This window comes from Litoribacterium kuwaitense, assembly GCF_011058155.1.
In the GTDB taxonomy this organism is placed as follows: domain Bacteria; phylum Bacillota; class Bacilli; order Bacillales; family DSM-28697; genus Litoribacterium; species Litoribacterium kuwaitense.
The window spans coordinates 1-50351 of the sequence record NZ_JAALFC010000025.1 but is presented as its reverse complement, the minus strand read 5'-3'; the positions used below and the strand labels follow the sequence as shown (position 1 = coordinate 50351).

The following is a 50351-nucleotide window of genomic DNA, read 5'->3' as shown; positions in this document are numbered from 1 at the left end:
AAAAAGATGAAAGCAGAACAAATGTCCAAGGCAGCGTGAATTAAAGCACGATATATTTTAAAAAAACATGTAAAACACCAAGGGACTACTCTACACTTTTTTTAAAAAGGGACTTATGAAATTAACTCATGTCAATCGGATTAAAAATTTCTTCATCAAAATCGGCAAAGAAATGAGAATAGGCGGATCATCAAGGCGCGGACCTCGGAGTTTAAGACGTTGGTAGGGGACGGCCAGTTTTGTTCCAACACGAATCGGCTGCTCAGCTTTCACACGCAAAGTTTGATGGGGGACGAGTATGTCCGTAGCAGCCATCTCCCAAAATAGAGCAGTAGCCATTAAATAATAGACGCCTGGTCGAACATCATTAAATGCGAATCGCCCCAATGAGGAAAGCAATGTCCCATATTGAGGTAGACCTTCGGGGATTGGCTTTGTAAATAACCCAATTAAAATAACGCCACGAAAAGAACTTTCCGCTTCAATTGTTCCTTCGACTTTATTCCATTGACAATCAACGTGAGATTGTTGCGACCAATGAGGAAGCTGTTTCAACGATTGTAAATAACCACTTACTTTTACAGGAGATTTTCTAAATTGCGCCGGTGTCATCCCAACTTTTTCAGTGAAGCGAGTCGTAAAGGTTCCTAAGCTTTGCTGACCAATTTCCATACCTATATCACGAACAGTTAAATCTGTCGTTAATAACAAGTCTTTCGCTCTTTGAAGTTTTAATGAGGATACATAATAATGTGGCGATAGACCTGTCTTTTGTTTAAAAAGGCGCGAAAAATGATATGGGCTGTACGCTGCATAGCGGGCTAAGCGGGTAAGCGGTAGTGGTTCATTGATATAGTCATGAATGTATGCGATGACTTCGTCTATGTCTTGAGATGAATGGTTCACTCAATCTCCCCTCTCATCTGATCCACTTTTGATAAAAAGCACTAAATGGATGGGTGCTTATCATTGGCTGAAATGCAAGCAAACAATTCACCGATACCCATTAACACAAATATAACAAAATTCCATCAATTTTTCTTCGTCTAATTGTCAACGATTCATATGACAAAAATAGAATATCTTATAGAGAACGTCATACTCGATCGTGCAATGTCATTGGGAGGGTTTAGCTATTTGGAAAAGATGGGGAGGGCATTTTAAAGTTGGCTATTTTGTTGAAATGAATTCTGTAAGTGATCTCTTACAAACAGAAGTGTTTATAAAACCATAGTTATTGTTCTCTAAAGGGGGGGTTTAAGTGTAGTAATTATGCATATTATCGTCCTCAATAGCTAAATGGTAATGAATATGAGATTTGTACAGTCCAACCTATTTAATTTCAAAATCAAATGGAGCGTCGCCTCAGCCAATTCCATACTGCGCAATAAAACAATAGAGTCCCGACATACAGCCGGAACTCCCAGGTTGAAGAAAAATCATCTTCCAAATTTCCCCTAAACTTTTTAACACCTGCCTAGCAATCTCTCCACAACGAGCAGGCAAGTGAAGGCTTAAAATTGAACCTTAGTTCATGAGAGGACGAGCGAGACAAGCAACCGACGGATGAAAGCGTTTGGCAACACCATCCAACCTCAGCCTGGTTTGAAAACGCTTGCCAGCCTAGGCGCGAAGGCAAGTGAAGACTCGAATTGAACCTTAGTTCATGAGAGGACGAGCGAGACAAGCAACGACGGATGAAAGCGTTTGGCAACAGGCTGAGAGTCCCGACATACAGCCGGAACTCCCATTCTACAAATTAACGCTTCAACCTTTTCAATACCTCTTCAGTGACTTCCGTAACGATAGATTCAATGAAGTGTCGATCAAATTGTGATGATCCATCATTTACTCGTTGTTCCGCCGCTTCTTCTCTAGCAATTAAGTGTCCGCCTGTCTTTATCCCCATCCGCTCACGAATGTTGATCAGTTCTGCTAGACGCTCTGCACTTAGCTCTTCTAACTGATTCGTAATTTTTTTCGTGTGAAGAAGGGTCATGGAGTAATGCTCTAGAGATTCCATGCGATAGTATGCTTCGATCATATCTCTTCCCCATGTGAGCGCACCATGGTTTGCAAGCAACACAGCATTATAGTCATTACAAAACGGAGCTACAGAATCTGGTACCTCTTCTGTACCAGGCGTCGCATAAGAAGCTACGGGGACTTTCCCTAGCAAAATGACGCCTTCAGGCGAATAAGCCCGATCAAGAGAAACACCCGCCATCGCATAAGCCGTTGCTGCTTGGGGATGGGCATGAACAACTGCGGTGACCTCGGCATTTTCTCGATAGACTCGTAAATGCATCTTTAACTCAGACGACGGCTTTCGTGTCCCTTCCAATATCTTCCCTGTTAAATCTACCTTAACGAGCATATCAGGCGTCATGAAACCTTTACTCACCCCAGTCGGCGTAGTCCACACTTCATTTTCGCCAACTTTTATCGAAAGGTTCCCATCATTCGCCGCCACAAAGTTTTTTTGATATACACGTCTGCCGATGTCACAAATCATGTCTTTTGCAGCATCATCACTCAAATACGTTTGCTTACTTAGCATAAACGATTCCTCCTGTGGTAAGCCATCAAGCGAAAAGCAAAAATAGCAATGTATGGCTGCCGAAAGCCATATGTTATGAAAAACGAATTGATTTTTTGACCGTATCTAATTTTCTTAGCGTCCACTCGATCGTAGGACCAATGAGTAAAATACCAACCACAGTCCCAACCCCAACCATACCACCGAGCAAATAGCCGGTGAACACGAGCGTTGCGTCTAAAATCATCCGAATCCACTTAATGGATAACATCGTTTTTTCAGATAAATACAACATCATCCCTTCTAAAGCACCGGCACCTAGATCTGCATATAAATAGATCGCTGTACCGATTCCAAGGACGATCGGTCCGAGAAACACGAGTACCCAAGAAGGGACGGTAAAGTAAGAATCCACGCCCATACCTTGGAACAAATTAATGAAATAACCTACTGAGACAGCATTTAAAACACTGCCAAGTCCGACCTTTTTTCGATCCAGAAACAACACGATGCCAAGTACAGTCACATTAAAAATTTGACTGCATGTCCCAAAAGAAAATGGCAAATGCACGACCATACCAAGCAAAAACGTACTGATCGGATCAACACCTTGTTCTCCTGCTAAAAACATCAAAATACCAAAAGCAGTCAACGCGGACCCTAGTAAGACCACTAAAATTCTCACAATGATATGTTGACGTATCATTGGCGCTTACCAAACAAATAATCCGACGAAACCGGCACTCAACAAGGAAACTAATGTTCCCGAAAGGATCATCATCCATACGCCTTTTGACAGAAACTCTGCTTTTTCTTTATCCACAATTCCGTTAAAGCATCCGAGGATCATTCCGATGGTGGAAAAGTTCGCAAAGGACACCATGAAGGTGCTAAGCACTGCAAGCATATGCGGACTGAACGTATCCAGTATTGGCATCATTTGCATCATGACGACAAACTCATTCGTGACTAATTTCGTCCCCATGAACTGCGCTGTTTGAAACGCTTCATCTATAGGCAATCCGAGAAGCAGTGCAAATGGTGTCATCACGACGCCAAGAATATTGCTTAGCGTCAACCAAGGCGCAATAAGCAGAAGGACTTTATCAATCAATGCTGCTAAGGAAACAAAGGCAATAATCATCGCTGTGATAATTAAAATCAGCTTTCCGGCGCCAAGGATAGAATCCCCAAGGTACGAAAAGAAAGGGGGTTTATCTTCTTTTTTTATCTCAAAGATGACATCCTCTTCCTTCGTTATGACGACAGGGTTAAGGATACTTGTAACAATAATAGCGTTGATCACATTCAACGGTACAGCCGTCAACACAAATTCGGCCGGGATCATGGTTGTATAAACACCAATCATCGCTGCGGATACACAGCTCATTGACATTAAAGAAATTGTAAACAAACGCTGCGGCGTCATGGAACGCAGTTGTCCACCCGACACAGCCAAGGCTTCTGTATTGCCAAGGAACATCATTTCGATCGCATAAAACGATTCAAACTTCGGCTGACCAGTCAGTTTTGAAAGTCCCCAGCCGAGCCCTTTAATGATTTTCGGCAGAATTCCAAAGTAAGTAAGAATATCGAATAAAGGCACAACGAGTAAAATCGGCATTAATGCACTGAACACAACGTCCATATTTTCAACATTGACCATACTTGCAAAAGCAAATCCGACCCCCGAAAATGCAGTTTCAATTAACCAGTTAAAAGCTTCAGCCACTTTACCAACAAACCAGCGTCCTCCCGGGAACGCCGTCAAAAGCCAAGCTAAAAAAAGGTTAAAAACAACGAGGATGCCAACTGATTTCCAATGAACATTTTTCTTGTCTTTTGAAAAAAGATAAGCTACGCCTATAAAGACTAATATTCCAATAATGTTAATTAGCAAAAAGTAGTTCATCCAACCCCTCCTTTTATCAGCGGTGTATTTTATCAATCATGCTGCTTTTTCACCCTTTATCGGGGTAGGATGCTTTATTCAAATACTGTTTGCAAACTTTCATAGTATGGCGCTTGTACAATCCCTTTTTCCGTAATAATCGCTGTAATTAGCTCATTCGGAGTTACATCAAATGCCGGATTATACACCTTCACCCCGCTAGGTGCGGTCTGTTTTCCAAAACCTTGCGTAATCTCTTTGGCAGGACGCTCTTCAATAGGAATTTCAGCGCCAGTCGCTGTCTCCATATCAATCGTCGATAGTGGACTTGCGACGTAAAAAGGAATATGATGCTTTTGCGCAAGCACAGCAAGACCATACGTACCAATTTTGTTCGCCGTGTCTCCATTCGCCGCAATACGGTCACAGCCTACAATTACAGCATCGATTTTACCTTGCTGCATCACCATCGCAGCCATGTTGTCAGTAATTAAGGTGACATCGACATCCGCTTGCATCAATTCCCATGTGGTCAGACGAGCCCCTTGCAATAACGGTCGTGTCTCATCTGCAAACACTTTGATTTCCATGCCACGCTCTTTGGCAAGATAGATTGGTGCAAGCGCTGTCCCGTACTTCGCGGTTGCAATTCCGCCTGCATTACAGTGTGTGAGGACGGTCATTCCATCTTTCATTAATGTAAGGGCATTCTCCCCGATCGATTCACAAATCTCCGCGTCGTCCTTTTTAATGGCATCCGCCTCTTTGTGAAGCATCTGTTTAATGTCAGCAACAGATGTTTCTTTGTTGTCTACGACAATCCTTTTCATTCGATTAAGCGCCCAAAATAAATTTACTGCTGTCGGACGAGAGGATGCAAGGTAATCTGAAATCTCTTCATATTTTACTAAAAATTCATCATACGCCTGTTCTTCCAATTGACTTGCGCCGAGGGCAACACCATATGCAGCAGCAATTCCAATCGCTGGAGCACCACGAACCTTAAGCTCAAAAATGGCCTCCCACAAATCTTTCATTGTCGTAATTTCTAAATAAACTTCTTCCAAAGGCAATTTGGTTTGATCAAGAAGGACAATTTTTTCTCCATTGAATGTTACAGACTCTATATGCTTCACGTCTATCATCCTTTTCATTAAGAGATTGGTTGGACCTTCCTTCTCTTACTCCTTAACGTCGACGGACGATATGGAATTTTAGTATATTATTTACAATTGAACTTTTTCCATAAAATATCGGATCGCCTGTGTTGGAGTAGAAGGTTTGTTCCAACACTTGAAGAGCTTCATTTTGGACAATGCCAAGCTTCATCGCATCTTCCAAAGAAGCATTCTCAGCAAATAAATTACATTGCGAGCTAAAAATGTGAATATCCTGTACACTGCTCAAATAGCTTAACAATGATGAATAAGCATATTTGGAATAATAATCAGCGCCAAGATATTTTTCATTCATGTAAATTCGATCTAAGGCAAAAGGCTTCTTATCCGCCGTGCGTATGCGCTCAAAGAACAATAAGCGATCATGCTCCGCCAAGCGCAGCATTGTTCTAATCGTTTCATCGTTTTCAATCTTCGGCTCGGTCACCCCAATTGTACCGACCTCATAGCCTTGTGCCTTCACCAATTCGGTCATACTGTCGAGTTTCTCAATTCCTGTCGTTAAAATCGGCGTTTTGGAAATGACAAATGTACCGATGCCATGCTTTCGCACAATGTATCCCTCATGTTCTAACTTCTGAAGTGCTTCGCGCAAGACAGGACGACTAATATTCAACTTATCAGCGAGCTTTTGCTCAGCATCCAATTTTTCCCCAATTTTAAATACATCTTTTTCTATCAGATCAATAATAGTTTTGACTGCAAGTGACGATAATGTTTCTTTTTCAATCCCAAAATCTTTCATTTTTTTCCTCCTAAAACACAATTACATTCATCTTACTTTTTTAAAACGTGAAAAACAACGCGTATTCTAGGAGGTCGGTATTTTTAGACAGTGAGCAACGTTTCTAGAGCGATGTCTATTTCGGCACGTACCGCTTTGTTCACAAAATCTTTGTGTGGATTGTAATCATTCATATCACTAAAGGCATAACCATCTAGCGCAAAAATCCCTGCAGCAGATACACCTCTTAATCTAGCAATCACATAGAGTGCTGCTAGCTCCATTTCCGCTCCCAACGCACCAGACTCTTTATAAAGCATGTGTGGAAATTGGACGGGACCTGCATAAAACGCATCCAAAGTGACGATTGTCCCTAATCCATAAGTAAAGTCTGTTTTTTGAGCCGCTTCTTCGAGCTTGAGCAGCAGTTTATAATCAGCAACGGCAGGAAAATCTTCAGGAACCATTTGCTTCGTTAATCCTTCTGCCCGTACTGCTGAATCCGCAATAATTAAGCTGCCTGGAGGAAGTTCTTCTGTATACGATCCAGCCGTACCGACACGAATCAGTTTTTTCGCACCAGCTTTGATCAACTCTTCAAAACAGACAGCAGCCCCTGCAGCACCTACTCCGTGACTAGCAACAGTAACTTTTTTGCCTTTGTAATAGCCATTGATTGTCAAATATTCTCTTGAATAAGCAAGCTGCTGAGAATCTTCCAACAAATCACCTATCATTTTGGCACGCTCAGGATTACCGACGACAATCACATGTTCCGAAATGGCACCTTCATTTACTTTGATATTGGGCATCATCTTTTCTTTATCCACACATCTCACCTCGTTTTGTTGTATAGAGGTCTGACCTCTTGACTTTATAATATATTTTGTAGAAAGCGGCGTCAACGAAATTAAAAAGGCAACTTTGTGAAGTTTCATTAGAGAGCTCGATCAATTGAAACGCATTGTTAAAATGCCCACTAAAAGAATCCATCATATTAGCGCATGCTTAGCCCTACTATCAGCATGAGGCTTTTTTTTCATTTTAGACATAAAAACGCTCCTTGCTTTATGCGAACAAAGAGCGTTTTTTATCGATGCGATTGGGGCGCACCACGTACAGTCGTGCTAGATTGAGACTCAATATAGCAAAGGGATATTCATGAAAAGAAACGTCTGCAAATGAAATGCCAGTATCTGAGAATGGTCGTCGTTTACAATCCCAAACATCACTTCAATACAGAATGCTTCGCCTGCTGTAAAGGAATTTCTTCATATGGCAAAAAGTGTTTTTGAGTGAAGGATAAAAAGGAGGGATTTTTAGAAGGGGCCGTGGCGCGACACATAAAAAGCCCTAAAAACCCTGTGTTTCCAAGATTTTTAGGGCTTATTGTTTTTTCATTCCCACTCAATCGTCACTGCTTTTAACAAGCAGATCAAGAAATACAGTAAACGTAAAGAACAATTTCCGAACGAAGAGTCACTAGAACGGTTTCTCGTTTCTCAGTTTGACCAGTACAATCAGCGTTTCGCTACCCGTTGCCACCGTGGGTTTGACCAGGCACGTTCGGAATTGGCTGCAATCTTTCAAACGAAAAGTTAAAGATTGTATACAGGATAAGGCATTCTTAATTCACACAAAATTTTTGACGGTTCCCGATTTATTGTATATAGCCACGTGAACTACTCACCACTTAGCTTCGCTTGAAGTGGGAGCTTCTCATTTCCACGACGAAAGCAACCTTTCGTCTCCATGAGCGTTACTTCGGGAAGTTCCTGCCCTAGATGTCCGACGATTCGGAGTTTCTTTCGTACCTTGGATATTTTACGCATGGAAGGGTTCGCTTGGTTTTCGCATGATTAGTTTCTCCATGCAACCTCATATATCCAGTTTTTAAAGAACACTTCATACTCTTATGATAACATACGTTCGGTCAATTAGTCCGTCTAAAGACGTACTTGACCGAAAGCCAATTCATCTACCTTATCGCTGACGATGGAGACTTCTTGACAAAAAACGTTAAATCCAATAAAAAAAGAGCATGAACAATTTCTGTTTCTGCTCAGTCCTTTTTACTATAATCCTCTTTCGTAATGTGACCAAATCGACAAAATAATTATTTCTTTCAGTTCTTCATTAACACTATAAACTAGTCTATGCTGAATGTTTAAACGCCTGGAATAGTAAGGTACACCGACTAATTTTTCATAAGGTGGAGGATTTTGAAAAGGATTTTCTTTAATCACTTCAATCAGTTTATCAAACTTTTTATGAAGCTGTGTCCTTTTCAGTTTGGGTAAATCTTTTTTAGCATTTTTCTTTATCTTTATAGCGTATCCCAATCTATATCACCCAAATCCTCCGTCTCTTCATCTTCAAAATGTTTAATTCGATCAAGAACCCCAGCACTTTGTAAATATAGTGTTTCCTGTATGGAATCCCAATCTCTTTTGCTGATAAGAACTGCACCATCATCATTTTTTGAACTAGTAATTTCAATCGGTGTGTTATTATCATTAACTTGTTTAATCAATTGGAAAAGGTTTTGCCTTGCATTGGTTGGATTAAAACTTAACAATTTAAATCCCCCTTTCTTTTATCATTGATTACAATCCATATTTTAACGTACGCAATAATGTACGTCAAGTTGTAAATACCCATTTTTACATCGTTATAATTATTATAATCTCAATGTTAATGCCACCATATTCATCTTTTATTATAGTTATATTCCAACTTTTATGTTCCAAAATATAAACGAGTTATCCACAGAAAATGTTCCCTACCAAAATACAACGAAAAAGCAAAATTCCCTACCAAAATTTTTTCTTGGTAGGGTTTTTGGTAGGGAACTATATTTTTTAAATGGTTTTTATCCATTTTTAACAAGGTTAATCCTTTATAAATCGGCACTCCTACTTCAAATTAAGTTGTCGTCCTACTCCCACTCAATCGTAGCCGGTGGCTTACTCGTAATGTCGTACACGACGCGGTTGACGTGGTCGACTTCGTTGACGATGCGGTTGGAGATGATTTCAAGCACGTCCCACGGTATGCGCGCCCAGTCGGATGTCATGCCGTCGATCGATGTCACAGCTCGAACGCCGACTGTATAGTCATAAGTCCGCGCATCGCCCATCACACCGACACTGCGCATGTTTGGCAGGGCGGTGAAGTATTGCCAGATGTCACGGTCTAATCCAGCTTTTTTAATTTCTTCGCGCAAAATGGCGTCGGAGTCACGGACAATTTTAAGCTTGTCCTCTGTGACTTCACCAAGCACACGAATCCCGAGTCCAGGACCTGGGAATGGCTGACGCCAAACGATGCGCTCCGGAAGTCCTAGCTGGGTACCGAGCTCACGCACTTCGTCTTTAAACAATGTGTTTAATGGCTCGATTAAATCAAAGTTCATGTCTTCAGGCAGCCCGCCGACATTGTGGTGTGACTTAATCGTTTGCGCTGTATCTGTCCCGCTTTCGATAATGTCTGTATAAAGTGTTCCTTGAGCGAGAATATCGACGTCTTCGAGTGAGCCTGCTTCATCTTGGAAGACATAAATAAATTCGTTGCCAATGATTTTACGCTTCTGTTCTGGGTCAGACACGCCTTTTAATTTATTCAGGAATCGCTCTCTCGCGTCGACTTTAATGACGCGCATTTGGAACTCCTCAGCAAAAGTTTCCATTACGTCATCTGCTTCGCCTTTACGGAGCAATCCGTTGTCGACAAAAATACAGACGAGCTGATCACCGATCGCTTTGTGCAATAGCGCTGCGACGACCGAGGAGTCGACGCCACCACTAAGAGCACAAAGCACTTGGCGGTCTCCAACTGCCGCTTGAATTTTCGCGGTTTCTTCTTCAATAAAGTTTTCCATCGACCAATTGGCTTCACATTCGCACACGTTAAATACAAAGTTTTTCAAGAGGGCATTGCCATGCTCGGTGTGGCGTACTTCCGGGTGAAATTGCACACCATACATTTGCTTCTCTTCATTGCTCATAGCCGCAATCGGGCAAGATGGGTTTGTCCCATCAACTGTAAATCCTTCCGGCGTTGCCATGACAAGGTCACTATGGCTCATCCAAACATATTGCTCTTCTGGAAGTCCGTGGTACAACGGAGAAGCATTTTCGACTTTTAACATTGCTTTTCCGTACTCTCTTCTACCGGCACGTTCAACTTTCCCGCCAAAATGATGTGTCATGAGCTGCATTCCATAACAAATACCAAAAATCGGAATTCCTAACTCGAAAATAGCTGGATCACAACGAAATGCCCCTTCTTCGTAAACCGAATTTGGTCCTCCAGAGAAAATAATTCCTTTAGGATTCATATCCTTAATCTCTTCTACTGCCATTTTGTGCGAATGCAATTCACTGTACACGCCAAATTCACGAACCCGTCGTGTAATAAGCTGATTGTATTGGCCACCGAAATCGAGTACTAAAATTATATCGTTTGCGTTTGTCATATCTGTCACTTCAGTCCATTCTCCCCTCGGTCTTGCGCCATGTTAGCGCATGTCTGTCAGAAAAAAACTAGAAGACAGTCGGCTGCATCTCCCTGTCTCCTAGCTTTTGCTGCAGTCGTGCATTTCGTTCAAAACGTATAGTCGCAATTCATTCTAACAATGCCGTTTAAGTCGGTCAAGCCAAGATCCGACGAATTAAATTTTCCCAAAGGTCGACGCCCTCTTTCCATTGCTCTTTTGGAGAGCTTTCTTTCGCATAGTAGAGTGTGCGTTCATACATCGTTGTCAAGCGACCCATATCCTCATTACCTAAGGATTCATCGACCTCTTTCGCATAGCTTCTCAGTGTTTGCCCATGCTTTCTTACGAGCCCTGTATTGTGGAGCACGCGCAGCAAACGATCGAATGCATCTTGAAAAGCAGCGTCGTCATCGCGCTTTTTATACTTCCACACAATGTACTTGATAAACCATTTTCTTCTCGTTACCCAAACGGTTACGAGAAAAATTGCTCCAAGGATGCCACTGACCCATGCCAAGACACTTAATACAGATCCCCATGGAATCGATGGTCCTGATGCCGCACTCGCCGACTCCTCATCCTCTGCCGATTCTTCCTGCACTTCAGAATCCTGCTCCTCTTCTTCATGGGTTGATGCTTCCTCTTCTTGTGCGGGTTGGAACGCTTCAGCAGCGCGGCGCTCTTCTTCAAATAACTGCGGGCCACTAAACCCTCGTGTCGGCTCAAATGGCACCCAACCGCTCCCCGGGAAATAAACCTCTACCCACGAGTGGGCATTTTCATTTGTAATCTCGTAGACAAGACGCCCATCATCAGTCGTATCATGATACGTGCCTTGCGTAAAGCCTTTGACCCAACGCGTCGGAATATCGAGGGTTCTCATTAACACAACCATCGACGTGGAAAAGTTATCACAGTAGCCTTTTTGAGTTTCGAAAAGAAACTGGTCTACGTAGTCTTGCTCCGCACTCGGTACAGCAACATCCTTTGTATTATACTCGAATCCATTATCAGAAAAGTATTGCTCGATCGCTTTTGCCTGCTCAAAACGATTCGTTGTGCCTACAGTAATTTGCTCTGCTAAATCGTACACACGCTGTGGTAAATTGTCCGGAAGCTGCGTGTAGATCGGCTGAGCATCACTGCCTCCGACAGGCACTTGTTCCAGCTGCTCTCTTTGAAAATTTGGCGCATCATATGTGAGCGTATAGCGATTGAGTATGTTTTGCTGATCATCCCGAGACGGAAAGATTTTACCAGTAAAGCGATTAATCAATAAGTCCGTATATGACGCTGTCTCCACTTCACGAAGACCGGATGGATAAACAAGATGGGGAAACGCGGCGCTTTCGTCCATGACAATTTCCACAGTCTCTGAAGTCGTTTCAACGCTTGGCTCAATTAATTGCAAGTCAACCTGGTCTTGTGCTGTCATATGCAATGGCGAATCAATCGATGTTTCCCACCCTTTGCCAGTGTAATAATCTTTAGATTCTACACGCCAGTAAGAGAACTCGTCTCCGATCGCTTGAAACACCGGGCCTTGATCACCAATAAATGGACCGCCCAGCCGCGAATCGTTATCTCCATAGCCTACACGCTTCACAGTGTTTCCCGTTACGTCTGACGCTGCACCTTGTAAAAATGGAACTGGATCAGGCCATTGCGGCGCTGCTTTTGGTGCTGCATAACCCACCGCACCACTAAATAAGATCAACAGCACTAACGGAAGCACTGCCCTTTTCATAAAAGTTGATGTTTTAAAAAAAGCGCCCTCTTTATGCCTTAATCTGACCATAAATAACAGGCCTACTGCTAAAAGTCCGATTAAAAATGCCCGCACGATCGCTTCACTTGCATCATATAAGGTAAACGTATCAACAACACCTAAATAGAGCAGTGTAACTAAAAAGAAGGAAAAAAGCCGGTGAATCTGAATCACCCAGTAATACATTAAGTAACTCATTAACCACAGGAGGACGAAAAATAAAAGGCTGCGGAAAATGCTCGTCATGTCCCACCATTGTCCACTCGAAATCGCTAATATATTCTCCCAGCTATCAAGCAGGACATATTCGATCCAATCGAAGGAAAACAGCGGTACATCTTTAAAAAACATCAAATGTAAAATAAATAGCATCCCTGATAGCTTTAACACGAACGAAATGATAAATGGGAGCTGAAAAAAGGAAAGGACAAAACAAAAGGCCGCAAAGACGATAAAAACTTGAACTTGCGTCGTCGTTGAAATGTCTTCAAGAGGACGTAACCATTCGATAAACAATAAAAACCCAGCAGTATATAAAATTAAGGTTCCAAGCCATTGTGAGTGTTTCTGAAGCCACTGCATTATTTTGTCACCTCAAACCAGGCTTTGCCTATATTTTCACGTCTGATTCGACCAATGGTCATACCGTGTGCTGACAACTGCTTTTCAAGTGTTCTTTGTCCAGCATCACGACTGTCTTCACCTGGCATAAATACAACCAGATATGGAAAAGTTTCCTTTGCCTTAATGAGGGTCGTGACGAGCATCGGATCAAGCCGTTGGACAACAAAGACCATGGTCACCTCTTTTTCGGAACGCATCAGCGTCTCCTGCACTTGCTTTGCGAAGGGCGCTTCCCCATCTCGCTCTGCCCTTGCCAAATGGTGAAGCACTTGCCGAAAGGACGATTCTTGATTTTTGAGTGCTTCCAGATGAATATTGACGGTGTCTTTCCCAAGCGACAAAAAGTGAAGCGTTGTCCCCTTGCGAATGATCGCTTTTGCAAGCGAGACGGCAAATGAAATGTTCCGTTCAAATGATTCTGGCGCCACGTTTTGTTGCTCGGAGCGATCGAGCAGCAGACGAACTGTATGACCACTTCGCTGTTCAAATTCTTTCGTCATTAACGTCCGTTTGCGGGCGGTCGATTTCCAATCAACCCAGGAAAACTTGTCTCCAGGTACATATTCTCTGGCACCAACGGCCATCGTCGTATCAATCACATCGAACATACGTGCAAGTGCGTCTCCTTCTTGACGATTTTGCCCAGTATGCTCATAGTATGCTAGTTCATGTTCTGGAAAGACGAGCAACTCGTCTTTTAAAGATACAAAGTGATGCTTTTGGACAAAACCGAGCGGGTCACCTGTAGATAACGTCACTCCTTGAAAGTGGTACTCACCACGCCGAACAGACTGTAATTCATACGAATACGAGAGCGTTCTTTTCAATCCCGGAAATAAAAGCGCACGTACTGGAGGGGTGCCCTTCACAGCCTCCATCGGCAGTTGATCGTGAATTAACAAGTAAAAGAGAGGGAAGGGCATTGTACGTTTGATGGTCAACGTTACTTTGACAGTCTCCCCCACCTTACATTCAGAGGTGGAAAGCATGCGCTCGACACGAAAGTTCCGAAGCGGGTAAATCATTGTAATGAGCAGGTATAAGGTTAACGGAAGGGTCGCGTAAAACAAAAACCAGCTGACAAAGCCCCCATGAAACATCGCATATGAAAAAACAATTCCCATAAAGAAGAAAAAAAGCAGAAAGGTCACTGTCGTTTTCAGCAGCGGCCAGTATGTCTTCCTCATAAATTTAATTCCCGTACAACGGGTACTTCGACCTTGGAAAGAATGTCACCAATCACGAGCTCAGCGTTTGCACCGGCAAATCGAGCTTCTGCCGTCAGAACAATACGATGTCCTAGAATATAAGGTGCTAAGTATTGCACGTCATCGGGAATGACATATTCTCGCCCAAAAATAAATGCTAACGCCTGCGCTGCCTTCATTAAACTAATTGAACCTCTTGGACTTGCCCCAAGCTCAACCTGCGGATGAAGTCGTGATTCCGTTACAATACTCACAATATATCGCTTCACCGTCTCGTCGACGAAGACGCCAAGGACATCTTCCTGCAATTGAAGTAATTGTTCAGTACTGAGAACAGGCTCTACTTCTTCAATGGGATGACGGAGCTGAGCACGTCGAAGCACTTCAACCTCATCTTGAAAAGATGGATACCCCATGTTCATTTTCAATAAAAAGCGATCGAGCTGTGCTTCGGGCAGTGGATACGTCCCTTCATAATCAACCGGGTTTTGTGTAGCCATAACAAAAAACGGCAATGGCAAGCTTTTCGTATCTCCGTCAACAGTGATGTTGCCCTCTTCCATACTTTCCAAAAGTGCCGCCTGAGTCTTCGGGGACGTACGGTTAATTTCGTCGGCTAGCACGACATTTCCCATCAATGGACCCGCTCTAAATTCAAAATCCTGTGTTTTCTGATTATATATATAGACACCCGTCAAATCGGATGGCAGTAAATCAGGTGTAAACTGAACTCGTTTAAACACGGAAGAAATCGACTTAGCTAATGCACGAACCATCATCGTTTTACCTACCCCGGGGACATCCTCAATCAACACATGCCCCTTCGCTAGTAAGGCAACTAAACTTAATACAGCCGTTTCTCGTTTTCCTATCATCACTCGTTCAATATTATCTAGTACCGTTTTCATTTGAGCATTGTATGTGTTATGGTCCTGGTTCATCCCAAAACCTCCTCTATCGTATTCCGTAGACAGTCCTTCTTCTATTCTACAAAGAATTGGTTAGTCTCAGCAAGATTTTCGTATATTCAAAGATTTACTCTTAGTGTAACAAAGAAGATTGCTAGCATCATTCACTTTGTTTAGAAGTGTCAAGCGATTGCCTATTTTATATACATCTTCGTCTGTTTTTAGAAGCGCGCCTCTTTGATTTGAAATTAAGCTATACATTGACCAATGATGCCTGTTTCAGAAGGAATGTCTTAAAGCGAATTCAAAAAACAGACCCTCCCACTACAGAAGAGGGTCGTCTTCTAGTCTACGGGGCAACGACGACTCCGCATGCTGCTCGACTGCCTGCATCTCCCGCCTTTAAAGTTTCTTCATCGGGACCAGGCTTTTTTTGAGCGTCGGATTGATATCGATCTGGAATATTTGCAAAGTTATCATCACTTTCATGGATAATGACACCAGCTCCCGCTTCGACCAGCTCCCGACTTGTAAAACGATCAGTGATGACCGTTAACTGTGCCTTGCCATCCTCACTTGCAAAAGCAACTGGCAAATCGCCGGCGTGATCAGGGTGTTCTGTGCCTTCAGGGTTGTAATGCCCTTTTGCCGTCGTAAACGGACCGTCTGACGCATCTGCTTCACAAACGCCGATGTCGTGAATATGAAATCCATGGAAACCTGGAGACAAACCTTCTGCAGTTAGCTCAACGGCTGTTTTACCGTCTACGTCATAGAAAGTGACGTCTCCAATCACATTCTCATCCGTATCAATGAGCTCTGCGATTGCACTTGGTCGCATACCCTCGGTTGAATATTCACTTTGCTCAAACACATCAACCGTTGCCGCCTCTGCCTCAATATCTTTTTTGTCCTCAGGAGAATCAACTTGATTACATGCTGTAAAGATAACGATGAAAAGAATCGTCCATACACTATGAAAGATATACCGCAACGCGCACCCAACTCCTTTGCTGTGATGTTCATATTATTGCCAGCAAAAGAACAGTTACATACATGATGACCTTTATTTTCCTTCTAGTCACCGAGAGTGATCTTGATTACAATGATCTATACGAAAATAGTCTATCTAACGTCCCATCTAATATTTGACAGCGAGGTTTAAAGATGAAGTTTCCACATTTTCTTATTCTCATTGGTGTGATCGTTTGCGCCCTTTGGATGATTAAAGAAAGCGTCCCTTCTAGTCTGAACTATGAGACGTCTTCACCTATAGAAAAAATGAAAGATAAAGAGCCTCCTCAAGGTCTCCATCCTGTCGTTGAACAAAAGAAAAATGAACTAGTCGAAAAAGCGAAGAATGCCGGTATTGAGATACTCATTACTGACGACTTTCGCTCCTTTGCAGAACAAGATCGTCTCTATGCACAAGGGCGAACGACTGAGGGGGCGATTGTCACGAATGCAGAAGGGGGAGAATCGCTGCATAACTATGGACTAGCCATTGATTTTGCCCTTAGAACCGCATCAGGCGACGTTATTTGGGATTTAGAGTTTGATGGGAATCAAAATGGAGAAGCTGACTGGATGGAGGTCGTTGCAATTGCCAAAGCCCTTGAATTTGAATGGGGAGGAGACTGGACGAGCATTCAAGATTACCCTCACTTTCAATACATTCCGGAAGCTTTCGTTTTTGACGAATCGTAAGGAGCAGTGACTGATTTAGAGAACAACGACCATTAATCTATTTCGTGCCCACTGAAAAGCTCATTAACTATCCTTTTTCTCAACATAAATAAAGACAGCAAGGAAGCTGTCCAATGAGTTACGGAGTCAATTTGTCACCATGATCATACCACTCGCGTTCTCAATATCGACAACTCGATGGACAACTTTTTCAAGTGACGTGTTGAAGGATGTCACTGACACCGTACAGGTGCAGACTAACCTTTCAGTTTGCACCTGTCTTTTCCAAACCAAATTTAAATTTTTTCGAGAACATATCTCCCCCCTAAAAAGCAGCTCTTCCGGCAAAAAGAACAGCTCTTTATCAGAAGTGCGATCACGAATCGCTGCCCTGCTTATCCGCCTTTCTCTGATCACCAGTGTAATTCCGCTGACTCTATCTCCTCTCTAAAGCTCGCATGCCGACGATATTTAGTAAATGATAAGGCTGATTGAATTGTGGTTGGTAAAATAAATCAGAAAAAGCCAATTCATCAATAGTCATTTGCTGCTGTATACAAATCGATATCGTATCAACGATATGCTTGATATCAAAGTCAGCCTGAACTTGTGCCCCTAATATTTTTCTAGACACGCTATTGAAGACAACTTTACAGCGAACAAGCTGCACACTTGCCATTTTTTAGCGCTATACTTCTCTTGAATATCCACTGTATCTACGTCCAAATCGAGGAAGGAGGCTCGTTCTTCTGTCATGCCTGTAGACGCAACAAAATGATGAAAAAGTTGAATCCCTAAAGTTCCTTGTAAACCAGGATGAGCAACCGTTTTTTGTAATACATTTTTCGCAGCCACTACACCCATTTTCAGTTCGTTAGTTGCTAAGGGGACATTTACTTCCTGCTGCATAGGCTGATCACGGAATACGACACAGCTTCCCGCCGCCAATACGTCTTTCGCACTCGTCTGCAAAAAACGATCCACGAGAATAAATCCAGTTTCAAGCATATCGACCTGCCCGTTGAAATGGTCTGTGTCTGGCCGCCATCCAAGACATGAAATCACGATGTCCGCAGGATGAACTTGCTCAGATGTCATAACACGTGTTACTTTTCCCTCTTCTCCTTCAAAGCCTAACACTGTTTGCCCTAAGGCAAGCATCACACCATGTTCACTTAACAGCTCGTCCAACGGCTCAGTCAATTGTGCGTCAAAATGCTGACTCAGGATTCGTGACTTCCGATCAATGAGCGTGACTTGCTTGCCTTGAACCGCTAAAGCGGCCGCTAATTCAACACTAACGTTTCCAGCACCAAGGATGACAACATTCCTAGCATCCCTTGCTTTATGTATAAGTACCTTTGCGTAATCACTATTTTCACAAAAATATATGTTCTCAAGCTCATCCCCTGGTAAATTTGGAACAATAGGTATAGTCTTCGTCGTGATAATCAATTTATCAAATGTGTCCTTCGTTTTTTCACCAGTCATTAAATTTGTTGCTTGAATGATTTTTTTCTTTACATCAACAGCAGTCACTTCATGCTGCATCCGCATTTGTATACCCTCATCTTCAAAATGATTAAACACAGAATCATATAATCGTTGTGAATCTGACGTGATTTTTTGAACGTGTAGCGCGATCCCGCTCGCCAAAAAAGAGACATAGTCATTCTCCTCATAGATGGTGACTTGGACATCAGAATACATATTTAACATATTTGTAACGGCTGCCGCTCCAGCGCAAGTGCAGCCGATGACCGCTATCTTCATAAAGTCCTCCTTAAAGTGGTTTTTGTGATTATCATCACATTATTATGTGAATATTTTCACAATCATCTAACTACAGTATAATTTACAAATTATTCTTAAGCAACTACTTTTGTGAAAATAATCACAAATTAATTTACACCACAAAGTCGCGGTGTTTAAAATGAATAAGTTAACTTTATCGCTGCTCCCTCTACAATGCTCCCTGGTTGAATGGGTGCTTGCTTAACAGATGCACTGAACATTGCTTCACTTTGGATGCGATCTGAAGGAATTTCGACAACTTCCATCGGAGGCTCATTAAGCATGACATTTAAGGTTTCCGCAAGCACTTGTGCTTTTGCCTGCGCCTCAAGGGTTGCTTCACGTAGAGCTTGCCGTTGTAACGCTTCTGTTTCTGATGAAGTGAACGTAATAGATACGACCCGATTCGCCCCAGCTTTTACCGCCGCATCAACAATCGAGCCCACCTCAGCAATTTGCTCTGTGCTCGCCTGCAAGAGGTGTGTCACCTCATATCCGCGAAATTGCTCCTGCCCCTCTACGTAATCGTACCTTGGTTCAATTCGATACGTAACCGTGCTGATCCCTTGTTCTGCCACGCCGCTTTGCTTTAATGCCTCGATTACCGCAGCTGTCGTGTTGTCATTTTTTTCTTGCGCCAATTCAATTTGATCACCCTCAGTCACGACACCAAGAACCCACTCAGCCTCATCTGGTACACCTGACACCTGACCGTAACCTACCACCGTTAGCGTATTTTGTTCAAACTCATCATGTATCGGCCGTTGGTAAACATTACTCATATCGATCGTCCTTTCTATGTTTGATCATTCATACATCATTTACAATTACTGAGGCAAAGAGGACATTTAGCGCGCGTAATTTACTTTATGACAGCTGGCACAAAAAAAAACCTCCTACACAAGAAATGTCACAAGGTCTTCTGGTAAAGCTCACTACTTAAAATGAAATTAAACGCTCACACCCTACAAACACATTGAGACCACACAGGCATTTCGAGCACATTGGTACATAAAGACATGCGATAGGGAAGACAACTTAGAATAAAGGCATTCGGTAAATTGAGACGTGAAGACGAGCGAGACGGTAAGCGTTTGTCAACAAATTGAGGCACTGCCCTTTAAGACAGTGCCCCTCTCTACAAATCATTGTTTTAAAGCTGTTTTAGTGCTTCCACAACAGGTGTTTCACCATTCACCACATCAAAATCTTTTCCGATGGTATCTGAATCATCAAGAACAGCGACGATCACTTCAGCTACATCTTCACGGGAAATATATGCCCGATCTAAATCTTTTGCGGCATTGATTTTCTGAGTACCCTCCTCATTCGTTAATCCACCTGGACGGATGATCGTATAATCAAGGCCGCTTTTCTTTAACCATTCATCTGCATAATGTTTTGCTGCGCTATAATGGGCAATTTTGGCACTCCACGCTTCACGACGGTGCACACCGATTGCACTGACCATAACGAAACGTTGAACACGAGCTGCTTTGGCCGCCTCCATCGCTTTAATCGCACCATCTAAATCCACGAGAATGGTTTTATCGGCGCCTGTATGGCCTCCCGATCCAGCAGTGAAGACGACTGCATCCGCTCCCTCCATCGTTTTTGCAATATCCGCAACAGATCCTTCCAGATCAGCTAAAGCTGTTTCTGCACCCAGCTGTTGAAAAAATCTTGCTGCTCGGGCTTGCGAACCATGGCAACCGTCGAATGCTTCCCTTGCGACTGTAACTTCTGAACGAGGTGTTTACCTATCTGCCCATTTGCGCCGACAACATGCACCTTCATCTCAACACATCCTTATTTAGAAAATGACATTGTTTTACATTACCCGGGAAATATGATGATAAAACGATGTTTTACAGGATAAAGCTCGCTCATTTATTTGTGAAAATGAGCACACCTTATGAATCGTTGTTTTACGTTGAAAGGTGCTTTTCTTTGATCCGGTGCATATATTCGCTATATTGCTTAAACGCGATTTCAGGCTCCTCGATTTCTGGACACCATACTTTCTCCCATTCCAATGTGTAATAGCCGTCGTAGCCTTTTGCTTTAAGCATTTGATAGATTTCCTCAAGTGGTATGTCCCCCTCGCCCATTAGACACAACTGGTAGCCGCGCGGGTGTTCGTCTTTCAAATATGAATCTTTCCAATGCGTGTAACGAATCGATTGTCCGAGTGTATCCCACGTCTCCTGAATCGGCTCGTCTGCTGTGCGATACGGATGATGTACATCCCAAAGCACTTGGAATGCATTAGAATCAACCTTCTCTAAAAGATCACGAACATATTGACACTTCGTCCAGCTATCATGCGTTTCCAATAACAATGTAACTCCTCCCGTTTCAGCGAGGTGAGCAAATGTCTTCGCATGTTCAGAAGCCATCTGCAATGCTTCTTCTCGGCTACTTCCGCCAATATCACCACCAAAAACACGAATATACGGCGTATTAAATATTTGACATAATCGAATGTACTCTTTTAATTCGTCGACATACGCTTCGTGCTTTTGCTGATCTGAATATAAGCGGACCGAGCTTGAAAAACAGGGAATCTCCAAACCGGCTTTCGCTACATTCTGCTTCGTCTTATCAATATCGTCTGTAAAAGGTTTTGTTCGGTAAACATCCATCTCACCTAAATAGCCACGAAAGTCAATCCCTTGATACCCCCACGAGACCGCTTGCTCAATCATCGTGTCAATATCCCAAGTTGGACATCCAAGCGTCGTAAATGCCAATTTCATTCCTTAACGCCTCCTTGAAAAGTACTGATGTACCCGATTTTAGTCCTCATTTCCTAAAGTATATTCAAAAGCCCGGACGAGAACTTGACGGAAATTGCTTTATTTACTCAATGAATTGATAGGATTTGCTCGAATTTTTTGTTTTCGATACTGAGAAGGGGTCATGCAAACCTGTTGACGAAATAAACGACTAAAATGAGATGCATTTTCAAAGCCCGATTCCAACGCAATATCTAAGACTGTTTTATCAACAGTCATTTCCAGTAAATATTTTGCCCGATGCAGCCGAACACTCATTAAGTATTGCATGACCGTCAGCCCGGTCACCTCTTTAAAAATGCGACACATATGATATTTGCTAATATTCAAATCATTCGCGATATCATTTAAGGTAATATTCAGTTGAAACGAGTTTTGTATCCACGTCACAATCCGATCGACGTGCTTACTTTTTTCTGATTCCTGAGGCGGTAGCTGCGCTAGCCTCGAGTGACTTAATTGATACATTTTAATTAATATGCGCGTGACGAGCGTTGCCATCTCCCCCTCGATCAATCTTCCCTGTGGATCTGCTCGATCCAGTGAAACCCTCACGTCATTTAATGCCGCTGTTTCACAAAAAAGATGGTCAATTTCACGTAAGCTGTCTTCCTCAACGTTTCGAAATAAAAAATTGTTCAATTTATAAAATGGTAACAGCAGCTCTGGCAATTGAATGCTTTTTAAGACAGGCTCAATCCAAGACTGAGAAAATTCAAGCACACTTCGCTCATAAGGCTTCGTCGCTAACGGCCTTGCACCGTGAAGCGTTAATCCGTTCATCATAATGATATCTCCAGGCTGAAGCGTATGAACTCGGTCACCAATCACATATTTACAATCCCCACTATGAAAGCGATAGATTTCAAACCTTTCATGAGAATGCGCTTGGAAGTCTGCATCTGTCCATTTCTCATTCATCCGACGAAAACAGACATGGATCATATCAGTTGTCATCGAGAGAACCCCCCATTCTTAAAAACGCTTTCAACTTATCGGTCTTTCTATTATACACATAGCTTTCGACTGACTAAAAGACCTTTGCTTTTTATCCTTATCTTTCATTCAATTGCCTGCATTAAAAAAAACGGCATTCGCCGCTGTAGCCGATGGACAAGCCTTCATTTCTCAATCGAGATGTCTTTACTCACCTAGCTGACGTATACTTTCAACTCAAGCTAAAAAACCGTTGCTTAGCTTCCCCTACAAAAAGAGTGCAGACATAAACCCTGTCTACACCCTTACTTGGATAGTGGTAACAAATGAACTTGACTGCCGAATTTTCTTGTCACATGACAGCCTGTTTTTCGACCCTTAAGCTGATTGCTTCTCCTTATATGATCGTATGATGCTGAGTAACATTGGAACAACCAATGATAAAACCGCTAGTAAAAGTAGCGTAAGTGCAATTGGCCTCGTTAAGAACATGAGATACGCTTGGTCGCCCCCCATGACAAGCGCCCTTCTAAAGTTTGACTCTGCCATTGGACCAAGTAAAATACCTAAAATGAGTGGACCTAAAGGAATATCCAATTTGCGAAACAGCAATCCTACAATGCCACTAATGAAAACAATCCAAACATCAACATACGAATTGTTTAATGCAAAGGCTCCAATGATACTAAATAAAACGACGGAAACCCAGATATATTCTTGCTTCAATAACATCAATCTGGAAAACAAGCTCGCACCAGCAAGACCAATGATGATCACAAGAATATTTGCCAAAAGCAAGAGTACGATGATCGTTGTTACAATGTCAGGATTTTCAGTAAACAGGTTAGGTCCTGGCTGCATACCGTACATCATTAATGATCCTAGCAAAACGGCTGTGACCGCGTCTCCCGGCAATCCTAGCGTAAGCATTGTCGTAAAAGCGCCGCCAATCACTCCGTTATTCGCTGTTGTTGTCGCTGCCAGCCCACCTAAAGAACCTTTACCATACTCTGTTTTCTTTTTCCCTTTTGCCATCCGTTTACTTTGCTCCCAAGTGACGATCGAAGCAATGTCTCCGCCGGCCCCGGGAATGGCTCCTATGATTGGCGACAGTATTGCCGAAAAAACAAATGGCTTTCTCATTTCTTTCCGCTCTTGACGGTTTGGTATCACTCGTCCAACCTTTTTCTTTACGTTTGTCGACATTTGCTGTTGTCGCTTTAACAGCAATTGATAGAACACTTCACCAAGTCCAAACACCCCGATCATGATTGGAATGAAAGATATACCATCATATAATTCACTGGACCCGAACGTAAATCGGGGCGTACTCGTTATCGGATCTAGACCTACTGTGGCGATAAACAAACCTATTAAACCGCTGATCAATCCTTTTCGTATCGTGCTTCCCGACACGCTAATAATCATAGATAAGCCAAAGATAGCTAAGGCAAAATATTCAGCTGCACCAAAGTTCAAAGCAAAGCGAGCAATGGGCTGCGCCAAGAACATGAGAAACAACACACTAATGAGACCGCCGACACCTGAATAAATTGCGTTGACACCTAGAGCCAAGCCCGCTTTACCTTGCTTTGTTAAAGGGTACCCATCAAATGTCGTCACCATCGAAGCAGGTGTACCTGGCGTATTGACGAGAATCGCCGGAATGCCCCCTGCAAAAATAGCAGTACAATAAATACTAATGAGCATCGCAAGACCTTGCTCAGCAGGAAGCCAAAACGTCATTGGTGTCAAGATCGCAACACCCATTGTTGCACTTAGCCCAGGCAAAGCCCCAATAAACAGCCCTAATACACTGCCAAGCAATAAAAATAATAAAGTGCCTGGGGTAAATACTTGTGCAAGCACTTCCAAAATCAATCTCCCCTTACAGAATGACGTTAAATCCAGCTGTAAAGATAAAATAGACAGTGACACTGAGGGCTACCGATGTAATTATTGCCGGAAGAACAGAGATGTTAATAATGAGTGACAAAAGAAACAGAGATACACTTGCATTGATGATAAATGGGATACCCTCCATCAAAGTAATAAACAAGGCAATCACTGAACTAAACAATATAAGCCTGACAACCAAGCTTTTTGCCTCTGGAGGCAGAAACCGTTTTTTTTCAATGAAGAAGCTTTTAAATAAATCAACGAGCGTCGTCATCATTAATACGATTAAAATCAGGCGCGGAAAATAAGACGGACCGATGCCATCTTGAGTAAATAATGTTGTAAAGGAAAAGGTTAGCCAAAATAACCAGCCACAAACGATGAGCAAAATTAAATCAAAGCATATATTCGCTGTACGCATCTCACCTTTTCCTCCCTTAACTTGTTTTTTTCTTACTCAAATTCAATTTGTGAAATGATTTCACTAAAGTAGTCATATTGCTCCTTCGCAAAGCTTTGAAAATCTCCTCCAGCTTTGTAGCCTGGCGTCATCCCTCTTTCTTCTAATAGCTTCTGAAAAGCCTCACTGTCATATGCCGTTTTAAATGCGGCTTGTAATGTTTCAACGATATCCTGTGGTGTCTCTTTTGGCACGACAAAACCGCCCCATCCAGAAAGATTGACATCATAGCCTAAATCTTGCAGGGTTGGAATGTCCGGGACGTTTGCGTCAGGCGCGTCACTCATGACGGCTAAAACTTTAAAGTCTCCGCTTTCGATCCCAGACAAAGCCTCCGAAGTACTTACAGTAACTGCATCAATATGTCCGCCCATTAAAGCACTGACAGCTGGTGCTGCCCCTTCATAAGGCACGTGCTCTACATCGATCTCGGCCGCCTGTGCGAACGCTGCGGCTGCAATATGCCAAATCGATCCGGTACCTGAGTTCCCTATATTGACTTCACCTGGATTTTGGTTTGCATACTGAATAAATTCTTCAAGGGTGCTGTATGGGGCATCAGAACGAACAGTAATAGCGGAAGGTATCGTCATTAATTGACCAAGAGCAGTAAAATCTTCTGGCGATATTTCAGCTAAACCTAAACTCTCTAACATAGACAGCTCGACCGGAACATAACCAACGGTATAACCGTCTGCTGATGCGTCTCTTACAGAATACATTCCTGGAGCACCAGAGCCACCAGCTTTATTCGTAACAACTACTGGCACACCTAGCTCTTTCTCCATTTCTGCCGCAATCGTTCGCGAAACCATATCAGATGCTCCACCCGCAGCTACTGGAACGACCACTTCAACCTGTTTCTCAGGATAATCTGTTGAATTCCCTTCCCCTTGAGTTGCTTCTCCTTGTTGGGCTTGGTCACCTTGAGTCGTCGTTGCTCCACCGCAGGCGGACAGCAGTAGTAGAGTAAAGATAAACACAGTTAATCCATAACACCTTTTCATTGACTCCAACTCCTCTAATGTAATCTCCAGCAAGACTTTCCTTCGTCCAATATTGGTTTGATGACAATCGTTTTTAATGGAAAATCCATACTCGAAGTCAGTCGGTCGCGCAAAAGGATAGATGCTTCCACGCCAATTTGATTGACCGGCTGTGTCATTAATGTCAATTGTGGCCTAAAAAGCTCCCACTGTGACCGCTCTCCAAACGCGATGACAGAAATATCTTCACCAATTTTAAGACGCTGCTCCCAAATGGCTTTTATGACTCCTTTTGTCATCGTGTTATTACAAGAGTAAATCGCAGTTGGCATCTCACCAGACTGCAACAGCTCCGTTGTTTGCTGAAATGCGCTCTCCTCACTAAAATCAGCCTTTTTAATCAGCGAATCTTCTGAATCCAATTGAAAGTCTTTAATTGCGTCTACCGCGCCCTGATAACGATCACGTGCAATCGAATTTTTAAAGTGACCATAGATGACACCAATACGATGATGTCCTAGCTGATGCAGGTAAAACATACTTTCATAAGAACCAAAGTGATTGTCATCAACGATAAGGTCGGTCTCAACCCCTTCCACCTCGCGATCGATCGCAATGACGGGGATTCGTAAATTTTTAATATAATCAATCGTCTCGTTATTTCCACCAGTTGGTATGATCACTACAGCTGCAACCTGCTGTTCCAAAATAATTTGCAACGCGGCATACTCTTGTGCTTCATCATCATTATGACTAAGTAAAATCATATGCATCCCAAGCGTACGAATCGTTTTCTCAATCTGTTTGGCAAGGGACATCAGATAAAAATTCGAAATATCAGAAATCAAAACAGCTACTTTATTTGACATTGCTGATTTTAAACTTCTTGCATTTGCATTTACTCTGTAACCTAGACGCTGTATTGACATCACGACATTTTCAAACGTTTGCTGACCTACATAGCCTTTATTGTTGATCACTTTAGAAACCGTAGCAATGGACACACCGGCGTCCTTGGCTACATCATTCATCGTCACTTTTTTCATGATAACCTCAGTAAATGGACATAAGTTTTTTCTCAGAAAGCTCAGAAATCCATTCGTTGAGCTCCTGAACAAGCTCTTCATTTAACCGTTTATTAAGGTCTTGTTGTGGACCTTTCACTGATCCGGCTTTAATCCCTCTATGTTCAAGTCCACTTTTAAAATAGGCTATATTTGCTCCTGCTTGCAAAATCTTGATGATGCGATCGGCATGCCTCTGCATCTCACGTGCATCATTTAAGTCCATGGCTTGAAACGAACGATAAATATGTACAAAAGGCTCTGGATAAACGCTTGACACCCCTGACACTACACCATCACAGCCCATCGCTAAAGCAGGGACAAACAGAGCATCAGTACCAGTTAAGACAGAAAAATCATTTGAACGAATGGACAAATAATCCTTTAGCATGAGAAAATCGGGATAGCTATACTTCATGCCGACAATATTCGGATATGATTCAGCTAAACGCTTTACGACTTTCACCGGAAGCTCATTCCCAGATAATTGAGGTATGCTGTAAAGATAAATTGGAAAATCCTTCGGCAATGCGTTCGCAATTGTCGCATAATAATGCTCAATGTCTTCTCCGCTTGCAGGAAAATAGATAGGTGTGACTACGCCAATGCCGTCAGCCCCCGCTTGAACAGCATGCTCGGCCAGCACAAGTGTTTCTTTCACGGTCATCGCACCAATATGAACGAAAACCGGCACGCGTTGGTTTGCCGCACGAATAACCGTTTCAGCAACCTCTTTACGCTCTTCTAAAGATAGTTTTAACATTTCTCCCGTAGTACCTAGCGGATAAAGGCAATCGACTCCTTTCGAAATTAAAAATTCTGTCAGCTTAGCTGTTTCAGAATAATTAACTTCACCGTTAGCGTACATTGGAGTAACCATGGCCGTTGTAACGCCAAACAGCTTTTTCATTCAATCCCTCCTTCAGATGAGCTAAACGTTTTTTGACAAAAGCAATATCACTCATATAATAAAACGTTTTATCGTATTATAAATGGCATTTTTATACGTATCAAGGTTAATTTTACTTTTTTTGTTTATTTTCCCAAAATTCAATGTTAAGGTGTAAGCAGTGTGATAGATCTCCCGTTCTCCCTCCTTCTCCTACGAAAACGGGTGCGTTTTTTCTTTCAAACAGTGAACCGTCGACTTACGGAAAAGATGATCAAGCAATCTACCATTTTCGTCTTCATCATTGGGGATGCTTTTGACATCCTAAAAAATTGTCTTTACGAAAAGTCCGTGTGCTCTTTTTTTCATAACAGTGTGCATGAAGATAGGCTGCGTTTTCTTTAAGAACTTTAATACGTCGTTTTGAAAAAATACCGTCGCTGGAAACATATATGATCTACATACATCGCCAGATTTCACTCTATATCCTCCCCGCAAAACAAGAACATTTGTTCTTATTATATACGAATACACGTTCTTTGTGCAAGCTTTTTTAACACTGAGAAAAAAATTTTTCACTGGACGAGGCAGACCGTTTATGACATAAAACATGTCATTGGTTATGTATTAAATTCCGCTCTGTAGCTGTTTCCTCGTCTGAATTCTGCAAGTGTGTCAGCTGATCATTTTTTCATTCAATGCCTTATATTTACATACAGTTAACTTTCTATTGATTTTTCGTTAACAAATGGTTGGTAGAATTTCTCATAGATTTAATTTTCTTACTAAACGAAGGAGGTTTTTCGTTTGTTTTCAAAGCCACTAGTAAAAAAAATTGCTCCGCTCGCCGCAGCTACTACGCTCGCAGTCACAAGCCTCATCGGAACAGCACAACAAGCAGAAGCTTCAGATCAGCAAACAGAAGACATTAAAAATGTGATCTTTCTTGTTGGTGATGGGATGGGGCCATCATTTACGACGATGTACCGATACTACAAAGACAACCCTGACACGCCCGTTATGGAGATGACCGAATTTGATCCATATCTGGTAGGGCTTCAATCTACATACCCTGGCGATTTAGAACAGAACATTACCGACTCTGCAGCTGCAGCTACGACAATGTCCTCTGGTGTAAAGACATACAACGGCGCCATTGCGGTTGATATGGAAAAACAAAATGTTGAAACCGTCCTTGAAATGGCGAAAATGGAAGGCAAGTCAACCGGACTCGTGGCAACTTCGCAAGTGAATCACGCTACGCCAGCAGCATTTGGTGCGCATAACGAGTCACGGCAAAATTACAATGAAATTGCTGACGATTATTTCGACCTCATGATTGATGGAAATCACGTCGTTGACGTCATTCTCGGTGGCGGTACAGATTATTTCGATCGTGAAGACCGTAACCTGATTAACGAATTTGAAAAAGATGGCTACAGTTATGTCACGAATCGTGAGCAAATGATGAATGATGACAACGAACAAGTTCTCGGTCTGTTTGCACCTGTTGGCATGGACAAAATGATCGACCGTAACGAAAACACACCCTCACTTAATGAAATGACGGAATCTGCACTTGATCGTTTAAATAAAAACGATGACGGCTTTTTCCTCATGGTTGAAGGAAGCCAAATCGATTGGGCTGGTCATGACAATGACGTTGTCGGTGTAATGAGTGAAATGGAAGACTTTGAGGAAGCATTTGCAACAGCGATCGACTTTGCTAAAGAAGACGGCGAAACGCTCGTCGTTGCCACAGCTGATCATTCGACAGGTGGCATGTCCATTGGCCGCGCCGGCTCATATGAATGGGACCCAGCAGCCCTAAAAAAGGCAAAGCGTTCTCCAGACTTTATGGCAAAACAAATTGCTGATGGTGCAGGTGTTGAAGGAACGCTAAGGAAGTATATCGATTTTGAACTCACTGCTGATGAAATCCAGGCTGTAAAAGATTCGGCTGTAAACGGGAATGCAACACTCATCGACAACGCGATCGAACGTATTTTTGACGTACGAAGCGGTACTGGTTGGACAACCGGCGGACACACTGCTGTCGATGTTCCTGTATATGCATTCGGCCCAGGCTTAGACATGTTTACTGGTCAAATCGACAATGCCGATACTGGCTTTGGTCTCATTGAAGCAATCACTGGTGAAAGACCTGAATAAAGACGTAAAAAGACATGCGCGCCTCTCTTGTGTGAGATAGCGGCATGTCTTTTTACTTACTTTTAATCATTGAAAATACAAGCGGAAGCCAATGACAATTAACAAGATTGCCAGCATCTGAATGATACCGCGCGCCGAGATTTTCCGTGACAGCAGCACCCCGAGCTGCGAACCGAGTAAAACACCGACGCCCCCCCAAACAACAATGCTCCAATCGATATTTCCTAAGTACATTTGCATGATCGCACCACTACTTGTATACAGGGTCAACGAAAAAATTGACGTTGCTGTCGCTGCGTATGTTGGCATCTTAAACAAATAAATCAAGATGGGAACAAGCAAAAATCCGCCACCAATCCCGAGATAACTAGATAATATCCCCATGAGAATACCGACAGGCACTAACTTTGCCGCAGTATACTGCCCGGCAGACAGTGCTTCTGCGGTTGCCGCCGTTTCTGCTCGTTTCTTCGAATTTTTGATAAGCAAAAATGTGCCCAGTCCGACGAGAACAGTCGCAAAAACAATATAAAAATACGACGATGAGTACATTTGCAATATCCATACCCCAGCAAGTGAACCTGGAATCGCCCCAGCAGCAATTTTGACCCCAACAGCGTACTGAATCTTTTTTTGCCGAGCATATCCCATCGCTCCTGATATCGCATTGATGAGAACAATAACTAACCCTGATCCAGCTGCAACGGCTGGCTCGACATTCATCAATAAAAGCAGCGCCGGCACGAAAATAAAACCGCCACCAGCACCGACAATCGTGCCATACCCCCCTGCAAATATTCCAATTAAAAGCAATATCAATCCTGCTGCCAAATCCATAAGATGATCTCCCTTCCTCCCTGTCCCTTCTGTATAATGAACGTATCAGATGCAGGCACCCCTGTACATTCGCAATAAATGATGAGGTATAACGAAAACGAATACCGTGTAAACCGAGGGGAAAATCTATATTGTAGAAGCATTCTTAATACTCTCCCAGTAAAAGACAACAAAGGATTCTATTAGAAAGGATATGATGCTGATGAATATGGACACATTTGCATTGTTTTGCCTCGTGGTGGAAGATGGCAGCATTACCCAAGCCGCCCAAAAGCGCTACATATCACAGCCAGCAGCAACGAAACAAATTCGCCAGCTGGAGAACGACTACAACACGCTCTTATTTCATCGTGGAGAAAACAAGCTGCACCTCACCGAAGCAGGTAAAGCGCTCTACCCTTTTGCAAAAGAAATGCTAGAATACTACGAACAGTCTAAAGAAGCGATTACGATGCTTTCAGATACATCAAATCTTTTACTACGCTTAGGCGCCAGCCTCACGATTGGAGAATATATATTACCCGACGTTTTAGGTCGCTTTAGGAGTGAGCATGAAACGTTTAGTTTTAACCTTTCGCTCGGAAACACGCCTGACATTCTCGACCAGTTACATGCCAATGATATCGACATCGCCTTTGTCGAGAGCTCTTTTTCTCACGATCCCGACATGATCATTTTCCCGTTTGCCGAAGATGAGCTCATCTTAGTCACCGCCAAAGACCATCCTTGGACAAAGCGTAGCCCGATTCCAATTGCCCAGCTCAAAGAAGAACAATTCATCTGGCGTGAGCCTACTTCTGGCACACGAGCAATGATTGAAAATGCCTTAAAGGAACAGGGCATGTTTCTCGAAACGCATCGCTTTATGGAGCTCGGCAGTATGCAATCGATTAAAAGTGCCGTCGAAGCCGGCTTAGGCGTCAGCATCATCCCCCGACAGTGCGTCACCAAAGAAATCACCTTTGGCACCTTACAGGAAGTCCCCATTCGAGATTTCACGCTCACGCGCAAGCTACACATGGTGCAAAAAAAACGCCGCTTCCAAAAAGCCGGCATTGCCCAGTTGGCGGCTTTTATGCAAAAGGACGTATAATACGAAGAATGCCTTAGCGTGGTGACAAACGTTCGCATCCGTCACCTCGTTCACCATCTCATGGATTTAGGTTCTATTCGCGGGAAAAAATCCGGAGAGGTTACTAAGCGACATATAAAATAGACTTTGTCTTCACTCTGAAACGGCCACAACTGGCGTGACTCGCCTCATTTTGCTCTTATAACTAAATGCTCCGCTTCCCTTCCTTGTTTTTCCAATAACAAAAAGCGTGCAGACAAAGCCTAGAAAGACTTCACCTACACGCTGAGGCTCCTTTTTAAAGGGAATATTCTTTTCGTAAAATCCCCATCACGATCGTATCATAGTAAGCACCGTTCACGTATGCATTGTTACGCAATCGTCCTTCAATCGTAAACCCGCACTTCTCATACGAACGAATGGCGCGCGTATTGCCACTCCACGTGTCCAACTGCACCCGCTCAATGTTCATCGATTGAAACAAATAACGCAACAAGCTGTTGACTGCGTCCGAGCCATAGCCTTTGCTCCAATAGGCACGCTCGCCGATGCTAATCCCTAATGTGCAACATCGTGAGACTGGATTAAGATCCCGATACCCAATCGAGCCAATATGAAGCGCAGGCTCGTCCTTCGTATAAATCGAAAATTGACAGCTCTCGCGCCGGTCCAGCATTTTGATCACTTTTTCAAAGGCGTCTTCCAGCTGCTCCTCAGACACATGACTGTAACGAAAAAAATCTTCTCCAGCAGACATCACGGCGACTTCCTCATCGTTACGCCATTTGTACGTCCGTTTAAAATCGGCCAGGGAGACAGGCCGTAACTCTACACGCTTTCCAGTAATCAAGGGTGTGCTCCCATCCTTTCAATTGGTTTCCACAAAACGTTGGGCAACGATCGACTAAAAATGTGTTTGTGCGTACCATAAGCACCACACCCTTTCTGGTTTGTCTATTTTCAGTGTATCATAATGCATTGGTGTAAAGGAATATATTTCAAACCGTCCGATCGTCCTCATGACACCAGCCTGTTTCGATCAGCCAGTCCTCCATCTCCTGTCTCATTGCTCTCGCTTCTGCAACAGTCACACTCTTAGACTCTTTTGCCATCTGTGCTTTCACTGCTTCCACTGGTGATAATCCGACCTCGCGTCGATAAAGGTCAACGTTCTCAGCATCCGCAAGAAGCCAACAGCGCATCACCCCATCTAGCGCGTAATCAAATTGCGTTCCATACTTTTGAGGCGCTCTTTCATAAAAATGAATACGATCGTCAAGATAGGGAACGTAAGTGCGGTTAACTTGATGCCGACCAAAAGCTTTCATTTGTGCCAGCATCTCTTTTAGGAAAGATGGATGGCTGATGCTGTGTTGAATGATGAGCCACGCCGCCCTATGACCGTCTTCACCAACGAGCGAAATCGTTGGAAAACCGTGTATTTCAATCAAAGACGCTAACCTGGCTTGATGGTCATCATGAACACTTTTCATCTCTGGATGGTAGCCGCGATTTAATTCACCAGCGTTAAGAAGCCGCTCCCTCACCTCAAGATCTTGCTTTTGCATCTGCAGAAGCTGTTGCCGGAATTCACTATTCATCTCTTGACCGCCTCACTTCAATTTTTTTGACTGTCTTTTTCCTACAATCAGTACAAAGCTTTAGATCAAAGAAACAGGTGAATCCTTACATCAGTTGCATGTAAGGATCACCTGTTTTTAGTTTCAACACGGTGTGATGTTTTGTTTTTTCGACGCACTTACGTGGCGTGCGACTATTTTCATTATACCACTTAAAGATGGTTTCGGCTAATTACGGGCGATTTACTGACCCACGCACTCACGTGGAGTGCGACACTATCCGCATTCGTATAGTAACCACTTTGCGGGCGATTTCAATCCACGCACTCACGTGGAGTGCGACCGTTCTGATCTTTAAGATTCTTCAAGGAATGTTATTTCAATCCACGCACTCACGTGGAGTGCGACAAATATGCCGGAGGACTTCGGGGACGTTTATTCCATTTCAATCCACGCACTCACGTGGAGTGCGACAAAATTTAGCCGGCCCTTGCGATCGGGGTAGCTTATTTCAATCCACGCACTCACGTGGAGTGCGACAGCGAAAATGCCCCTTAAAAATGGGAATTCTCATTGTTATACGGCATTATCGAAGCTTCTTGCTCATTCAATTGTAAATTATAACCTTTTCTTCAATCATACGGAAGGTTTTTTCTAAGAATTTGGTGCGAATCTCCCGGGGTTTTTATGTGCGCTTATGGTTCGCACCGCTTAATTCTCTTGCCCTTCGTCTATTATATAGAAGTAAATGCTATTTCACCCTATGTTTGCGTCTAGCGTCTATCCTCTTTATACATTCCAACAGTATTCGCGTAAAGCTTATGGCCCTCTAAAGCCAAATATCGCAACAAAGGCAATAATCACATTTAAGAATAAGGACATGGCACCAAAAATAAGGACTAGCATTCTTAGAGTCCCTTTTTTTGTTAACATGATCAATATGAAACTGATTAAACCGTAGAATATGGGCATGAGCACGCCGATGAGTCCTGTTTGACCAAAGGTTAGTAACGTAAAGTATTCATGAGTAAATTGAATTAGTATCAATGGCAAGATACTTAACAGCAAAAAGACTAAAGAAATGAAGGAATACGTCATATGCATGTCAATCACCTCACTTTTTTTACAACCCCTTACACTCTTCTATCCATCGTCTGTCGTCAGCCACTCTTGACAGCGGTCAGCCATCTCCTGCACTTCATGCATAAAGATGCTTGCGTGGTAGCCATCACAAACGGCATGGTGCGCTTGAAAGGAAATGGGCAGCATCGTTTTGCCTTCTTCGGTGAAGAACTTATCGATCGTGATGATTGGCAACAGGTAGTTGCTGGTTTTATTAATATTTAAATTAAAGCCGGAGAAAGACACCCATGGCACAGCCGAGATGGAGAGCGCATTGGGCGGGGTGTTTTCTTTTGTCAAAAAGCCTTTGACATTTCCGTATTCCTCTATATCTTGCAAATAGCTGTGATGGAATTTAGGAAAACATGTGGAAAATTCTGTCCAAATGCTCGAAAACGTCTGGTCATCTTTATGAAAAATCGTATAGCTCGGCACCATCGCATCTCAATAGCCTAACTGGTCGTCTTCATTAAATGCCATGCGAAATTCACGATGACGATTGACCGCTGTCGTCATGATATACATAAATGCAGGGTATGGTTTTAATTCGCGATCCTTGAGCTCTTTTAGCAGAGTTGTTATATCAATATTTGCAGTGACACTAAATGTGCACTCTAAATTCCAAAAGTGTTCAAAGTGTTGGGCACGATTCCAGTCGTTATAATCTATCAGATGAAATGTCATGATGAACGCCTCCAGTGTAAAGTCTTTTGATCGACGAAGGAGACGCGTTTCAATGTCCAGAGTTGTCTCTTGTCAAATCGATGCTTAATCAATGCTATGCTAGCACAAAAAGGGTGAAAGCAAACGGCGGTAAACGAATGAATGGTTTGCCAGCTGAATATAATCTTGAACAAAACTGTTTTCATTTAAAAGGAGCAACATTCATGACCTTTACCTTTTTTTCCGCTACCACAGTCGCTGCGATTGCGATGATTGCTGTCTGCCTAGCCATCCGCTGTGCCAAGCGCCTCAATCACTCACAGCGCATGGTGATTTCGATGTTTTGTGGGACATGCTTAGGGCTCGTTGTTGGCTTACTTTTTGGTATGCTCTTCAGTGGACAACTGTTTCTATCGACGATGCTTGGCATTCTTACTGGCTCCCTGCTCGGACTCATCTGTGGCATGTTTCTCGGTCTGGTTTCCTGCTTTGAGGGGCTGATCGCTGGACTAATGGGCGGGATGATGGGGGCGATGCTCGGCGAGATGTTAACGCCAGCAAAAGTGACGCTCACGATTAAAATACTTCTCCCACTATCGATGTGTTCATTGCTGTTATATGGTGTTTTCATTCATCGCCCCTCACAAGATAGTACAGTCAAGCAGAAACGCTGGCTGCTTAAACCCTTCCTCAGTCTCCTTTTCATCATGACTTATCTCATGTTTGGCGAAGCGTTTATTGCTCGTTTTTTGTAAAAATGCAGCTTCACACATTCGTGGCAAAAGTTATCTTTTTTTGCCCTTTTCATTTAAGATGAAAGCATAGATTGGCGGAGGATCTTCAGCTTCAATGACTAAAAACCGCTTTAACACGTTGTGTTACGACTCGTTGATCAAAAATCTACCTCATCATTCCTTGGTGAATGAAGGAGCGACAAATGGGAAAGCATCATACACGTCGATTTGAACAAATATTCACACGTTTTACAAGAAAAAAGAATATTTATGAAGGCAGTCTTCTCATCGAGAATAAGACTGGTGATTTTTCTTTTTACCAAAGCTATAGCGGTTTGACTGTTGACTCACCGCTACTGATGGCAAGCATCACCAAATTGTTTACGACAACGTGTATTCTTCGCCTGCTGGAACAAGGAAAAATATCACTGGACGAAAAAATTGCAGCGTACTTTGACAAGCAGCTGCTCGAAGGGCTTCATATGTATCGCGGTCAAGATTACTCTTTTGACCTGACGATCTATGATTTACTGTTTCAGACGAGTGGCTTGCCTGACATTTATGAGGAAAGAAAAAACAGTATGAAGAGCCGTGTGATTCAAGAAGACTTTCATCTCTCTTTTGAAGAAATCATAGAAAAAACGAAACATTTAAAACCGCATTTCGCACCAAACAGTAAGGGAAAAGCGTATTATGCAGACGTTAATTTTGATTTACTCGGAGAGATTATTAAAAAAGCCAGTGATCAGACATTATCAGACGCGTACAAACAATTTATTGTTTCTCCGCTCGACCTTGTCGCTACCTATCTTATTGAAGGCGAAAATGACAAGATGCCTCATATTTATTATAAGGATCAACAACTTCATCGTCCTATGTTTATTCAAAATAGCGCGAGTGGTGGCTCTGTCACGACGACTGCTGAGTTGATGGTGTTCATAAAAGCTTTCTTTGGCAGTAAGCTCTTTAACAAAACCATTTTCACTACGTTGGCAACCTATCGAAAGCTGCAAATCATGATGGGGCCTATTCACTATGGGGGCGGATATATGCAAATTCCCTTAGGCGGGGCCTCTACACTCTTTCAAGGGGAGGGTGAGTTGATCGGACATTCCGGGTCAACTGGCTCTCTTGCTTTCTATCATCCGCAAAAAGACTTATATTTCGTCGGAAACGTTAACCAGATGGCCTCAGCGGTACCAATCCGGCTAGCGATGCAGCTTGCCATGGCCGCAAAATAAAAAGCCGCTTCTAATCATGCATGGAAAAAATAAATGGCATAAAAAACGGCTGAACGTTCATCTTGAAAACGTCCAACCGTTTGGAACCTTTACGCAATCGCGCGGCAGGCTTCGGCACACGTAAAACATGCATCAGCGCATTGTTGGCAATGATCGTGGGCATGCTTTTTGCATTCGTTCCCACACGCTTCACAAATCGTGGCACAGACGCTCGCCAACTCTTTGGCAAAGGGGGTTCCGCGCACGAGCGCTTGTTCAAGGTAGCCGCAAATGTCGGCACACTCCCGATCCAAGCGAATACATTCCGCCATCATTTGCATGTCTTCTTCTTTCAGGCAGGCATCGTAGCAATGGTTACACGCCTCCATACATGCGTGCAAAGCTTGAATCGTAGACGCATACTGTTCATGTGACATGCACAACTTCCTCCTTTAAAAAAAGTATTCATTATACGGTAACCTAGTCTTTCCCTTTTCAAACAAAATCATGTGCTTTTGGTCAAATCTTACGTTAAAAAACGAGCCTCCTGTCAGAGAAGGCTCGTTCATTTATTTTTCATCCGCTGCTTTTTCGGCCAGTTGTTTTAAATCCTGCATTAAGTGTGGCTTACGATAGCCCATATCGTCATGATAATCTTTATAAATGCTGAAAAGCTCCTTGTAGCGCTCTACGTTTTCTTTGATCGGCTTATACACCTTAAGAAAGGGCTGTCTCATCGCTTGTGTGACATCTTCAAGCTTGCCTTGCCCTCCTGCAACTGCACCGAGTACGGCGGCGCCGACTGCTGGTGCGTAATCGGTGGCAGAAACGTGAATGTCCCGCTTTAAAATGTCCGCATAAATCTGCATTAACAGGGCATTTTTTGCGGTAAGCCGCCACACGCAAAGACTTTATGGACCGGCATGCCCCACTCCTCGTAGTTATCAAGAATCATTTTTGCCCCGAAAGCGGTCGCTTCGAGATACGCGCGATAAATATCTTCCGGCTTGGTCGTCAGTGTTAAACCGACAACGAGCCCCGTTAGACTTGAATCCGACAGTACTGACCGGTTGCCGTTATGCCAATCGAGCGCCAGCAGCCCCGTTTCACCTGGGACGTAGGCACTGGCTTTCTTTTCGAGCAAATCAAAAACGGATACCCCTAATTCGCTAGCTTCTTCTTTAAATTCAGCCGGAACCTGCTTTGCAAACCAGCCAAATAAGTCTCCTACCGCAGACTGCCCTGCCTCGTACGCGTATAATCCAGGAATGATCGAATCTTTGACGACACCGGAAATGCCGGGTAGCTGGATTTTTTTCTCATTCAACATTAAGTGACACGTAGACGTGCCCATGACCATCGTCATTTCATTCGCCTTTGACGCGCCAATGCCTAACAGAGCTGAATGGGCGTCAATGATCGCCACACCGACAGCTAAATCTTCGGGCAATCCAAGCTTTTCAGCCATGTCACTCGTCAGCGTACCCGCCTTCTCGCCGATAAATCCGACTTTTCCTCTAAGCTTCGTGGACGCGAGCTTGCCGAGCTCAGGGTCAATGCCTTGCAAAAATTCCTCGGGAAAACCGCCCTCTTCTTTCCAAAATGCTTTAAACCCTAAGGAACAGTTACTGCGAACGACTTCCCCTGTCAGCTGGGAAACGATCCAATCGCCCGCCTCAATAAAAAGATCTGCCGCCTCGTATACCTCTGGCGCTCGACGGATCGTTTCTAAATATTTTGGTATAAACCATTCCGTCGACACATTAAAGCCATAATCACGAAGCCATGGGCACTTCTGCTTTACAGCCTCTTCAAACAGCTCATTGGCTTCTTCTTTTGGGCCGTGATGCTTCCACAGCTTCACCCACGCGTGCGGGTGATTTTCATAGTCTTTACGAAAGCAAAGCGGCTGTAGATGCTCATCAACTGTCACCATCGTCGACGACGTAAAATCGACCCCTAACCCGACAATTTGTGTTTTCTTAATGCCTGCATTTTGAATCGCTTCTGGAATGCCTAAAAAAAGCACCTCTAAATAATCTTTCGGATGCTGAAGTGCAAAATCCCTAGGAAGACTCGGTGCTTCTGTCGTAGGTAAGCGATCATTGATGACACCATGCTTATAAGGTATGAGGCTTGATCCTTGAATCTCGCCTGTCTTTGTATGAATGATTAACACTCGACCCGATTCAGTCCCATAATCAATTCCAATCGAAAATAGATCCACGAATATATCCCTCAATTCTGTAAGCGCTTGTAGGAATCATCTTAATAGATATACATTCATCTGGCAATGGTAAATGAGCAAAAATGAATAAAAAAGTACAAAATAACACCGGTTACATTGACAAAATGAACATTAAACAGATATTATGAACAAAAATAAACAAATTAACTTAGTTGGGGAGGACGAACGTTTGTCACAATCAATGACACAAGCAACGGTCATGTCACAGGCATTCCGCTTAACGCAGCCTGGCCGATTTGAAGAGGTCACCTTAAATCACGACATGCCCGATGAACATGTTGCTGTAAAAAATGAGCTGGCTAGTATTTGCCACGCCGACCTTCGTTACTTTACTGGAGACCGCCGAAAAGAAGCATTAGAAAAAAAGCTGCCGATGGCATTATTTCATGAAGGTATTGCCCGAGTCGTCGCATCCAATACAGACGACATTGAGGTAGGAAAAAGAGTTGTGATCGTTCCGAATATTCCGGGATATGTTCGCGGTCACTATACGAAAGAAGAGTGCTGTGCCCCTTGCCGGCGCGGTGGCGAGGATAACTATTGTGCAAATAGCGTCTTTCTTGGAAGCGGATATGACGGCGTCGGACAGAGCCATTTGGTCTTGCCAAAAGAAAATGTCGTCCTGATTCCAGACGATCTACCCGATGACATCGCGATTTTAGCTGAGCTCTGTTCTGTCTCTCTTCACGCCATATCGCATGTAAGCGATTACCTTAAACAAGGCAATGTTGCCGTGTTTGGTGACGGACCAGTCGGCTATTTAACGGCTGCGATGCTGCATTACGTCTACCATGTACCGAAGGAAAACTTAATCGTTTTTGGCGCTGCCGAGGAAAAACTGGCGCAATTTTCGTTTGCGACGACACATCTCGTCTTTGATTTTGATTTTCTCGGACATCAAGGGATTACGACGGTGTTTGAATGTACAGGAGGACGCTTTAGTGAAAGCGCCATTAACCAGGCGATCGATCTAATCGAGCCAGAAGGAAAGCTTGTCCTGATGGGGGTTACCGAAGACCGAGTCCCTATCAATACACGCGACGTGCTCGAAAAAGGGATTCAATTGTTTGGCAGCTCAAGAAGCTCAACGAAAGAGTTTGCTGATTTGATGCAGTATTTCAGAGATCAAGCGTACCAAGAAGCCTTACGAAAACTGCTACCTGATCAATTTGTCGACATTCGCACACCAGCGGATTTAACGAAGGCGATGAATAAAGCGGCTGAGCATAAAGGTTGGCACAAGGTCATTCTGAATTTTAAATGGGAGGATTAATCATGAATCAAGTGAATGCATTGGATAAAGTCGGTATCCCCTCGAAGCTTGCCTGGGGATACTTAGGCGTTCTCATCTTTATGATGGGGGATGGACTAGAGATCGGCTGGCTCAGCCCTTGGCTGATCGAACAAGGGTTCACTGTGCAGCATACGAGCTTACTGTTTTCAGCCTACGGGGTGACGATCGCGATCTCTTCGTGGTTTTCCGGGGTGCTCGTGGAAGCCTTAGGAACGAAAAAAACGATGCTCGCCGGACTTATTCTCTATATTTTAGGAACTTCCGGATTTATCGCCTTTGGAATTAACTCGTTAAGCTTGACGTGGATGGTGCCATTTTACGCCTTACGCGGATTTGGTTATCCACTGTTCGCCTACTCATTCTTAGTATGGATCGCCTATCGTGCCGACAAAAACCGGCTCGGCTCAGCGGTCGGCTGGTTCTGGTTTGTCTTTACCGGCGGCTTAAACGTGCTTGGCGCGTATTACTCTGTCTTAGCCATTGAAGCGATGGGGCATGTGAACACGTTGTGGAGCTCCATTTTCTGGGTATGCCTCGGTGCCTTCTTTGCCCTTGTCTTAAATAAAGACAAGCTCGAGCGGAAAAGTGACCAAAATGCGGCTGAGAAACTTCAGGAAATTAAGAAAGGTATGACAATCGCAATCGAAGAGCCTAAAGTGCTGCTCGGCGGAATTGTTCGGACGATTAATACGACAGCTCAGTTCGCCTTCCCAGTCTTTTTGCCGACCTATCTTGCGACACACGGCATTCCGACATCAACGTGGCTCAGCATCTGGGGGGCGATTTTCACGAGTAATATTGTATTTAACCTCATCTTTGGTGTCGTCGGTGACAAAATTGGCTGGCGCAATACGATTATGTATTTTGGCGGCATCGGCTGCGGGTTGTCGACGCTCGGGCTTTACTACGCTCCGGCTTGGTTTGAAGGAAACATTTGGGCGGTCGGTGCGATCGGGATGATTTGGGGAGCCTTGCTCGCTGCCTACGTACCATTATCCGCACTCGTTCCATCACTCGTGAAAAGCGACAAAGGAGCGGCGATGTCGATCTTAAACCTAGGTGCTGGCTTGCCTACGTTCATCGGCCCTGCGATCGTTGGACTGACGATCGGTATCGTCGGTGATGCTGGTGTCATGTGGATTTTCGCTGGCCTTTATTTCTTAAGTGCCTTTCTGACAAAATTTATTACGCTGCCGGACGACTTTCAAGCCAATCCGTCTGCAGAGGTCGCTGCGACGAAATCAAGCTAGCCTGGTCATGATTCCCTTGAATCCACGCCGTAATCCATCTAAAATGGAATAAAATACAGGATTCGAGTGAAAGAGGGAACGCCATGCTGCCGATTGAGCGAAAAAGAATGATTTTAGCATACGTAACTGAACGACACATTGCCACCGTTTCCGAATTAGCCAATGAATTTAACGTTCATGAGGCGACGATTCGCCGTGATTTATCCGCGCTGGAAAATGAAGGTGCGCTCTATCGTACCCACGGCGGCGTCACGATCGGTGATCAGGAGGTCCAGTCAGAGCCTCCCTTCATTGAACGGGAAAAAACGTTTTATAAAGAAAAAGAACGCATCGGGAAGTATGCCGCCTCCCTCATTCATGACGGTGACAATGTCATCCTTGATTCTGGGACGACGACACTGCACATTGCGCGTGAGCTGACGACGAAAAAAGATGTCACCGTCGTTACGAACGACATCAATATTGCCGCCACCTTGCGTAACCATAAGCACATTAAAGTGATCGTCACCGGCGGCGTCATTGAGCCGGAAAGCTATATGCTAAACGGCAGCCTGACCGACAACGCTCTGCAAACGATGAACGTCCACAAAGCGTTTATCGGCACGCCTGCCATTCACGTGAACAAAGGGATCACCCACTTCGATGACAACCTCGTCCCTGCGAAAAAAGGGATGATCGAGGCGGCGAAAGTTGTGATCGCGGTCGCCGACCATACGAAATTCGGGCGCATTTCGTTGCACAAAGTTGTTGATATCAAAGACGTCGATATGCTCATTACAGATACGGGATTGAGTGAAAGTGAGCTCGACCTGTGGCGCGAGATTCATATGAATATGGAGCTTGTGTAGGAGAAGTGAGTCGCATCTCGTCTCGGCGTGTTTAGAAGATAAGCTGCAATGTGAACCAATGGTTGACGGAAAGTCGACTGTTGGTTTTTTTATTGTTCAAGACGCTTTGTCGTTCCGGGGCGGGGATTGCTGATTTCAAACAGTCCCGTCGCCGCCAGCCCTGCAAGAGCGCCTGCCCAAAGCCGGAAAGCGACGACGAGGTCGGAAAATGGTGCGGCCAGCAGGCCGACGATGATCCCAAGCAAAAGCGCCACGAGCGGAACGAAATTTTTCGGGTAAGCGACCGTTCGCTTCGTTACTTCGACGAGTGCGGCAATGATCGGCACGAGGAGCGTCGCAAAGGTGAGAATGTCGTTCAAAATGATCACGTCCTTTATAAAAATGTCCGAATCCTGGCCAGCGACCACCGCAACGTCCGTTTGGGAATCGACGTTTTGAATGGCGTTCATCCCTTGGAGTGCCGATAAATGGTTGACAATCTCCTGACGGAACATATTCCGACCGTCGTCGTTGTTGTCGACCTGACCGATGTAAAATGATTCAAAAATACGTTTAACGTCGTTGCTGATCCCGTCTAGCACACGAACGACACGGTTTTTACTGAAGTGCTGACGCTTCGTCGGCGTGTACGAGGTAAAGGTGTTAATGTCTTGTTCGACGATCGCTCGTCCGTCCGAATGAGTAAACAGAAACGCACCGTCGCGTAACGCGGATTCGATTTCTGTATTTGTCAGCCGCGGATTTACATCGACAGCGCCGTCATAGGCACTGTACGTTAACGATTGATTGACCGTTGCCGCCGCGGTTGCGCCTGCAACCCAAGCGGTCGCTTCCGCCGCACTCAAGACGGTGCCGTCCGCTAAAATGACGCCATTTTGCACCGAAATGACGCCTTCACTGTCCGGTAAAGTGTCATTTTCCAAGACGGCTTGAATTTTAACCCCTTCGTCCTCACGAAGTCGGTTTACGAAGGCTGCATAAAGCTCCTTCAAGCTTTGCTCGGTCGAACTCAGGCTGACGGTTTGAAAGCTTTCTACTTGAATCGCCGTCAAATAATCCGTGTGGTCCTCATTGGTCACCTCGCCATCCTCTCCGCCAGAAAGCGTCAAGCCAGCACTCGTCTGCAATTCGCCTGCAAGCTCGACCCAAGCACTATTCACGTCAGCAGCGGTCGCGACGGTATGTGCCTCCACCTCACGCCCGGCAAGAAATACCTTCACGTCAAATTGCGCAGGCTGATCGACATTGCTTTGAATCGCCACCGCTAAATCGTTGCCGCGAACGCCAGGATATTTCGCTTGTGCTGTCAATGTAGTACCAGTTTGTGTCTCCCCTTCCTCTCCGCTGCCTGCTTCTCCAACCGTGACACTCGCGTGTGTACCCGTATTTAAACGGTACAACAGCAGGGTTGCGGCGCGTTTCAACGCCTCACGAATCAACAGCATTTTTTCATCCGTCATGTCATAGCCAAGGACCGTCTGAATGTCCTCTCCTGACTGAATTGTGATGATTTGTTTTGTCGGACCCCAGCTTAGTGGTAATGCCAGCGTCGTCGTTCCACGCTCACCAAGTGTTCCGACCGCAGCCGGTACACTCTCCACGTTTACATATAATCCAGGGCGTACTTTATTTTGCGTCGTCCAAGTTCCTCCTGCCATTTATAGCACCTTCCTTTTAAAGTGATCAGCAAGCCGTTTTGCTTCGGCTTTTGTGTACGTCGTGTCATCCTTCAGCACAACAGCGAGGACGTCTTTTTCGACTCCTGAACTTTGTGCAGATTGAAGAAATTGCTGCTTCGAAAACGTCGCAGCTGTCGTTTTTCGTTTACTCATCAATGAATCCCTCCTGATTAAGCTTTTGCATCTTGTCAGCATTTGGTTTCGGTCGTGCTACGTGAAAGGAATAATCAACTGTTCACTCATGCGTCCTTCCTCCCTTTCGTACGATCGCACTTCCTCGTCTCATATAAATCTGTCGATCGACGCCCATCAGCTCTTTCACTTCTTGCTCCGTCAGTTTTTCTGCTTTTTTCTTCGTCGGTTTCTTTTCCATCGTCTTCTCCTTTCATCATAAAAGGACACTGACAGACGACGGATCGCTTCCGCAGTCGTTCAGTGTCCTCCAGTGGGCTGGTAGAACGTAATATATAGTTTAAAATTCTTCCCCTTCATCAAATCTAATGCGTTTCACTTGCCCTTGATGAGTGATCACCTTCGTTTCCCCATGGTGTGGAAGCTCGGCGTACTTCATACTTCCATGACTTGCGACAATAATGAACGGCTTGTCCTGCTCTCGATCGTTTAAATCGATCAATCTACTTGACTCGCGTACAGTCAATGGCTTCACCCTCAATTCGCTTCCCTCCTCGTTTTGCACAAACCTCTCCTTACTACGTCTGTAACACCCATCTGATTCCTACCATTTTTCAATTCATCGACGTCCGTGGACGCAAATGCTCACTTCCCACGGGTGTTCTGCTTCCAAAACGCATAACCCGCTCAATGTAACTCTCTTTTTCCTTTTGTCATCGTGTATCGACCTTATGACCTGAGTGAAGTGCGGGATTCCTAAGAACACCAACTGATCGTTCAGTGAATAAAAACGCCTCGTCGCTAGCCATAAGTTACAGACTCTCTTTCCAAACTGGCAATTTAATGATTGTCGATACGGAAATTACAAGTGCCCTTTTCATACGAATGTCAATAGAATTCGCTCTCTCTTAGTAAAAATATTACCATATCGGTAACTATAACCCTATACTACATTACCATTTTGGAAGTATCAACATTTTTTGCCATATCGGTAATATTATTTTGCCAATACGGAAATTATGTTATAATAAGATTACTATATATTAGGAAAGAAGGAACGTTTCATGTCTGATATGGCTCGCCGTTTAAAGGCATTGCGCGAAAAAACCGATGTGAACCAGAAGGAAGCCGCCCACAAGCTGGAAATTACGAATGTTCAATTGTCTCGATACGAATCAGGCGCTCGTCAGCCAGACTATGAAACACTGCGCAAAATGGCTGATCTTTATGAAACAACCATTGACTATATTGTTACGGGGGATGACAAAGTACGGCACCCGGACAAGATGTGGCGTGAATTTCTCGATCCGAAAGTCGATGCTTTTTTGATGACCTTTATCAAGCGCCAGAAGAGAAAATTAAAAGGCTCGCTAGAATATGGAAGGCGATTGAAGAAGAAGAGCAGCAAAAAGAGTAAAAAAACAACAGTATTGTATTCATTTTCCGTGACAATCTTCAGTAAATGGTTTATAGTAATTTAAAAATACAGATATATCATATATCTCAAGTGAGAGACCGTAGCAGGTCTTTTCTTTTCACTCATAAACCGAACATATGATCGCTTTTTTGAATAATGAGGTGTTTTCTTGTACTATACGACAAGTCACTTAGAAGATTTTGTAAAGGCACTTTACGATGAGATGAATATTAAGACACCAGATCAGCTGGATGCACGAATGATTGCTTATATTTTAGGGCTTCGCCTCGTTTTTGAGCCGCACGATTCGGCGTTTTACTTTAACACAATTTGGATCGATTCTCGGTTAAGTGAAGCGGATCGTTGGGAAAAGCTCGGTCATGAGCTTGGTCATGCTTTGAGGCACGCGGGGAATCAAATGGTCATGCCGAAGTCTTGGGTCGATTATCAAGAGCTTGATGCGAACCGATTTGCCTTTCATTTTTGTGTACCGACCTTTATGCTACGGGAGGTACGTTTGCCTTATTCTTTAGATGAAGCCATTGCAATTGTTGCCAAAACGTTTAACGTGACACCCGGATTTGCAGCAAAGCGCCTAGCGCATTATGAACAGAAATTAATTGCCGATCCGGCAAATCAGCAATATTTCTGTTGACATTGGAAAAAGGGTACCGGTCATGTCCTTCCCCGGTACCTCTAACTAGCAACTTTATGCATGGCTTCATGGTCTTGTCCGTCCAGCCGCAATGAGCTCATCCAATTCCTGACTTAAGGCCAGCAATTTTTCAGGAGCATCGTGTATTTTGTTTACTCGCTCCTCCTCATCATTGACTAATTGATAAAGCTGCTCTTGAGGATCATCGGGCTTTACCACACGATCGTCCGTGTGTGGTATACCAATTCGACTTCTGTCACGTAAATCGAACCCGCCTCCGCCAGCACCCCGGATATATTTCCAATCCCCTTTTCTTAAAGACAGCATCCCTTCAAAAGAATGAAGAATGATTGACTCACGTAATGGTTCAGCAGACGTCTGTCCTGTCATTTCTGAAAGTTGGCTCATGCTATCCTCGCCAGCATCTTGCGGCAATGTTCCATCAACGATTGCAGCACATGTAGCCATTAAGTCACTGAGTGACAGAAGGGAATGGCTAACAGTCCCTTCAGGTACACGGACAGGCCAGCTCACGATAAATGGAACACGATGTCCACCTTCCCAAATATCTGCTTTCTGCCCCCGCCACTGTGCTGTTGACATATGGCCATAAGACGTCATTTCCTCACGACATGGATCGGGACCATTATCACTCGTAAAGATGACCATCGTATTTTCTCTCATGTTTTTTTCTTCAAGTAATGATAAAATCTGCCCGACCGTATCATCAATTTCAAGAATTAAATCTCCTCTTGGACCGACGCCACTTTGATCGTGAAATTCTGTTTTCGGCAACCAAGGGGTATGAGGCCCGGTCAGCGATAAATATAAGAAAAACGGATCTTCTTTTTCTGTATCATGCTGCTTAATAAAATCGAGAGCCTTTTCCGTCAAGGTGGAATTCACATCTTCGTCCTTCCAACCAGGAACCATAAAGCCATCACGACCTTCTTGGCTAAAATCGACTGGATCTTTAGGCACAGAAGGAATACCCACCGTTCGGTCATTTTCGATAAAACAATAAGGTGGCATGTCAAGGGATGCCGAAATGCCATAAAAGTAGTCGAAGCCATGGTCTATTGGACCATCTTGAATTGGCAGGGTGTAGTCTACACCGTGAGGAGCATGTTGATCCTTCGCCCATCCTAAACCAAGATGCCACTTGCCAATACAAGCAGTCCGATATCCATACGATTTTAGATACGAGGCAACCGTCTCACGGTTAGGTTCAAGAATGGACGGATCGTGTCCGTGTAAAACGCCTTTTTTTACCGGTCCTCGCCAGCAATATCTACCTGTCAATATGCTGTAGCGCGAAGGTGTACAAACAGCCGAAGTTGAATGAGCGTCAGTGTATAGCCGCCCCTCATCTGCAAGGCGATCAATATGCTTTGTTTGATATTGCTGGGCTGTGTAACAGCTTAGATCACCGTAGCCCATGTCATCTGTCAAAATGTAAATGATGTTCGGTTGGCTCAATATTGATCCCTCACTAAATAAAGTTTATTCCTTGTTGTGTGATCTTAAATCTGATCAATCAAGCTTACATCCATTTGTAACTCGACCGCTCCAACCGTTCTTGATACTTTGGTGAAACGATCGGCGGCTTTCCGGCTTGACTGACGAGCTCGTCTCCCGACGTCAGCCCTAGTTGACGCTTTTCCAGAAGATCGACCATTCGTTTGCGCCACATCACTAAGACATCATTGTACGCTATGTCCTTGGCGAGATCTTCACTTTCCCCTCGATCTTCTTTAATATGAAACAACTGCTCCTCGTGCAAGCGTGGCAGCCAAACATATTTGTATTCACCATCCGTTAAATACTGCATTTCCTGACTTTCAGCGTAACAAGCACTATGCTCCCCATGAATATATGTCCTTGGGAACATGTCTCCTTCAATCGCACCTCTTAAGCTCAAGCCGTCGACGGTTTCTGGAATGTCAGCATCCACAATATCAAGGATCGTCGGCATGATATCTTGCAGCACTACCGCATCCGCAACCGTTTTTTGCTTGCATTCAAGCTCTCGCGGGGGCTTGATAATCAATGGAACACGGGCTGAGCCTTCATATGCATACGTCTTTCTCCACAATTGATGATCTCCCAGCATATCTCCATGATCCGAAGTAAAAATGATGAGCGTATTGTGCAGCTGTCCGCATTTTTGCAAATATAATAGTAACCGCCCGATTTGTTGATCAATATGGGTAATCGATCCGTAATACCCCGCCCGGGCACGCTGCGTTTCCGTTTCACTTCGAATACCCCGCCATGCATCAGGCTCAATAGCTTTACGCTCGGGTCCGTAAACGTCGTTCCATGCGCCAGCATATGGCTTTGGTAATTCTTTATCTTTATACATGTCAAAATAGTAGCTTGGCGGGTCATACGGTGAGTGCGGACGTGCAAAAGATGTCATGAGAAAGAAAGGCTTACTCGGGTCACGTTTCTGTAAGAATTTGATTGATTCATTCACTGTCCAGTTCGTCGGATGTAAATGTTCTACCGCGTGATAAGGACGTGCCATCCAAGAATTCCAATTGATTCCATGGTCAACGACGTCGTACTCCCCGTCTTTATGTTTGTTAAACCACTCTTTATAATCTGACGTAAATTGAGGATCTTCAGCACGGTCAGACTCGTCTAACAAAGTGTTGTGAAAACCATTTAACGACCGTTGCGGGTAGAAGTGCCCTTCTCCAACGAGCTGCGTCTGGTAACCTGCTTTCGCCAGCTCACCAGGCAAAGTGTGGGAAAAGCCAACACCCATCTGACCTTGACCTGCGCCCATTCCTAAAATACCTGTATTCCACGGGGCCATGCCTGTTAATAAAGCCGCGCGCGCCGGAATACACGACGGACTCGGTGTGTATGCGTTCGTAAAGTTCACGCCTTGCGCAGCAAGCCAGTCTAAATTCGGCGTCTCAATGTAAGGGTTATCATTCACGCCTACACAGTCCGCGCGCTGTTGGTCAGTCATAATAAATAAGACATTATCATTCCCCACTCAACATTCTCCTTTTTATCCAAGGTATCTAGTTTTGCTTCACTTAGGCCTGCCATACCCGCGGCATCGGCAACGGTTCCTTCTCCAGCTCTGCCCAAGCGTACTTCATTAAAAGCGCTGATTTCAGATCAGCATAGGCTGGATCATCCCACAGGTTATTCAGCTCTTGCGGATCTGTCTCTAAATCAAACAGCTCACCATACGTTTCACGATAGTAGATTGATAGTTTATAGCGCTGATCGACATACGTTTCATATGAAAAGCGGTCGGCTGCGTGCGGTTTTCGCATAAGATATGGTCCCTTGCGTCATCAGCTTCCCCAGACCATACGTCACTTTGATCCACACCAGTCATCGTGCGTGGAATCGGGATATCCGCAAAGCTTAAAAACGTCGGCGCTAGATCGACGAGCGATTGCAGGGCGGAGGACACTCGGCCCGCCGGAACCTTTTCTGGATAGCGAACAATAAATGGTAACCTCATCACGTCTTCATAATGGAATCCGCCTTTGTCATGCAAACCGTGCTGGCCGAAGAAATGCCCGTGATCGGTTGTAAAAACGACGATT

45 protein-coding genes, 5 pseudogenes and 1 CRISPR repeat array are annotated in these 50351 nt (G+C 44.0%); of the genes and pseudogenes, 11 read left to right on the top strand and 39 right to left on the bottom strand.

Annotation, left to right across the window (positions count from 1 at the left end; all coding sequences use genetic code 11):
• Positions 1 to 126: 126 nt before the first annotated feature.
• The 7 genes from G4V62_RS12720 to G4V62_RS12690 form a co-directional block, all read right to left on the bottom strand.
• The gene (locus G4V62_RS12720; RefSeq protein ID WP_165202787.1) at positions 127 to 906 is read right to left on the bottom strand and encodes a helix-turn-helix domain-containing protein; all 780 of its coding nucleotides are present in this window, start codon (positions 904 to 906) and stop codon (positions 127 to 129) included.
• 853 nt (positions 907 to 1759) lie between these two features.
• Complete coding sequence (locus tag G4V62_RS12715) at positions 1760 to 2560, bottom strand: class II aldolase/adducin family protein (protein ID WP_165202785.1); 801 nt, start codon at positions 2558 to 2560, stop codon at positions 1760 to 1762.
• 73 nt (positions 2561 to 2633) lie between these two features.
• Complete coding sequence (locus G4V62_RS12710; protein ID WP_165202783.1) at positions 2634 to 3212, bottom strand: YczE/YyaS/YitT family protein; 579 nt, start codon at positions 3210 to 3212, stop codon at positions 2634 to 2636.
• A 39-nt stretch (positions 3213 to 3251) separates the two neighbouring features.
• A complete protein-coding gene (locus G4V62_RS12705) occupies positions 3252 to 4451 on the bottom strand; it encodes a NupC/NupG family nucleoside CNT transporter (protein WP_165202781.1) in 1200 nt (399 codons plus the stop codon).
• A gap of 74 nt (positions 4452 to 4525) precedes the next feature.
• Complete coding sequence (gene mtnA / locus G4V62_RS12700) at positions 4526 to 5575, bottom strand: S-methyl-5-thioribose-1-phosphate isomerase (protein ID WP_165202779.1); 1050 nt, start codon at positions 5573 to 5575, stop codon at positions 4526 to 4528.
• 43 nt (positions 5576 to 5618) lie between these two features.
• On the bottom strand, positions 5619 to 6353 hold the full coding sequence (locus tag G4V62_RS12695; protein ID WP_165202777.1) for a GntR family transcriptional regulator: 735 nt from the start codon (positions 6351 to 6353) through the stop codon (positions 5619 to 5621).
• 83 nt (positions 6354 to 6436) lie between these two features.
• Positions 6437 to 7162 (bottom strand): nucleoside phosphorylase, encoded by a 726-nt coding sequence (locus tag G4V62_RS12690; protein ID WP_312855493.1) that lies wholly within the window; start codon positions 7160 to 7162, stop codon positions 6437 to 6439.
• Between the two features lie 589 nt (positions 7163 to 7751).
• On the opposite strand from G4V62_RS12690, the pseudogene G4V62_RS12685 reads away from it, so the two are divergent.
• A pseudogene (locus tag G4V62_RS12685) lies at positions 7752 to 7934 on the top strand (IS256 family transposase); the annotation flags it as partial.
• A gap of 473 nt (positions 7935 to 8407) precedes the next feature.
• Here the strand turns inward: G4V62_RS12685 and G4V62_RS12680 are convergent.
• From G4V62_RS12680 to G4V62_RS12650, 7 genes are all read right to left on the bottom strand, one after another.
• Positions 8408 to 8674 (bottom strand): Txe/YoeB family addiction module toxin, encoded by a 267-nt coding sequence (locus G4V62_RS12680; RefSeq protein WP_165202775.1) that lies wholly within the window; start codon positions 8672 to 8674, stop codon positions 8408 to 8410.
• On the bottom strand, positions 8659 to 8910 hold the full coding sequence (locus G4V62_RS12675) for a type II toxin-antitoxin system Phd/YefM family antitoxin (RefSeq protein WP_165202773.1): 252 nt from the start codon (positions 8908 to 8910) through the stop codon (positions 8659 to 8661). The genes G4V62_RS12680 and G4V62_RS12675 overlap by 16 nt, the downstream gene beginning before the upstream one ends.
• A 360-nt stretch (positions 8911 to 9270) precedes the next feature.
• Positions 9271 to 10809: a glutamine-hydrolyzing GMP synthase gene (gene guaA, locus G4V62_RS12670; protein ID WP_165202793.1), complete on the bottom strand. Its 1539-nt coding sequence runs from the start codon at positions 10807 to 10809 to the stop codon at positions 9271 to 9273.
• 175 nt (positions 10810 to 10984) lie between these two features.
• The gene (locus G4V62_RS12665) at positions 10985 to 13180 is read right to left on the bottom strand and encodes a transglutaminase TgpA family protein (RefSeq protein WP_165202771.1); all 2196 of its coding nucleotides are present in this window, start codon (positions 13178 to 13180) and stop codon (positions 10985 to 10987) included.
• Positions 13180 to 14409 (bottom strand): DUF58 domain-containing protein, encoded by a 1230-nt coding sequence (locus G4V62_RS12660; protein ID WP_165202769.1) that lies wholly within the window; start codon positions 14407 to 14409, stop codon positions 13180 to 13182. The genes G4V62_RS12665 and G4V62_RS12660 overlap by 1 nt, the downstream gene beginning before the upstream one ends.
• Positions 14406 to 15371 carry an AAA family ATPase gene (locus G4V62_RS12655; RefSeq protein WP_246218433.1) on the bottom strand — a complete coding sequence of 322 codons (966 nt, stop codon included), beginning with the start codon at positions 15369 to 15371 and terminating at the stop codon, positions 14406 to 14408. Before G4V62_RS12655 ends, G4V62_RS12660 begins: the two co-directional genes overlap by 4 nt.
• A gap of 316 nt (positions 15372 to 15687) precedes the next feature.
• Positions 15688 to 16332, bottom strand: coding sequence for a superoxide dismutase family protein (locus G4V62_RS12650; protein ID WP_165202767.1), 645 nt, complete (start codon positions 16330 to 16332; stop codon positions 15688 to 15690).
• Positions 16333 to 16505: 173 nt separating this feature from the next.
• Here G4V62_RS12650 and G4V62_RS12645 point away from each other — a divergent pair, with 173 nt between their 5' ends.
• Complete coding sequence (locus G4V62_RS12645) at positions 16506 to 17045, top strand: M15 family metallopeptidase (protein ID WP_165202765.1); 540 nt, start codon at positions 16506 to 16508, stop codon at positions 17043 to 17045.
• 415 nt (positions 17046 to 17460) lie between these two features.
• Here the strand turns inward: G4V62_RS12645 and G4V62_RS12640 are convergent, their stop codons facing one another.
• The 11 genes and pseudogenes from G4V62_RS12640 to G4V62_RS12590 all read right to left on the bottom strand — a co-directional run bounded on the left by G4V62_RS12640 (position 17461) and on the right by G4V62_RS12590 (position 27871).
• Complete coding sequence (locus G4V62_RS12640) at positions 17461 to 17658, bottom strand: hypothetical protein (protein ID WP_165202763.1); 198 nt, start codon at positions 17656 to 17658, stop codon at positions 17461 to 17463.
• Complete coding sequence (locus G4V62_RS12635; RefSeq protein ID WP_165202761.1) at positions 17640 to 18797, bottom strand: FAD-dependent oxidoreductase; 1158 nt, start codon at positions 18795 to 18797, stop codon at positions 17640 to 17642. The genes G4V62_RS12640 and G4V62_RS12635 overlap by 19 nt, the downstream gene beginning before the upstream one ends.
• A gap of 155 nt (positions 18798 to 18952) precedes the next feature.
• Positions 18953 to 19600, bottom strand: coding sequence for an SIMPL domain-containing protein (locus G4V62_RS12630; RefSeq protein WP_165202759.1), 648 nt, complete (start codon positions 19598 to 19600; stop codon positions 18953 to 18955).
• 371 nt (positions 19601 to 19971) lie between these two features.
• A pseudogene (locus G4V62_RS12625) lies at positions 19972 to 20615 on the bottom strand (SDR family oxidoreductase).
• Positions 20616 to 20746: 131 nt separating this feature from the next.
• Positions 20747 to 21577 carry a sugar phosphate isomerase/epimerase family protein gene (locus G4V62_RS12620; RefSeq protein WP_165202757.1) on the bottom strand — a complete coding sequence of 277 codons (831 nt, stop codon included), beginning with the start codon at positions 21575 to 21577 and terminating at the stop codon, positions 20747 to 20749.
• 99 nt (positions 21578 to 21676) lie between these two features.
• Positions 21677 to 22573: a helix-turn-helix transcriptional regulator gene (locus tag G4V62_RS12615; protein ID WP_165202755.1), complete on the bottom strand. Its 897-nt coding sequence runs from the start codon at positions 22571 to 22573 to the stop codon at positions 21677 to 21679.
• A gap of 357 nt (positions 22574 to 22930) precedes the next feature.
• On the bottom strand, positions 22931 to 24421 hold the full coding sequence (locus tag G4V62_RS12610; protein WP_312855494.1) for a tripartite tricarboxylate transporter permease: 1491 nt from the start codon (positions 24419 to 24421) through the stop codon (positions 22931 to 22933).
• Between the two features lie 19 nt (positions 24422 to 24440).
• Positions 24441 to 24872 carry a tripartite tricarboxylate transporter TctB family protein gene (locus G4V62_RS12605; protein ID WP_165202751.1) on the bottom strand — a complete coding sequence of 144 codons (432 nt, stop codon included), beginning with the start codon at positions 24870 to 24872 and terminating at the stop codon, positions 24441 to 24443.
• Between the two features lie 32 nt (positions 24873 to 24904).
• On the bottom strand, positions 24905 to 25918 hold the full coding sequence (locus G4V62_RS12600; protein ID WP_165202749.1) for a tripartite tricarboxylate transporter substrate binding protein: 1014 nt from the start codon (positions 25916 to 25918) through the stop codon (positions 24905 to 24907).
• 14 nt (positions 25919 to 25932) lie between these two features.
• A complete protein-coding gene (locus tag G4V62_RS12595) occupies positions 25933 to 26943 on the bottom strand; it encodes a LacI family DNA-binding transcriptional regulator (protein WP_165202747.1) in 1011 nt (336 codons plus the stop codon).
• 7 nt (positions 26944 to 26950) lie between these two features.
• Complete coding sequence (locus G4V62_RS12590; protein ID WP_165202745.1) at positions 26951 to 27871, bottom strand: dihydrodipicolinate synthase family protein; 921 nt, start codon at positions 27869 to 27871, stop codon at positions 26951 to 26953.
• A 786-nt stretch (positions 27872 to 28657) separates the two neighbouring features.
• Between G4V62_RS12590 and G4V62_RS12585 the strand changes: the two genes are divergently transcribed.
• On the top strand, positions 28658 to 30022 hold the full coding sequence (locus G4V62_RS12585; protein ID WP_165202743.1) for an alkaline phosphatase: 1365 nt from the start codon (positions 28658 to 28660) through the stop codon (positions 30020 to 30022).
• 66 nt (positions 30023 to 30088) lie between these two features.
• Here the strand turns inward: G4V62_RS12585 and G4V62_RS12580 are convergent, their stop codons facing one another.
• Complete coding sequence (locus G4V62_RS12580) at positions 30089 to 30859, bottom strand: sulfite exporter TauE/SafE family protein (RefSeq protein ID WP_165202741.1); 771 nt, start codon at positions 30857 to 30859, stop codon at positions 30089 to 30091.
• Positions 30860 to 31061: 202 nt separating this feature from the next.
• Here G4V62_RS12580 and G4V62_RS12575 point away from each other — a divergent pair, with 202 nt between their 5' ends.
• Positions 31062 to 31952, top strand: coding sequence for a LysR family transcriptional regulator (locus G4V62_RS12575; RefSeq protein ID WP_165202739.1), 891 nt, complete (start codon positions 31062 to 31064; stop codon positions 31950 to 31952).
• 277 nt (positions 31953 to 32229) lie between these two features.
• Here the strand turns inward: G4V62_RS12575 and G4V62_RS12570 are convergent, their stop codons facing one another.
• The 4 genes and pseudogenes from G4V62_RS12570 to catA form a co-directional block, all read right to left on the bottom strand.
• On the bottom strand, positions 32230 to 32781 hold the full coding sequence (locus G4V62_RS12570; RefSeq protein WP_165202737.1) for a GNAT family N-acetyltransferase: 552 nt from the start codon (positions 32779 to 32781) through the stop codon (positions 32230 to 32232).
• Positions 32782 to 32929: 148 nt separating this feature from the next.
• Positions 32930 to 33532, bottom strand: coding sequence for a DUF6624 domain-containing protein (locus tag G4V62_RS12565; protein WP_165202735.1), 603 nt, complete (start codon positions 33530 to 33532; stop codon positions 32930 to 32932).
• A gap of 150 nt (positions 33533 to 33682) precedes the next feature.
• Positions 33683 to 34051: a CRISPR direct-repeat array (repeat unit 24 nt; unit sequence CCACGCACTCACGTGGAGTGCGAC).
• A gap of 279 nt (positions 34052 to 34330) precedes the next feature.
• Complete coding sequence (locus tag G4V62_RS12560; RefSeq protein WP_165202733.1) at positions 34331 to 34615, bottom strand: hypothetical protein; 285 nt, start codon at positions 34613 to 34615, stop codon at positions 34331 to 34333.
• Between the two features lie 39 nt (positions 34616 to 34654).
• Positions 34655 to 35317, bottom strand: a pseudogene (gene catA / locus G4V62_RS12555) (type A chloramphenicol O-acetyltransferase).
• Positions 35318 to 35520: 203 nt separating this feature from the next.
• Here catA and G4V62_RS12550 point away from each other — a divergent pair.
• Positions 35521 to 36051: a hypothetical protein gene (locus G4V62_RS12550; RefSeq protein WP_165202731.1), complete on the top strand. Its 531-nt coding sequence runs from the start codon at positions 35521 to 35523 to the stop codon at positions 36049 to 36051.
• A 182-nt stretch (positions 36052 to 36233) separates the two neighbouring features.
• Positions 36234 to 37271, top strand: a complete 1038-nt coding sequence (locus tag G4V62_RS12545; protein WP_165202729.1) for a serine hydrolase domain-containing protein — start codon at positions 36234 to 36236, stop codon at positions 37269 to 37271.
• A gap of 89 nt (positions 37272 to 37360) precedes the next feature.
• Here G4V62_RS12545 and G4V62_RS12540 read toward each other — a convergent pair whose 3' ends face one another.
• Together G4V62_RS12540 and G4V62_RS12535 are read right to left on the bottom strand one after the other, a co-directional pair.
• Positions 37361 to 37687 (bottom strand): four-helix bundle copper-binding protein, encoded by a 327-nt coding sequence (locus G4V62_RS12540; RefSeq protein WP_165202727.1) that lies wholly within the window; start codon positions 37685 to 37687, stop codon positions 37361 to 37363.
• Between the two features lie 132 nt (positions 37688 to 37819).
• Positions 37820 to 39477, bottom strand: a pseudogene (locus G4V62_RS12535) (ribulokinase).
• Positions 39478 to 39679: 202 nt separating this feature from the next.
• Here G4V62_RS12535 and G4V62_RS12530 point away from each other — a divergent pair.
• The 3 genes from G4V62_RS12530 to G4V62_RS12520 all read left to right on the top strand — a co-directional run bounded on the left by G4V62_RS12530 (position 39680) and on the right by G4V62_RS12520 (position 42890).
• Positions 39680 to 40771, top strand: coding sequence for an alcohol dehydrogenase catalytic domain-containing protein (locus tag G4V62_RS12530; RefSeq protein ID WP_165202789.1), 1092 nt, complete (start codon positions 39680 to 39682; stop codon positions 40769 to 40771).
• Between the two features lie 2 nt (positions 40772 to 40773).
• Positions 40774 to 42042, top strand: coding sequence for an MFS transporter (locus G4V62_RS12525; protein ID WP_165202725.1), 1269 nt, complete (start codon positions 40774 to 40776; stop codon positions 42040 to 42042).
• Positions 42043 to 42125: 83 nt separating this feature from the next.
• On the top strand, positions 42126 to 42890 hold the full coding sequence (locus G4V62_RS12520) for a DeoR/GlpR family DNA-binding transcription regulator (RefSeq protein ID WP_165202723.1): 765 nt from the start codon (positions 42126 to 42128) through the stop codon (positions 42888 to 42890).
• A gap of 89 nt (positions 42891 to 42979) precedes the next feature.
• Here G4V62_RS12520 and G4V62_RS12515 read toward each other — a convergent pair whose 3' ends face one another.
• The 4 genes from G4V62_RS12515 to G4V62_RS12500 all read right to left on the bottom strand — a co-directional run bounded on the left by G4V62_RS12515 (position 42980) and on the right by G4V62_RS12500 (position 45236).
• Complete coding sequence (locus G4V62_RS12515; RefSeq protein ID WP_165202721.1) at positions 42980 to 44548, bottom strand: phage tail sheath family protein; 1569 nt, start codon at positions 44546 to 44548, stop codon at positions 42980 to 42982.
• Positions 44549 to 44722: a YqzN/YkzM domain-containing protein gene (locus G4V62_RS12510; RefSeq protein WP_165202719.1), complete on the bottom strand. Its 174-nt coding sequence runs from the start codon at positions 44720 to 44722 to the stop codon at positions 44549 to 44551. It lies immediately after the preceding gene.
• 82 nt (positions 44723 to 44804) lie between these two features.
• Positions 44805 to 44942: a hypothetical protein gene (locus G4V62_RS12505; protein ID WP_165202717.1), complete on the bottom strand. Its 138-nt coding sequence runs from the start codon at positions 44940 to 44942 to the stop codon at positions 44805 to 44807.
• Between the two features lie 99 nt (positions 44943 to 45041).
• Positions 45042 to 45236, bottom strand: a complete 195-nt coding sequence (locus tag G4V62_RS12500) for an XtrA/YqaO family protein (RefSeq protein WP_376768314.1) — start codon at positions 45234 to 45236, stop codon at positions 45042 to 45044.
• A 529-nt stretch (positions 45237 to 45765) separates the two neighbouring features.
• On the opposite strand from G4V62_RS12500, the gene G4V62_RS12495 reads away from it, so the two are divergent.
• Together G4V62_RS12495 and G4V62_RS12490 are read left to right on the top strand one after the other, a co-directional pair.
• Positions 45766 to 46182, top strand: coding sequence for a helix-turn-helix domain-containing protein (locus tag G4V62_RS12495; RefSeq protein ID WP_165202714.1), 417 nt, complete (start codon positions 45766 to 45768; stop codon positions 46180 to 46182).
• A gap of 105 nt (positions 46183 to 46287) precedes the next feature.
• Positions 46288 to 46773 carry an ImmA/IrrE family metallo-endopeptidase gene (locus tag G4V62_RS12490; protein WP_165202712.1) on the top strand — a complete coding sequence of 162 codons (486 nt, stop codon included), beginning with the start codon at positions 46288 to 46290 and terminating at the stop codon, positions 46771 to 46773.
• Between the two features lie 66 nt (positions 46774 to 46839).
• Here G4V62_RS12490 and G4V62_RS12485 read toward each other — a convergent pair whose 3' ends face one another.
• The 3 genes and pseudogenes from G4V62_RS12485 to G4V62_RS12475 all read right to left on the bottom strand — a co-directional run.
• Positions 46840 to 48252: a sulfatase family protein gene (locus G4V62_RS12485; RefSeq protein ID WP_165202710.1), complete on the bottom strand. Its 1413-nt coding sequence runs from the start codon at positions 48250 to 48252 to the stop codon at positions 46840 to 46842.
• Positions 48253 to 48316: 64 nt separating this feature from the next.
• On the bottom strand, positions 48317 to 49783 hold the full coding sequence (locus G4V62_RS12480; RefSeq protein ID WP_165202708.1) for an arylsulfatase: 1467 nt from the start codon (positions 49781 to 49783) through the stop codon (positions 48317 to 48319).
• A gap of 43 nt (positions 49784 to 49826) precedes the next feature.
• A pseudogene (locus tag G4V62_RS12475) lies at positions 49827 to 50351 on the bottom strand (sulfatase/phosphatase domain-containing protein); the annotation flags it as partial.

What these genes read in the sequence shown, in the direction of transcription:
- G4V62_RS12715 (WP_165202785.1), bottom strand. Translation starts at nt 2,560, where the DNA reads ATGCTAAGTAAGCAAACGTATTTGAGTGATGATGCTGCAAAAGACATG.
- G4V62_RS12705 (WP_165202781.1), bottom strand. Translation starts at nt 4,451, where the DNA reads ATGAACTACTTTTTGCTAATTAACATTATTGGAATATTAGTCTTTATA.
- mtnA (WP_165202779.1), bottom strand. Translation starts at nt 5,575, where the DNA reads ATGATAGACGTGAAGCATATAGAGTCTGTAACATTCAATGGAGAAAAA.
- G4V62_RS12695 (WP_165202777.1), bottom strand. Translation starts at nt 6,353, where the DNA reads ATGAAAGATTTTGGGATTGAAAAAGAAACATTATCGTCACTTGCAGTC.
- guaA (WP_165202793.1), bottom strand. Translation starts at nt 10,809, where the DNA reads ATGACAAACGCAAACGATATAATTTTAGTACTCGATTTCGGTGGCCAA.
- G4V62_RS12665 (WP_165202771.1), bottom strand. Translation starts at nt 13,180, where the DNA reads ATGCAGTGGCTTCAGAAACACTCACAATGGCTTGGAACCTTAATTTTA.
- G4V62_RS12660 (WP_165202769.1), bottom strand. Translation starts at nt 14,409, where the DNA reads ATGAGGAAGACATACTGGCCGCTGCTGAAAACGACAGTGACCTTTCTG.
- G4V62_RS12655 (WP_246218433.1), bottom strand. Translation starts at nt 15,371, where the DNA reads ATGAACCAGGACCATAACACATACAATGCTCAAATGAAAACGGTACTA.
- G4V62_RS12645 (WP_165202765.1), top strand. Translation starts at nt 16,506, where the DNA reads ATGAAGTTTCCACATTTTCTTATTCTCATTGGTGTGATCGTTTGCGCC.
- G4V62_RS12635 (WP_165202761.1), bottom strand. Translation starts at nt 18,797, where the DNA reads ATGAAGATAGCGGTCATCGGCTGCACTTGCGCTGGAGCGGCAGCCGTT.
- G4V62_RS12630 (WP_165202759.1), bottom strand. Translation starts at nt 19,600, where the DNA reads ATGAGTAATGTTTACCAACGGCCGATACATGATGAGTTTGAACAAAAT.
- G4V62_RS12620 (WP_165202757.1), bottom strand. Translation starts at nt 21,577, where the DNA reads ATGAAATTGGCATTTACGACGCTTGGATGTCCAACTTGGGATATTGAC.
- G4V62_RS12615 (WP_165202755.1), bottom strand. Translation starts at nt 22,573, where the DNA reads ATGACAACTGATATGATCCATGTCTGTTTTCGTCGGATGAATGAGAAA.
- G4V62_RS12605 (WP_165202751.1), bottom strand. Translation starts at nt 24,872, where the DNA reads ATGCGTACAGCGAATATATGCTTTGATTTAATTTTGCTCATCGTTTGT.
- G4V62_RS12600 (WP_165202749.1), bottom strand. Translation starts at nt 25,918, where the DNA reads ATGAAAAGGTGTTATGGATTAACTGTGTTTATCTTTACTCTACTACTG.
- G4V62_RS12595 (WP_165202747.1), bottom strand. Translation starts at nt 26,943, where the DNA reads ATGAAAAAAGTGACGATGAATGATGTAGCCAAGGACGCCGGTGTGTCC.
- G4V62_RS12590 (WP_165202745.1), bottom strand. Translation starts at nt 27,871, where the DNA reads ATGAAAAAGCTGTTTGGCGTTACAACGGCCATGGTTACTCCAATGTAC.
- G4V62_RS12580 (WP_165202741.1), bottom strand. Translation starts at nt 30,859, where the DNA reads ATGGATTTGGCAGCAGGATTGATATTGCTTTTAATTGGAATATTTGCA.
- G4V62_RS12575 (WP_165202739.1), top strand. Translation starts at nt 31,062, where the DNA reads ATGAATATGGACACATTTGCATTGTTTTGCCTCGTGGTGGAAGATGGC.
- G4V62_RS12565 (WP_165202735.1), bottom strand. Translation starts at nt 33,532, where the DNA reads ATGAATAGTGAATTCCGGCAACAGCTTCTGCAGATGCAAAAGCAAGAT.
- G4V62_RS12560 (WP_165202733.1), bottom strand. Translation starts at nt 34,615, where the DNA reads ATGCATATGACGTATTCCTTCATTTCTTTAGTCTTTTTGCTGTTAAGT.
- G4V62_RS12550 (WP_165202731.1), top strand. Translation starts at nt 35,521, where the DNA reads ATGACCTTTACCTTTTTTTCCGCTACCACAGTCGCTGCGATTGCGATG.
- G4V62_RS12545 (WP_165202729.1), top strand. Translation starts at nt 36,234, where the DNA reads ATGGGAAAGCATCATACACGTCGATTTGAACAAATATTCACACGTTTT.
- G4V62_RS12540 (WP_165202727.1), bottom strand. Translation starts at nt 37,687, where the DNA reads ATGTCACATGAACAGTATGCGTCTACGATTCAAGCTTTGCACGCATGT.
- G4V62_RS12530 (WP_165202789.1), top strand. Translation starts at nt 39,680, where the DNA reads ATGACACAAGCAACGGTCATGTCACAGGCATTCCGCTTAACGCAGCCT.
- G4V62_RS12525 (WP_165202725.1), top strand. Translation starts at nt 40,774, where the DNA reads ATGAATCAAGTGAATGCATTGGATAAAGTCGGTATCCCCTCGAAGCTT.
- G4V62_RS12520 (WP_165202723.1), top strand. Translation starts at nt 42,126, where the DNA reads ATGCTGCCGATTGAGCGAAAAAGAATGATTTTAGCATACGTAACTGAA.
- G4V62_RS12515 (WP_165202721.1), bottom strand. Translation starts at nt 44,548, where the DNA reads ATGGCAGGAGGAACTTGGACGACGCAAAATAAAGTACGCCCTGGATTA.
- G4V62_RS12510 (WP_165202719.1), bottom strand. Translation starts at nt 44,722, where the DNA reads ATGAGTAAACGAAAAACGACAGCTGCGACGTTTTCGAAGCAGCAATTT.
- G4V62_RS12505 (WP_165202717.1), bottom strand. Translation starts at nt 44,942, where the DNA reads ATGGAAAAGAAACCGACGAAGAAAAAAGCAGAAAAACTGACGGAGCAA.
- G4V62_RS12495 (WP_165202714.1), top strand. Translation starts at nt 45,766, where the DNA reads ATGTCTGATATGGCTCGCCGTTTAAAGGCATTGCGCGAAAAAACCGAT.